The organism is Desulfobacter curvatus DSM 3379 (assembly GCF_000373985.1).
GTDB lineage: Bacteria > Desulfobacterota > Desulfobacteria > Desulfobacterales > Desulfobacteraceae > Desulfobacter > Desulfobacter curvatus.
Genome location: NZ_KB893077.1, coordinates 1 through 42,422, shown reverse-complemented (window position 1 = coordinate 42,422; position 42,422 = coordinate 1). Strand labels below are relative to the sequence as shown.

35 protein-coding genes are annotated in these 42,422 nt (G+C 46.1%); 11 read left to right on the top strand and 24 right to left on the bottom strand.

Annotated features, from left to right (window positions below; translation table 11 throughout):
* Positions 1-592 precede the first annotated feature (592 nt).
* From B147_RS33340 to B147_RS0117860, 10 genes are all read left to right on the top strand, one after another.
* A complete protein-coding gene (locus B147_RS33340) occupies positions 593-1,189 on the top strand; it encodes a group II intron maturase-specific domain-containing protein (RefSeq protein WP_020588580.1) in 597 nt (198 codons plus the stop codon).
* Positions 1,190-1,282: 93 nt separating this feature from the next.
* Complete coding sequence (locus tag B147_RS0117905) at positions 1,283-2,182, top strand: ABC transporter permease (RefSeq protein ID WP_020588579.1); 900 nt, start codon at positions 1,283-1,285, stop codon at positions 2,180-2,182.
* Positions 2,183-2,677: 495 nt separating this feature from the next.
* Complete coding sequence (locus tag B147_RS0117895) at positions 2,678-3,316, top strand: methyltransferase family protein (RefSeq protein WP_157237941.1); 639 nt, start codon at positions 2,678-2,680, stop codon at positions 3,314-3,316.
* Between the two features lie 105 nt (positions 3,317-3,421).
* Positions 3,422-4,453: an AraC family transcriptional regulator gene (locus B147_RS28810; RefSeq protein WP_020588576.1), complete on the top strand. Its 1,032-nt coding sequence runs from the start codon at positions 3,422-3,424 to the stop codon at positions 4,451-4,453.
* Between the two features lie 171 nt (positions 4,454-4,624).
* Positions 4,625-6,784 carry a TonB-dependent receptor gene (locus B147_RS28805; RefSeq protein WP_020588575.1) on the top strand — a complete coding sequence of 720 codons (2,160 nt, stop codon included), beginning with the start codon at positions 4,625-4,627 and terminating at the stop codon, positions 6,782-6,784.
* 42 nt (positions 6,785-6,826) lie between these two features.
* Positions 6,827-7,264 (top strand): FeoA domain-containing protein, encoded by a 438-nt coding sequence (locus B147_RS0117880; protein WP_020588574.1) that lies wholly within the window; start codon positions 6,827-6,829, stop codon positions 7,262-7,264.
* Entirely contained in the window at positions 7,265-8,434 is a 1,170-nt protein-coding gene (locus tag B147_RS0117875) for an MFS transporter (protein ID WP_020588573.1), read from the top strand.
* A 155-nt stretch (positions 8,435-8,589) separates the two neighbouring features.
* Positions 8,590-9,405 carry a class I SAM-dependent methyltransferase gene (locus tag B147_RS0117870; RefSeq protein ID WP_020588572.1) on the top strand — a complete coding sequence of 272 codons (816 nt, stop codon included), beginning with the start codon at positions 8,590-8,592 and terminating at the stop codon, positions 9,403-9,405.
* Positions 9,406-9,425: 20 nt separating this feature from the next.
* Complete coding sequence (locus tag B147_RS0117865) at positions 9,426-11,222, top strand: ABC transporter ATP-binding protein (protein WP_020588571.1); 1,797 nt, start codon at positions 9,426-9,428, stop codon at positions 11,220-11,222.
* Entirely contained in the window at positions 11,215-12,987 is a 1,773-nt protein-coding gene (locus tag B147_RS0117860; RefSeq protein ID WP_020588570.1) for an ABC transporter ATP-binding protein, read from the top strand. Before B147_RS0117865 ends, B147_RS0117860 begins: the two co-directional genes overlap by 8 nt.
* 558 nt (positions 12,988-13,545) lie before the next feature.
* Here B147_RS0117860 and B147_RS0117855 read toward each other — a convergent pair.
* On the bottom strand, positions 13,546-14,550 hold the full coding sequence (locus B147_RS0117855; RefSeq protein ID WP_026259715.1) for a transposase: 1,005 nt from the start codon (positions 14,548-14,550) through the stop codon (positions 13,546-13,548).
* A 112-nt stretch (positions 14,551-14,662) separates the two neighbouring features.
* On the opposite strand from B147_RS0117855, the gene B147_RS31300 reads away from it, so the two are divergent.
* Positions 14,663-14,839, top strand: coding sequence for a hypothetical protein (locus B147_RS31300; protein ID WP_020588567.1), 177 nt, complete (start codon positions 14,663-14,665; stop codon positions 14,837-14,839).
* 517 nt (positions 14,840-15,356) lie between these two features.
* Here B147_RS31300 and B147_RS30510 read toward each other — a convergent pair.
* From B147_RS30510 to B147_RS0117730, 23 genes are all read right to left on the bottom strand, one after another.
* Complete coding sequence (locus B147_RS30510) at positions 15,357-17,303, bottom strand: lipase family alpha/beta hydrolase (RefSeq protein WP_020588566.1); 1,947 nt, start codon at positions 17,301-17,303, stop codon at positions 15,357-15,359.
* A 279-nt stretch (positions 17,304-17,582) separates the two neighbouring features.
* On the bottom strand, positions 17,583-18,089 hold the full coding sequence (locus B147_RS0117840) for a DUF6653 family protein (RefSeq protein WP_020588565.1): 507 nt from the start codon (positions 18,087-18,089) through the stop codon (positions 17,583-17,585).
* 185 nt (positions 18,090-18,274) lie between these two features.
* The gene (locus tag B147_RS0117835; RefSeq protein ID WP_020588564.1) at positions 18,275-18,739 is read right to left on the bottom strand and encodes a hypothetical protein; all 465 of its coding nucleotides are present in this window, start codon (positions 18,737-18,739) and stop codon (positions 18,275-18,277) included.
* A gap of 88 nt (positions 18,740-18,827) precedes the next feature.
* Complete coding sequence (locus B147_RS0117830) at positions 18,828-19,841, bottom strand: alpha/beta fold hydrolase (protein WP_020588563.1); 1,014 nt, start codon at positions 19,839-19,841, stop codon at positions 18,828-18,830.
* Positions 19,842-19,894: 53 nt separating this feature from the next.
* A complete protein-coding gene (locus B147_RS0117825; RefSeq protein WP_157237939.1) occupies positions 19,895-22,009 on the bottom strand; it encodes an amidohydrolase family protein in 2,115 nt (704 codons plus the stop codon).
* Between the two features lie 69 nt (positions 22,010-22,078).
* Positions 22,079-24,439: a winged helix-turn-helix domain-containing protein gene (locus B147_RS0117820; protein ID WP_157237938.1), complete on the bottom strand. Its 2,361-nt coding sequence runs from the start codon at positions 24,437-24,439 to the stop codon at positions 22,079-22,081.
* 543 nt (positions 24,440-24,982) lie between these two features.
* A complete protein-coding gene (locus B147_RS0117810) occupies positions 24,983-25,366 on the bottom strand; it encodes a hypothetical protein (protein WP_020588559.1) in 384 nt (127 codons plus the stop codon).
* Between the two features lie 48 nt (positions 25,367-25,414).
* Complete coding sequence (locus B147_RS0117805) at positions 25,415-26,902, bottom strand: glycoside hydrolase family 130 protein (RefSeq protein WP_020588558.1); 1,488 nt, start codon at positions 26,900-26,902, stop codon at positions 25,415-25,417.
* A gap of 28 nt (positions 26,903-26,930) precedes the next feature.
* A complete protein-coding gene (locus tag B147_RS0117800) occupies positions 26,931-27,848 on the bottom strand; it encodes a glycoside hydrolase family 130 protein (protein WP_245569046.1) in 918 nt (305 codons plus the stop codon).
* A gap of 43 nt (positions 27,849-27,891) precedes the next feature.
* Positions 27,892-29,244, bottom strand: a complete 1,353-nt coding sequence (locus B147_RS0117795) for a glycosyltransferase (protein WP_020588556.1) — start codon at positions 29,242-29,244, stop codon at positions 27,892-27,894.
* 29 nt (positions 29,245-29,273) lie between these two features.
* A complete protein-coding gene (locus B147_RS0117790) occupies positions 29,274-31,568 on the bottom strand; it encodes a glycosyltransferase family 4 protein (RefSeq protein ID WP_020588555.1) in 2,295 nt (764 codons plus the stop codon).
* A gap of 109 nt (positions 31,569-31,677) precedes the next feature.
* A complete protein-coding gene (locus tag B147_RS0117785) occupies positions 31,678-32,430 on the bottom strand; it encodes a cytidylate kinase-like family protein (RefSeq protein ID WP_020588554.1) in 753 nt (250 codons plus the stop codon).
* A gap of 285 nt (positions 32,431-32,715) precedes the next feature.
* Positions 32,716-33,213, bottom strand: coding sequence for a hypothetical protein (locus tag B147_RS0117780; protein ID WP_020588553.1), 498 nt, complete (start codon positions 33,211-33,213; stop codon positions 32,716-32,718).
* A gap of 200 nt (positions 33,214-33,413) precedes the next feature.
* A complete protein-coding gene (locus tag B147_RS0117775) occupies positions 33,414-33,599 on the bottom strand; it encodes a Thivi_2564 family membrane protein (RefSeq protein ID WP_020588552.1) in 186 nt (61 codons plus the stop codon).
* Positions 33,600-33,702: 103 nt separating this feature from the next.
* Positions 33,703-34,734: a GGDEF domain-containing protein gene (locus tag B147_RS30505; RefSeq protein WP_020588551.1), complete on the bottom strand. Its 1,032-nt coding sequence runs from the start codon at positions 34,732-34,734 to the stop codon at positions 33,703-33,705.
* A gap of 56 nt (positions 34,735-34,790) precedes the next feature.
* Positions 34,791-35,828: an SPFH domain-containing protein gene (locus tag B147_RS0117765; protein ID WP_020588550.1), complete on the bottom strand. Its 1,038-nt coding sequence runs from the start codon at positions 35,826-35,828 to the stop codon at positions 34,791-34,793.
* On the bottom strand, positions 35,825-36,925 hold the full coding sequence (locus B147_RS0117760; protein WP_020588549.1) for an SPFH domain-containing protein: 1,101 nt from the start codon (positions 36,923-36,925) through the stop codon (positions 35,825-35,827). Before B147_RS0117760 ends, B147_RS0117765 begins: the two co-directional genes overlap by 4 nt.
* A gap of 152 nt (positions 36,926-37,077) precedes the next feature.
* Positions 37,078-37,407: a putative quinol monooxygenase gene (locus tag B147_RS0117755; RefSeq protein WP_020588548.1), complete on the bottom strand. Its 330-nt coding sequence runs from the start codon at positions 37,405-37,407 to the stop codon at positions 37,078-37,080.
* 49 nt (positions 37,408-37,456) lie between these two features.
* Positions 37,457-37,597 (bottom strand): hypothetical protein, encoded by a 141-nt coding sequence (locus tag B147_RS32195; protein WP_020588547.1) that lies wholly within the window; start codon positions 37,595-37,597, stop codon positions 37,457-37,459.
* Positions 37,598-37,891: 294 nt separating this feature from the next.
* Positions 37,892-39,397, bottom strand: coding sequence for a sigma-54 interaction domain-containing protein (locus B147_RS0117745; protein WP_020588546.1), 1,506 nt, complete (start codon positions 39,395-39,397; stop codon positions 37,892-37,894).
* A gap of 111 nt (positions 39,398-39,508) precedes the next feature.
* Complete coding sequence (locus tag B147_RS0117740) at positions 39,509-40,321, bottom strand: transglutaminase domain-containing protein (RefSeq protein WP_020588545.1); 813 nt, start codon at positions 40,319-40,321, stop codon at positions 39,509-39,511.
* A gap of 62 nt (positions 40,322-40,383) precedes the next feature.
* Entirely contained in the window at positions 40,384-41,523 is a 1,140-nt protein-coding gene (locus tag B147_RS0117735) for a hypothetical protein (RefSeq protein ID WP_020588544.1), read from the bottom strand.
* Between the two features lie 237 nt (positions 41,524-41,760).
* Entirely contained in the window at positions 41,761-41,964 is a 204-nt protein-coding gene (locus tag B147_RS0117730) for a cold-shock protein (protein ID WP_020588543.1), read from the bottom strand.
* Between the last annotated feature and the right edge of the window lie 458 nt (positions 41,965-42,422).

Sequence of the window (42,422 nt, the reverse complement as noted above, 5' to 3'; positions counted from 1 at the left end):
TGTGTGCCACGAAGGCAGACACTGTTGCAATAAACAGTGCAGCCATGCTGCACAAAAGATGAGGGAAGGCCCCTCGAAGCCGCCATACAGGTGGAGGCTTCAAACCACCGTAAGCTGCGCCGGTTAAGAGCNGGGGTGGTGAGCGTTACGGAAAAGGCANGNCANGATCNTGTCAGGTAGGTTCCAAGGAGACGAACGNAANTGAATCACTATTGAAGTGTCGAAAGCGTANGGATGAGGTCAAAACCGGGGGGTAGTCGTTAACCCGGGATAAGTTCGGCGGTTACCTGTTTACTGGCNGNGCGGCCTCCGGCATAAAGGTGGCGTGAACTTGGNACAGGCTTTTGTGTGGAACGTGGGAACCTGTCGCCCTGATGCTAAGNGAGAAATACAAGCGGAGGACCCGTAAGTATGAGAGTACCGATGCAGGGCACAGGGGCGGAGCGACCCGTAGTAGTGATGAAGATTCTGTAATGGAATTGGAGCGAAGGGGAAGCATTGACCNGCTTGAAGTAAAGAAAACAACTGGAAACAGGAGGATTGGATTGAACCAAGCAAAGCCGTTTTGTATAGGCTGGTCAATAGGAGCCGGATGAGCGGAGACGTTCACGTCCGGTTCTGTGAGAGCCTGAGGGGGCGGTTCCCTCGGGCTACTCGACTTGTGATACTCTGTAAAGGTAAAATAGACGCACCGATACAAATGGTGAAGATGGTTCTGGATAGATGCGAACTCAGGCTCAATGATCAGAAAACCAAGATAGTCAATGCCTATCAAGATAGCTTTGATTTCCTTGGGTTCCGATTTCAAATGAGACGCAGCCCCCGAAGCGGGAAGTGGTACCCACACACTGAACCATCCAAACGCTCGGAAGAGCGCATCAAGGCAACGGTGAAAAGGTTAACTCACCGCCGAAGAACACCGGTATCGGTGCCAGACTTGATTGATGAGATCAACTATGCGACCCAAGGCTGGTCAGCTTATTTTCACTACCAGCACAGCACGAAAGTGATGACTCGGGTCAAATGGTTTACCGAAGAAAGGGTCCGTAAGCATTTATGCGTACGGCATAAAGTTCGTACCAGGACAAATGGGTATAAACGATTTTCTACAGATTTTCTGTACAACAAGTTGTATTTGTATAGAATCCCAACTTACGCAAAGTGGAAAAGGGCGCAAGCCTTACAATGAAGAACATCGGAAAGCCGTGTACGGGAGAACCGTATGCACGGTTTGATGAGGGAGCACTGAGGATGCAAGGCCTTTGGAACACGTAGTAGCCGCGTGCGGCAAGGCGTCTCGAATATAAAAAGGGCTGAAGAAACCGGCCGAATCAGTGCTCTACTCTACCTCGAATTCCACGGCACCACCAATGATTTTTTTGCGGTGCGTAACTGGACCATCACATCCGGGCGCACCGTATGCGTGGTGGGCGACACCATCCGGGAGAACCTGTTCCCAGACAGTGACCCTGTGGGACAAAAAATGCGTCTTGGAAGGATCTCCTGCCAGGTCATCGGGCTTCTGGCCGCCAAGGGAAACTCCTCCATGGGTCAGGATCAGGATGATTGCGTGATCATGCCCATGAAGGCGGTCCAGCGCCGGTTCACAGGAGACAAGGACATCTCCTTTATCCAGGTGGCGGTCAGGGACGGGGCATCCACCACCACCACCACAGCCGCCGACGCTATCAAAGAACTGTTAAGAACCCGGCGGCACATCGCTGACAACGAAGAAGACAATTTCAGGATCATGGACACCAAAGAGCTTGCCACCATGCTCACTTCCACCACCAAAACCATGACTGCGCTTTTAGGGGCGGTGGCGGCAGTCAGCCTGCTTGTGGGCGGCATCGGCATCATGAACATCATGCTGGTGTCCGTGACCGAGCGCACCAGAGAGATCGGCATCCGGCTTGCCATCCGGGCTTACGAACATGAGGTCCTCATGCAGTTTTTAGTGGAATCCGTGCTGTTGTCTTCCTTTGGCGGAATTTTCGGCATCATCCTGGCCTTGGCCGCATCCTTCGGCCTGACCAAGGTGCTGCACGTGCCCTTTGCACTGGACTGTACCATTATTGTGGTTGCCTTCTTTTTTTCCGCAGCCGTAGGCGTTGTGTTCGGGTATTTCCCTGCCCTGAAAGCCGCCCGCATGGACCCCATTGATGCGCTGCGCCATGAGTAGAAAGCGTTTGACAAAACCTTTTTCTTATTCGGAAAAAAAACGGGTGCCCCACCTTTTGGTAAAGGTTGCACCGGGAGTTAAAAAGCAAGTTCCTATCTGTTGGATTTTGATCTCAGCGATGTTATTTTCATCACAACCGCCAACCAGCTGGAGGCCATCCCGGCGCCCCTGAAGGACCGCATAGATCATCGGGGTCAGAGTAAAATTAATTGTGCAACGTTTATTTTCACTCTGACCCCATTTATTTAAGGGGGGGGCAACGCTGGGAATTTATTGGTGCATGGCGATGATCTTAAAAAAAATATTGCTTTTTTATTTTTAATCATGTTAACCAGTTTTAGTTTGCTTCATACTAAATTATTATGATCATCTAACTATCCGGGCCGGATGGACCGGGTGATGGCCGACGTCAACCGCTACGGGGTCCCAGGCAGGAAGTAAACCAAATCCTGGATGACCCATTGCAGTATTCTTAAAAAGAAGGATTATCATACAGTGATTATAAATTATTTTGCGGCAGCCATACTGGTCACGCCGTTAATTTCTATGGCGTTCCCGGCCATTGATTATTGGCGATCCTGTAAAAACGAAACAAAAGTCGGTCCCCAGGGTGAAAAAGCCGACTATAATTATTTCTTTTATCTGCTGGTAATCGGTGTGTTTGGTATGTGGGGCACATGGATTTTCGGCATTATACTGCTGTTTGCAACCCACGATACAAGCTTTATAAAGCATGGGAGTGTCGGTTCAGCACCGGTCGGGCTGTTTCAGGTGATCGGGTTGATTATCTTTTCAGCCGGTGCCGTGACCTACAACCTGACCATTGTTGCTGCCGGTAAGTATCTGCGCCCTGCCCCTGCCGGCACGCTTGATAAGCATATACTCATCGACAAGGGGCCCTTTGCCCTGATTCGCCACCCCCTTTACATCGCTTATCTTTTAATCAATGTAGGCTTAAGCCTGACTTTTTTATACGTTATACCTCTGTTTTCCGCCGTGCTGATTGTCCTGGGCATTTATCCAACGGCCAGGGCCGAAGAAGCGGTGCTTGTAAAACAGCTTGGCGATAAATATATCCGTTATCAGCAACACGTTGGCATGTTTTTCCCCAGGTCTATATCAAAGTCCAAATAAGTGTTGAATCAGTGTTTACCTATAAGAAAAATCTGACATAACGACTGTCATGAAGTGTCTTGGAAGACTTTCGCTTAGTTGTTCTTTTAATCTTTGGTGGGCTCTATGAATTTAAATACATGTTCAGATATTGAGGCGGGTATTGAACAAAAAAGATCACTGATTCGAACACGAGACCTCTTTGATAACAATTGCAGCCTTGATGATATACAGGATCATTGCAGTCATTCGGAAACCTGCCGGAAATGGCCTTCTGAAATCGGAATTGGTCATGTAACCATGATACAGCTCAGACCGGGTCTTCTTCTGGGTGTCGGAAACTACCGGTTAAAGGAATATATTGAGGTTGCGTTTGAATACACGGAAGCCAACGCGCCTCTTTTTTTCGGATATGTCCAATCCGGCAGCGTCACCTATACATTACAATCCCAGAAGCGTCACCAGAATATCAGCAACAGACCCGGGCATATATTGGTGGGCTATTTACCGGGAGAGCAATGCATGTTCAGACCACCGGTGGGGGTAAGTGTAAGCACCATCGGCATCAGTATTGATCCCTGGTTGCTCAAGACCTGGGTGGGAGAGGAATACCTTCAGGCGCCGGCCGGTTTGAGCAGGATTTTAAATGGCGTGCAAAGACCGTACACTGAGTTATCGCCGAACCCGCCCGAAACCAATACCATCCTTAACCAGATCATAACCTGCCCTTACCAGGGTGCGTTGAAGCGTTTGTATCTGGAAGCCAAAGTGCTTGAGTTGATTATTCATCAAATGGCCCCGTTAAACAGGCCTGCTTCGAAAAAATCCGTCTCATTTGACAAGCGCGATGCGGATTTAATCCGTGAAACCGAACTTCTTTTAAGGGACAACCTTGATAATCCCCCTTCCCTGCCGGAGTTAGCCCGCCGGGCCGGTGTCAATAAAAACAAATTAAATCAGGGGTTCCGGAAAATTTTTGGAACCAGTGTGTTTGAACATTTACGCATCCTTCGCCTTGAACGCGCCCGGGCGCTTCTGGAGAACGAGCACAAGAGTGTCACCGAGGTGGCCTATGAAGTGGGCTATACACACCCGGAAAATTTCACAAGGGCCTTTAAACGACATTTCTGCACATCCCCCAAAGATCACCTTTTTTGATCATTCCTCTAATCCGGACTCACTGCCGTTCCCTCTTTTTTTGCAAAAAAGTGTCATCATGACAGCCAAAACGTCTTTGATGACAGGTAAAAAAAAAAGAGGCGGGATATAGATAAGCCTTCCGGAATTTGGTTGTTACTTTCACAACAACGCACTACAGGAGGAAAAACAATGAAAAAAGGGGAGTCAAGGTTTGTTCTATCAAAAGTTATGAATATGCTGTTTGCAGGTATACTCATTCTAAGCTTTTGTCCGGTATCATTTGCCGTGGCTGATGAAAAAGAGTCAAAACAGGAGACAGTACAAAACAAAAATACCCGCGAAAAATATGAACTGGAGACGATAACCGTTACCTCGCAAAAGCGGGAAGAAAACATCCAGGAAGTACCGGCGAGCATCACGGCCTTATCCGAGATCCAGATTGAGGATGCGGGAATCCAGGACATGGAGGACTTAGGGTTTTACACCCCAAACCTTTACATCGGTAAAGCCGGAAATAATGCGGAATTGACGCCGGTGATACGGGGCATGTACAACCGGATGAATCCCAATCCGACTGTGGGATTGTATGTGGATGATGTCTCCTATTCCCGGCATATGGCCTTTGACACGGACCTTTCTGACATTGAGCGTATTGAGGTGCTCAAAGGCCCCCAGGGAACATTGTTTGGACGGAATACCGAGGCCGGGGTTATAAGAATCATCACAAAAAAACCGGGAGATATATGGGAAGGCAGGGCGTCGCTCACCTATGGAAACTATGATACCCAGGAGTATTCAGCCGCTGCAAGGGGCCCCCTGGTGGAAGATAAGCTTTTTTTCGGCATAAGCGCCAAACAATATTCTTCAGACGGATATTTTGAAAATACCTATCTTGGCACCGATGACGTTGAAAAACGGGATGATCTGTCCGGCCGCGCCACACTCAGATGGACCCCGGCCCCGGCCTGGGATATTATTTTAAACGCCAATGCCCAACAGTGTGAGGACGGTTTTTTTGCCTTTGCACCCTTTGGGGAAATGACACATGAGGTAAGCGTGGACTATCCGGGGAGCCTTGAAAACGATTTAAGCGGGCAGTCGCTGAGTGCAAATTATGAAGGAGAGGGATTCACTTTCACCTCCATTACAGCCCACAGGGATGGGGATTACAGCAATACCTATGATGCGGGCGCCACTGTAGTTGATGATTACAGAGCTGACTATGGGCAGGATCATGGCCAGTGGAGCCAGGAGATCCGTTTTGCATCTCCCAAGAATGCCAAGGTGTTCAAGTGGCTGGTCGGGGCATATTATCTTGACGAAGATTTTGATGTTTCCCTGATCTATGATTATCGGCAGGGATATCCTGCATACGGACTGCCTCCCTATAAATCTGCCATGATAACCGAACTGGATACGACAAACTATGCTTTTTTCGGCCAGGCAACCTATACCTTATGGGAGAAATTGGGCCTGACCGCAGGATTGCGATATGAAAACGATAAAAAGGAGTTTAAGGCAAATACATATAATTCACCGGATGTCATGGGGACCGGAACCACTGCTGTTGAAGATGAAAAGACGCTTGACGTATGGCTTCCAAAATTTGCCGTTGATTATCGCTTCACCCGGGATGTTATGAGTTATGCCAGCGTTGCCAGGGGATACACAGCTGGCTCTTTTAATGATTTGGATGCCTCTGTTTTAGGGATTCCCTATGATGCGGAATATTCCTGGAACTATGAGGCCGGCCTTAAAACCGCCTGGCTGGATAACCAGCTTATCCTGAACTTTTCTGTGTTTTATATTGAATGGGAAGACAAGCAGGTCTTCATTCATACCGGCGCAACAAATGCTTTTTTCAAGAATGCCACAGAGGCAACCAATAAGGGATTTGAACTTGAGGCTCTGGTCAGACCGGTTCCCGGCCTGGAGCTTGTCGGCGGCGTTGGTTATACAGATGCGGAATATGGCAAATGGGAGTCCGGAGAAGACTATGAGGGCAACAAATTGGAAATGGCACCTGAATTCAGCTACAATCTGGCGGCACAATATCGCTACACCCTGTCCGATTCAGCTTCCCTGTTTTGCAGATTGGAACTTCAGCATGTGGGAGATTTTTATCATGATCTGGATAACGAGAGGAAAGAAAGCGCATATAACCTCGTTAATGCCAGGGTAGGTTATGAAGGAGAGTTCAGAAGGCTTAATGTTGGCCTCTATTTATGGGCAAAAAACCTCCTTGATGAAGAATATGCAACTTGCGCCTTTGGCTCTGATTCCATGGGATGGTTTGCACACGCCGGCGACCCTCAAACAGTTGGTGTGACACTGACGTGCCGGTTTTAGGGGGGGCGGCGGCGTTATGAAAAATGGTAAAGATAAGACATATTGCCCCTGCATGCTTTTGAGGCAGGGGAAGTGGCTGTTATTGAGGGTGTTGCCGGTGGCGCGGATTTTATCAGCCGGATATCGGCCACCGGCTTTACCCGGAAGGCAGAAGTGAGCATGTTGCGGAACGTTGGGCAGGCCCCGGTCATTGTCCTGGATGAGGCCACCGCCTCCCTCTCCCTGGCCCCGGAAAACGAAACCAGGGTTCAGGCCCCTGTGGACTGGCTCATCAAAGGCAAAACCGTTATGGCCATTGCCCACCGCCTAAGGTCGGTGGGGAACAGCGATAAATCGTGGCGCTGGACAGGAGGACAGGTGCGTGAAACCGGAACCTACCATGGGCTGATGGCCAGGGATAAGGGCTTGTACCGCCACCTTTACACCCTGCAGGTGCAAAGCGCGGGATGGGCCGTGGGGCAGGAAGGGCAGGAGCCGTAGATGCGGTTTTCTAAAAAACTATTTCTTATGGGAGGGCTTTACACCTCCCAATGCATGGGCTTAACCTTTCTTATGGCAGGCCTTCCGGCCATTTTGCGGAAAAACGGAATGCCCCTTGGGGAAGTGACCCGATTTTACGCCTTTGGTCTGTTCTGGACCATCAGTTTTTTGTGGGCTCCGCTGGTGGACCGGTTCGGCAGGACCTGCCAGGGCCATTACAAAAACTGGATCATTGCCATGCAGACCCTGCTGGTACTGGCACTGGTTTGGGGGGCTATGCTGTCTATACCCAGCCAGATCCAGGCCTTGATGCTGCCCGTTGCACTGGTCGCTTTTTTCTCCGCCACCCAGGACCTTTCGGTGGACGCCCTTGGGACCAAACTGTTTTGCAAGGAGGAACGTGGGACAGCCAACAGTATTCAGTCCGCTGGCAATATGATTGGCGGTATGATCGGCGGTGGCCTGATTCTGTTTTTTTACGAAACCTTGGGCTGGCAGAAAAGCATGCTGGCCCTGGCCATTGGAACAGCCCTGCCCCTTATGTTTTCCCTGGGGTTCAAAGAACCGGCCACCGCCCCCGGTCCAGGGGTATATAAAAACATGGCCGGTTTTTTCAAACAAAAACAGATCCGGCACAGCCTGGGCCTCATTGTCACCGCCCGGATCAGCATATTGCTTAACTACAGCCTTTTGAGTCCGATCCTGGTGGATCTGGGCTGGCCCTTGGACAAAGTGGGGGTTGCCGTTAACTGCCTGGGCGCAGGTTTCGGGGTTGCCGGTGCGGCAGGTGCTGGTGTTGCCATTCACAGGCTGGGGAAAAAAACAGCCCTGGTCATCTTTCTGGCCTTGTCCGGCCTGGCCTCGCTGGTGATGATGGTTCCCGGTCGGAGCCTGGATATCGAACAAATTTCATACTTGGGCATCGGCCTGGCCATGGCAGGGTTCGGCGCGGTGAACGCGGTGATGTATACCCTTTTCATGGACCATGCCCGAACATCTTGCCCGGGCACGGATTTCAGTCTCCAGATGGCTTTATCCAGTATTCCAGCCTTTGCCGTTCTAAGTATTGCCATGGGTTTGGCAGACCGTCTGGGATATACGCTCCCCCTGGCGATCAGTGCGGCATGGGCACTTTTACCCATGGGCTTGATTTTATTTAATAAAGGTTAATTTTGTCTTAACTATTTTAGATTATGGCGTTTTGCGTTGTCCGACCCCATTTCGACTCCCCATTTCGACTGAAAATAAACGTGCTGTATGGATGCTCAGCGAAAAAGGGAGGCAGGCAACCCTTGGGATATACAATAAAGGAGATTAATAAAGATATGAAAGAGAAAATAAGTGTAAAAAAAGGCGATGTTCAGGAAACACTTTTGCTGCCTTTATGGGGCAGGGCTTTTGAAACACAAAAAAACAATCCGCGGTTGATTGATAATAAGGCTCTGGAAATTGTTGAAAAACTTGATTATGACTTTTCAGGAATCGCAGACACACAAGCCATGTCCCAGCATGGGTGGGTTGCACGCAGCCTGCATACCGACAAGATGGCGCGTAATTTTATTAAAAAACACCCCAATGCCGCAATTGTCAATATCGGCTGCGGCATGGATACCACTTTCAGCCGTATTGATAACGGCGAAATCACCTTTTACGAACTTGATCTGCCTGATGTTATTGAACTTCGAAAACATTTTTTCCAAGACAGCGAAAGACATAAATCCATTGCGTTGTCATTTCTGGATACAAAATGGTTTGAGCAGATAAGTGTTAAAAACGGTCTGTTGTTGCTGGCCGGGGGCGTGTTTTATTATTTTGAGGAAGAACAGATCAAAAATTTCTTCATTGCCGTGGCAGATTATTTTGGAATCTGCGATGTTTACTTTGATTCTCTGTCTCCCATGGGGATTAAAATTGCGAAGAAAAAGGTATTAAAATCAGGAGGTATGGGTAGTGTTGCCACCGTCGGCTGGGGACTGAAACCTGTACAATCTCTTGAAAAATGGGACAAACGAATTAAGGTCATCAGTGCAACCCCCATGCATAAAGGCGTGAAAAAGGCAATTCCTTTGCGGGCAAAAATGATTTTATCTATTCCTGATATCCTTGGCGTATGCTCAATGGTGCATGTGAGAATGGCGTAATAAGAAGGAGTAAATAAATAATGTCTGACCCGAAATCTGAAGGGTACGCGGTTTTATGGAGAATCATGAAACCGGTTAAAAGATACATCTACAGCGCAATGGGGCTGGCTGCACTGGGATCAACAGCTACCATTGCGACGCTTTTGATGCTTTCACTTGTCGTGGCGGTACTGCTCAAAGGCGGAGAGGGGCTGCTTTTTTGCGGCATCTCATGGACGATAACCCAAGCGCTGATTGGCGTGGGTGTTTTTGGCGTTTTGGCTTTCTGCCTTACCATGACCGGCTTCGGGGTTTCCCACCTGGGTGCTTTTTATCTGGAGGAGGATCTTCGTACGCGCCTTTCAAAGCATCTGGCACAATTGCCGCTGGGGGTTATTATCACCACAGGGACAGGTGCGCTCAAAAAAGTGATGCTTGAGGATGTCAGGAATCTGCACACCTTTGTTGCGGACAGCACCCCGACCTTCGGGCGCGGATATACGGCTCCGCTGGTGACGCTGGTGCTTTTGTTTATCATTGATCGGCGCCTGGCCTGTATTGCACTGGGCGTGATGCTTATGGGTCTGTTTGTTCTGCGTATTGCCATGCGTGACAGCAAAACCATGCAGGAAAGGTATGAAAACAGTCAGGACCGGATTAATGCGGCGGTCATCGAATTCATCCAGGCCATGCCGGTGGTGCGTACCTTTGATGACGGGACAAGTTCTTTTAGACGGTATCTTAAAGCCCTTGACCGGTACAGGGAAATCTACATCCAATGGATGAAAACCAGCGGAACCTCCTCACGGATCGCCTTTGTGTTACTGGCACCCTTGCCGACGATACTGGCTGTTTTGGCCGGAGGAATTGTTTTTATTAACGCAGGGACGCTGTCTTTACCCTCATTAATTGCCGCTCTTTTTCTGTCAACAGGGATGGTTGACGCGTTTATGCAGTTGATGTGGCTGAACAACTTTCTGCGCAAATCCAAAGCCGCAGCCAATCGTATAGAGACATTATTGGCGGTACCGGCCATGCCGGTTGCTGAAAATCCCCTGGCACCGGAAAAGATGACCATCTGTTTTGACGGTGTCACCTTTGGGTATGAAAATCGTGATGAGAATGCCTTGACCGATGTAAATTTTATTGTTGAACCCGGAACCACAACGGCACTGGTGGGCCCCAGCGGTGCGGGGAAGAGTACGGTGGCAAAACTTTTACCCCGTTTCTGGGATGTGACAGGCGGTGGGATTACCATCGGCGGCATCGACATCCGTCAAATGGACAATGAAACGTTGATGAATACCGTCTCCTTTGTATTCCAGGACACCTATCTTTTTCATGATACCCTGGCCAGCAATATCAGAATGGCAAAACCCGACGCCACGGATGAGATGGTGACAGCAGCTGCCAAAGCCTCACAAATTCACGATTTTATCATGACCCTTCCCAAGGCATACGACACCCATACCGGCGACAGGGGCGCACGCCTGTCCGGCGGACAGCGCCAGCGGATCACCATTGCCCGGGCAATTTTACGGGATGCACCGATTGTTGTTCTGGATGAAGCAACCGCATTTGCTGATCCTGAGAGCGAAGAACAGATCATCAAAGCGATTGCCTGTCTGACAAAAAACAAAACTGTTATCACCATCGCGCATCGCCTGTCCACCATAACCCATGTCGACCAGATACTGGTATTTGATCAGGGCCGGATTGTCGAAAGGGGAACCCATGACGCGCTTTTATCAAACAACGGACTGTATGCCCGGCTGTGGACAAATTATGAAGCGGCGCAACAATGGGATTTTCACACAAAAGGAGCCGTAAATGTCTGATGCAAAGAACTATGCCACTTTTGGGGAAGCCTACGAAGCCGGTAAAATGATTGCCGGTAACCATGCAGCGGATTTTAAGCGCAGCCTGTTCTTTTTTGCCCTGGCGTATACGATGCAGGGCTTGACCTACCTCAGTATTTACGGGGTAATGGTAGCGCTTTTCTCCGCCTCTGCCGATGCACGGCAGGCCTGGGCCTGGTTTGGTTTAATGACCGTATTTATTGTGATCAATGTATTTGCACGCTGGTTTGCCCATGATTTTGATTATGGGGATACCACGGCAAACATAACACACAATATGCGCGTAAAATTGGGGAAGAAACTGCGGACCATACCCCTTGAGGTGCTGGGCAGTTATAAAACCGGAGACCTCAACGCCAGTCTGTCCAGCAATGTCGATGAGAGCGTGATGATGCTGGGGATGATTTCGGGAATGTTTATCGAAATCTTTCTTACGCCGGTGGTGGTTGTTATCGGCATGTTTTTCATTGACTGGCGGATGGCTGTGCTGCTGACGGTCATCATGCCCCTTGCCATTCCGTTGTATCGCAGAAAACGAAAGAGCGGTGCCCATGAAAAAATGGAAATGACCCAGGCCAACAGTGTACTGGAGTCAGACATCATAGAATACATTCAGGGACTTGCTGTTTTACGCGCCACAAATCAAACCGGGGAAAACGCGAAACACCTTCATGAAGGGATTATTCATGTCAGGGATCTTCAACGGGCTTCGGTGTGGGGAACGATTGTCAATCTGGTCATGGGTGACATGCTGATCCTGTTTGCACTTATCATGATTGCCATATGGGGAAGTATCCGGGTCGGTAACGGGACGATGAGTATCGCTGCCATAGCTGCGCTGCTTGTCATTGTTTCACGGCTGATGGAGCCGCTGTCGCTGTTTTTGGCAATTACCTCGGCGCTGGATATCATGAACGCTGGCTTTGCCCGGGTAAAAGCTGTCATGAAAACACCACCGCTTGAGGTGGTAAACCCTCAAAGCAAAGCACAACACTTTGAAATCGTGTTTAATAATGTTGAATTTACCTACCATGGCCAGGAGGAAAAAGCCCTTAAAAATTGTACCATCAAGATACCCGGACAGGCCATGACAGCTATTGTGGGGCCGTCCGGATCAGGCAAAACCACAATTACCAGGCTTATGATGCGGTATGCTGATCCCCAGGCCGGAACAATTATGATCGGTGGAATTGATATCCGCCGGATGAGTCCAAAAGAGCTGCTGAGCTACTTTGCAGTTGTTTTTCAGGATGTCTATCTCTTTGATGAAAGTATTATTGAAAATATCCGTATGGCAAAATCCGATGCAACGGATGAAGAGGTTATTAAAGCTGCAAAAGCCGCCTTTTGCCATGAATTTGTAGAACGGTTGCCTCAAGGATACCAGACAGGCGTGGGAGATATCGGAGGGAGTCTGTCCGGGGGGGAGCGTCAACGAATCAGTATCGCGCGTGCCATACTTAAAGACGCCCCCATTGTTATTCTGGATGAACCCACGGCCGCACTTGATACCGAGAGCGAAATCGCCGTTCAAAGGGCTGTTGAGACACTGATTAAAGACAAAACAATCATTGTTATCGCACACCGTCTGACAACAATTGCAGGCGCAGATCAAATTCTCGTCATTGATGACGGGGCACTGGTTGAACAGGGGACACACGCATTTTTGCTGACGCAACAAGGTAAATACCATGACCTGTGGCAAGCGCAATTGCGCAGTAAAACCTGGCGCATCAAAGAGTGATCCCATTGGGTACGCTACAGGGGCAGAAAAGACCTGGAACCTTGCAACTTACAGGAAACCCTTTAGTTCCGATAGATGCGCCTTGAATACGGATAAAGATCCTTCGCCCTATTTGTGGATTTTAAAATTTCCATGGCCCTTATCGTGTACCCCGGCGTTGCAGAAGCAGGGTGAAAATATTTTTTAATTTACCACAAAGTTCACACTGAAGCGTTGACACAAAATTTTATTATGAGATATCCCCAGTAAAGCTGGTTTAACTAACTTGTTTTGTGATATCATATTGTGTAACTCGCTCCTTAATGGATCATTACATACATAGTGCCTGGACAAAACCCTGTGTTTGGACCAGGCTGTTAAAGCAATCGGCAAATTGGTTGCCATAAAGGTTGGAAATTTAAAAAGAGTTGGCCCATTGAGACTTTTTAAAAAGTATTTGATTTTCCATGAGTGTACAAAAAGAAAATAACGACGTCACAGATACACACCCCCCGGACTTTTTAATGGAAAAAGGGATACAGCAGATTGATATTAAACCGAGAGTACTGAGGGACGCCCTTAACTTATAAACTTTAACTTTTCAGCCTTTGCAATCTGGGCACCCCGCCGAACTGACTTGCTCACAGCCACAGTGGAAATGTTCAAAAGTCTGCCCAGTCCGGTCATGCTTTCCCCCAGTTCTTGCACCGACCAATAACATAACAGGCTGCGGGCTATAACCTGTTGCCTGAACTTGCCAGGCTGCCAAACCTGCTCTGTGTCTATGCCAAGTTGCTTTCCAACATGATCGGCAACATCATACACCGTCAAGCCCTTGGCCTTCAGGTCGTAACGCCAGCCTAAGGCTTCCCGGTTTTCCGACAGGATTCGTTCCACAAATTCACCGTTGCCAAGGATTCGTTCATCACTTTTCTGATGGCTATCGGCAGATCTAAGTGCTTTTACGGCCTGCCAGCCGCCAGCACTACGGATCAGGCCACCGCCGGTCAAGTCCTCACGTTTACCACCCTGAATACCCTTTGCAACAAATGCCCGATAATGCTTGCGCGCCACAGCGGTTTTTTTGCCGAATTCCCCTAAGACCCTCCTTGCATCGTGCCATTTGTGCTGAAGAGTACCCATAACCACTGCATGGCCGCAATACGGGTATCTGTCCAATCCGCTGATTGTAGCGACGAGTTTGGCCCTCAGCGGATTCAGGTGAATGTAACGGACCAGTTCCAGCAGATAGGCGTCTTCCTGGCAAAGGATGGATTTATATCTATTTTGAAAAAGATGCCCGCTTCGCTGGTGACGGCGGTTGAAACTGACTGCATGGCCGGTCAGCAACCGGCGCATTACCGTAGATATGGGAGCGCTGCCGGTGCGCAACAGCAAGTGGAAGTGATTTGGAATCAGTGCCCATGCAAAACAGCCGGTATCAGTTTCTGTGAGAATCCTTCCCATCCGGTCGATGAATGCCTCACGGTCCTGATCGTCTATAAAGATCTTGCGGCGCTCGATACCACGAACGATGATGTGATGAACTGCGCCGGGAGTGTCTATGCGTGCTTGACGGGCCATACCGGTTAGATATCAAAAAGTTAAGGGCGTCCCCCAAAACCAAATTGGGAAAAAGGAAACCGATTTTGTTTGTGAAAAGCAAGGGGAACACCTGTACATCCAGGCTGCTTACATGATTCCGGATGACAAAGTTCGGGATCGTGAATTCGGCAGTCTTCTTGCTATTCCAGACAACCATCCTAAAAAAGTGGTGACCATGGACCCGGTTATCGGCGGCACATATAAAGGCATTGAGCATGTCCATCTTGAAAATTTTCTGCTCCGGATAGTTGGGAAGACGACCAATTAGGCGGCTTTGTCAAGTATTTTCCAGAAAAACTTGACAGATAAACATTAACACCCATGCTTAACAAAGCGATGATTTGAACAGTTATTGGTTGTTTTTTGAGACTTTGCTCGTCCACTTTCATACCTTTATATTGTGGTCTGCTAAAAAATTTGAATTGGTAGGAATCGGAAATCCCGGGATACACGTAATATTGCTCGTCGGTTTGAGGATTTAAAAAGTGTGGAAGAACAGGGAAAGTCCGGGGGTGTCTTCCACCCGGAAAATGGACCTTGCTTTGGAGGTAGTCTGCTCTATCTATGTTATTTTTAGCCTGCCAAAATCGTCCTCTTTTCAATCCATATTTTGACAGTAAATTTTCTGGCCAAATGGAAAAATTCTAAGCACAGGATGTTTAGTTATCTCTGTTGATACTTTTCTTAGTATAGATCTAAGAAAAATAGGCGTTTTGTCGTTTTTTTGAAAAGATGGGCTATTAACTTTCCACTATGGCAATCAGGTATGATCCTAAATAAAAGGTTTAACCAGGTGGCAATTCAGTAACCCTGAAATATTGGGGTCTACCAGGTATGACAGAGTATTTTTTTTCAATGGGTTTGTAGCCTTCGACTTTAATGACGAGTTTGTAGTCCCCTGCAGGCAGGCCAAAGAAAGAAAAACAATTATTAAAGCATCCATCTTTACGTACAACAAGGTAACCAAGACCATAACCAATCGCTGGTACCGTGGTGGATGTCAGAACTCTATGGATGCCATCGCCTTCCAGTGTAATTGATTGAATATGAATTTTCGTATCGATTGATCGGTATCTATAATCCGGTCTCCCTGCAAATTTATCTTCAGGTTTGAGTGCAGTTGTCAAACATCCGCGAATCACCCCATCAGGTTTAAAGACGAAGTTCAATTCTTTTGTTTTATTGCTTTCTATAGAGACCGTGACGGATTTTTTTTCAGTTTTTGCGGCCATTGTGACCATGCTTGTCACATATTCTCCGACAGGAATAGGCCCAATGATTTTACCATTGGTACCATTGTTAAAGAAGGTAACGGCTTCCTCATCCTTTTTACCATTACGATAAAGTAGGAGAGCTGGCTTGGGCCTCACTCCCTTATAATCATAGTCATATGTGAAATGAACATCAAGGTACCCCCCGACTTGTTCAAGAGATGTACTATTATTCTCATAAAATGTATTAAGGATGGAGTTGAATTGATCTGCTACTCTCTCGCTGAGAAGTAGGCTTACATGGTCCTCATTAAAGGCATAACTCATGCCTGCCTCGGCTTGTGGTCTGTAGTCCAGAAGACTGGATAGGGTAATGGTTCCGTCATTGTTCGATCGTAAAGGATTGCGACTTCCTCTGTATCCGTAAAGCAAATAAAACGTTACGGATTCGGGTAATTTCTTTCTGTATAATGATTTGATAAAATCGCCGTCCGGTTGCATGTCGTACCAGCTTGGAATGACTACCGGGGATTGCTTGACGCCGTATTCAGCCATACGATCACCGCCCCATGGGGTTGCCATTGAAACAAAAAGTGTTACATAGGGAAATTGTGGAAAATAATTTACAATAAAAGATCTTGCGACCAGCCCGCCCATACTGTGGGCAGTAAAAATAATTTTATTAAATTGGTATTTAGCTTGAAGGTTGGATAGTTTCCAGAGTAGCAGGTATGCTATGCTATCTATGCGGAGTCCGGTTGGATAATAAAAGAACCAAGGCTGAAAGCGGGACCTATCGATGTGATTAACAAGATACTGCCATCCTTTGGGCGTTCCGGTTGCACCGTGTATAAAAAGAATCGGAATTTTATCAGGATCATATTCTTCAAGAAAATAGATGGTTCCGCCAAATTGATTAAAAAACGATCCCGGCTCCCAAAAACCTTTTTTCCCATTCTCCTCAACAAAGCGTTCATCGTCTAAATCCGTTATAATTCCCGCCTGCCGACTATAGAGTTTTTGAGTCTTTACCGATGAGATTATTTTTCCATGGGGTATTTCTATATTTTGATTCTTTTCTGGAATGATGATATCAATATCAAAAACAACACCAACGGCAGGAGCTCGGACTAAAGTTGGGTTGCCATATTGACCGGCAGGTTCATCCGCATCATAAATAAGGTTACTGTTTTGATCCCGATACGCAAAAATGTAATAATTACCTTGATGAACGCCAAGCTCATACTCACCGGAATCGTGCAAAACCGTATAGTTTACGACTTTCATTTCATCTTCTACTGAGCAGGCAGCGACAATGATCGGTCCGTTTCCCAAACATTTTGCATTAATGTGCCCGACAATAGCAGTGTATTCCTGAAATCTATTCGTGTCTTTTTTCAATTTAATAAGCGAGCAGCCCGTTGCGATAAAACATATTATAAAAAGACTAATATTCACTATTTGAAAAGTAGCCGGGATGACCGCCTTCAAGTTATTTATGTTAGATTTTAATGACTTCAATTTTAACGCCTCCAAATAACGTAGGACAGAATCTTTTCAAAATACCTCAATTCCCAATTTTGGGGTTGATCATAAGATGGGCCACTCATGACAAAACCCGATTCAGGACACTATCAACCGCTTGTAATCCCAGCGTTATTTTTCAGGTTCTGAAAAGATGAGCACAAACTGGCCGAAGTTATGATCAAGCCCTGAATGTTCAATTGCATCTTATCCGAGAGAATTGCCTCAAAGGCAAGCACGACAGTTCTCGTTTTGAATTTCATTATTCAAGTTGAGTTAATATAACCAATTTTTATATTCGGGTGTAGCATCTTTCATATCTTCATAAAGCCAGACAACCCTGTCTGCATACCAAAGCTTGCTTATCATCATTACAATACCTCCAAGAATTGTGAGCCATAAATGCAGCACAACCAACCCATAAATAAACAAGATCAAACCGATAGTACCAATAGCAGTGATTATGTTTGGTAAAAAGATGTGATGTTTTGGGATAGGGGTCTCTTTACGATTCATTCTGACCCATTCGCCAAGAACTACTTTGGATGCCCAATTATTCGTACTTTTTGGCTCTGGGAAAATTCGGGGATTGATCCATAGCCATATAATTACAATAATTATAGGTGATAGCGACCACCAGCCGAGCCAAACCCTACTCCAGAACGATAGCCCCAAAAGCGGTATGGTGGATATACGAGTTAAAACACTCCAAGGATTTGTATGGCGACGGCGCTCTTTTTCGCCCATTCCAAATAATTGCGCCAATTTTTTTTCTATCGTCATATTGAATTAATCTCTTCTATCATTTTTTAATAATGTCTTAGCATAACAAGTGAGTCTGTAATTTTTTTTCTGTTAAAGCCATAGGTTGTAATACTATCTCGTTAGAAAAAAATACAACAGGATATGAATAGACAAAGTCAACACTTTAACGTCGCAAATGGAGCGCAGCGGAATTTGCACCCGCGTTAATTTGTCTTGTTAGGAGTGAGAAATAGTTGTTTGGGAGCCAATAGCGCAATAAAGATTCCCATAGCAGGATAACTAATCCATTTTTCAAGACTCTGAACCAATACAATATCGAAAGGGTTGCCAGTTACAATACTCATGATCGGCATACGTAACAGGTTATCGCCCACACATAGTAGCAACATACCGAATATAACGCCTTTGAATATTTTATTTCGGCCCGGCAACTTATCTTGTATCAGGATATAAACGAAAACTTTTCCGAATGCTGGTATTAAAGCTGTAAGTGATGCTATGGCAACCACCCAGTTCGGATATGGCTGCATGATTACATCATTAAGGCGCCCTCCTTCTGCCGCATTTTGTACATATTCAATTGCAATCCCTTGTCCATATAGAACATGGATTAAAAAACCTATCGCAGTCGCAAGAATTGTTGCAGCTACGATTCTTGTCCAATTCATTTTGACTCCTAACGGCTTGAAATTAAAATCAAAAGGCCGCCCAAGGGTTTTTGATTGCTCTCCTTTGGGTTGTTAAGTTCGATTGCGTTCATTGTGATTTGCCTATAAACTTTATGATCAAGTTGTCGATTTCCTGCGTCTGTGCCATGATCAGGTCATGACCTGCATGTGCAATCAGTTTGGTTTGAATCTTCGGATTCTCTCTGTTTAGACGTTCAAGGACTTCGCGAGGTGGGTAGATCTTTTCATTCTCACCGACCATAAACAAAGTGGGTATATTAATGCTTTGCAATTCTTCATCAGTCAATACAGTAGGATTGACCATTCGTTTTGCTGTAAAGCTGCGAACAGCCATATAAGCTTCGTTCACATGCTCGTCAACCAAAACAACTCCTTTCTTTCCGGAATTCACAGTGTCTTGCGCCAGCCAATGGACGAAATTTTTTGTAAAGTACTTGAATGGCAGTGCGACCAGAACTGCTCTTGCAATCCATCCAGGCGATAGCGGGGCAACAGTACCGACCGGGGCCAACAAAATAATTTTATTGAGTCGATCAGGAAACCTTAACGCATATTGAGTCGTAATCCACCCTCCATATGACAAGCCAACCATATTGATCTGATTATGAAACCCCAGCGCGTTGCAGAGTTCATTGAGCCAATTGACATAGTCATCGGCACCTGTCATGGGCTTATAAGGAATACTGCGGCCGTTATCGTAGACATTGTCGACTGCATAGACCCTGAAATGCCGGGATAAAGCTCCAACATTAGATATCCATTGGAGTGAATTGCCACTGATACCGTGCATGAGGACCAGCGATGGAGCAGACTCTGGTCCGCTGATGCGTACAAATGTTTTACCGTAAGATGTCTCTACCATTTTTGTAGTTGATTCTACAGGCCATTTTTTTGCCCTCTCATCATAAAATTTTAGATAGGTCTCTTTTGCTTGTTCAGATGTGAAGGGATGATAGGGGGAGGAAAAGTCCATCTGTTTGGGAGAGATCCAAACCCCAAAGCCAATAATGCTGATCAATAGGATCAGGATGGTTAGACCGGTTCGCAAAAGTATTTTTTTAAATATAGATTTTTCTTTCAATATAGTTCCTTTTCTTAGACGTTGATCATTTTTTTAATCTGTCTTCTTGGGCGTTACGTTGGATCGCAAGTCATCCATTCCTCTGGGGTCCGGGCCTCTCCGCCTTTGATGGTCCACAACAATGATTCCAGGGCCGAAGGGTCTTTCAGCGGGTCCTTTTCGACAACGATCATATCTCCGTATTTTCCCTTTTCAAGGGCACCGATCCTGTCCGTTTTCCCCATCATTTCCGCAGGAACTCGCGTGGCCGAGGCAATTACGTCCATGGGCGGGATCCCGATGTTGTAAAGCAATTCCATTTCCCGGATCATACTGGTACCATGGAAGAAATTGGGGAATACAGGCCAACTTGAAGCGTCCGTGCCGGCCACGATGGGGATGCCGGCCTCATGGAGGGTCAGGATCGCCCGGGAAGCGCTTTCCAGACAGGCTTTGATTGATTTTTCGATGTTTATAAGTTTGGGAAGGGCCCGAATGAAAAAGGAAGGCAGCCATTTGGGAGATGAAAGTTTAAAAAAACGGTCATAGTAATCTTCCCAGACCCGGTCATCCCTTGCTGTTTCCAAAAGTTCTCGGGGGACCCGCAAATTTAAATACGGATTGTCCAGCCGTTCCCGTTGAAACTGCACCAGCATCTGGTCAAAGGTACAGGACAAAGTGGTGGTCACGTAGGTCCCAAGTTCCTTCATGCGGCGGACAACCCGGTCCGTGGGCTGTTTGAACATAAACCCGGAATGGACAAAACAGTGAACGCCCATATCAAGCCCTGTTTTTTGTTCTTTCTTTTTATATGCATGGACATATAAAGGCAGGTTTCTTTTCTGGGATTCATCAACAATGATGTCCCGGATTTCTTTTGAAAGCAGGGGCCAGATATTGGCTTTGCCAAATCCGGTTTCAAGCATAACCTTCACTCCGATGACCCTGTCCGTTCCCTCATATTCCCGGAATAATTCTACCACATCCGACCTGTCTTTTGCGGGCCGCCAATGGGGGCCCCAATAGGCGGTCAACATGCCATTGTCCAGATATCCGTTGGGGGGATAAAACGCCGGAGCCAATGCAAAAATTCTGGGGCCTGCACCGCCGGAATCCAGGTATTGCGTAAATTCATGCAGCATCGGGCGTGCGATGGCATTATCCAGCACGGTGGTGACCCCGCAGGCCAGGTATGACCGAAGCTGGTGATACCGGTATTTTTGAAGCCGTGATTCATCGTCTTTTCTAAACACGGATCCGGGGACGCTTTGCAGGTGCACGTGGGCATCAATCAGGCCGGGCATCACGGTTGCGCCTTTTACATCCAGTACCTTTTCATGATCCGGTGGGGTCAGGTTGCCGATCTGCCTGATCCTGCCCTCATGGATGTATATGGATTTTAGATCCTTGTATGCATTGCCCAGGCCGTCGATCAGCCGGGCATTTGTGACCCAGAGTGTATTTGTTGTTTTTTTCACTATAGAACGGTTCCCGGCCGCGGCATAAAGCTGCATGAGCTTTTGATAGACCGTTTCAACACTGTCATCCGTTTCAAGATATTTCTGCGCGTAGTATATTCCTTTTTCAGGGTCCGATTTTTTAAGAAAATGGCAGATCAGTTTCCACAGCACAGACAGGTAGATGCTCTGCCATTTTTCCCTTTCTTCAATACACCACTGGGTATAGGCGTCTTCGGCCAGAAAGGGACCTTTGTAAACGGTCAGGGCGGTTTCATAATGTCGGACGGCGTCTTCCATATCTTTGGCCGCACCTCCTTCGTGGACCGCATCCTGAAAAACCAAGACGTCGACGCTGCCTCCCAGCCCCAAGGAGAGACAAAATGAGTTTCCCTGCTTTTTCAGATATCGGGAAGGTTCGCCTCGCCGGATACCGGGCTCAAAGAATTTCCGGATGGCGCTGGCCACGACGTTGAACCGCTTGCGGGTTTTGTTGAAATCCTGTTCAGGCCAGAGCAGTTCAATCAGTTCGTCCCGGGGTTTAAATCCCTTACCATGGTTAAGCGCCAGGTATTTGATCATCATCAGAGCCTTGGTATTGTTAAACGCTTCCGGCCTCAGGTCTTGTCCGCCTAAAGTCATGCAGAACCGGCCCAGAAGTGAAATTTGCAAGGGATGAACCGGTTCTCCGGCGCCCGGTTCAGGCAGGAGGTCATTTGCCCGGCCGTTCATGTGAAAAACCTCCCGGATGAACCCCTGTCTTACGCCCGCGGCATACAGGGACAACAAAAGCGGCTCAATTCATGCCCCGGCATTTGCCACTCGGTGCACGTATCCGCTCTCCACCGCAATATCAATCGCTTGCACAAGTTCCGCAAGAGCTGCGGCCCGGTCATTTAAGTGCAGTCGGCATTGGGCCGAGATCATCATGATTTTGAAGGTATAAAATTTTGAGGCCCTGACCTTTTCCAAGACCCGCGCCTTCTTTTCCAATACGGTTTCAAACCGGCCGGTTTCAAGCCATACCCCCAGCATGCCGGTTTCAAGAATCCCTTCGGTCATAGTCAGACCTGTCCGGCGGAGCAAGGTCAGTCCCTGTTCCAGGGCTTTTTCCGCCCCGGCGGGATCTGTCTGTTTCAACCGGATAAAGTGGATGAGATCATGAATATTGGCCTGCCCCCAGTAGTTTGCCTGGTGTTTAAACAGTGACACTCCCTTTTGAGCCCGAGTTAGAGCCTGATCCAGGCGGTTTTGCCCACACAGGTGAAGCGCCGCAGCATAGTCGAGCCATCCCTTCTGGTTATCGCGAACGCCCATTTCACGGATAAGGTCCAGTCCTTTTATAGCCCACCTGTACCCGGTATTGAATTGATTTAAAAAATAGGCCGGCAATGCGGCATGAAGGTAAGCCAGGGGCATGATGATGGCCTCATCAGCCCTGGAATACCAGTCCAGGCTCCGGCGGGCCTTAGCGTAAGCCGTCTTAAAATCTCCGGTGACAAAGTACCGGTAGGAAAGAATAAACTCGATCCAGTTTTTCATCCTCAGCCGGCTGGAATCCGGGAGTTGACAGATATCCCTTTTTGCGGTCTGGGCCAGTTGGTCCGCCTGACTGATCCTTCCGAGGATAAGGTAAATCAGTATCAGCAGACCGGATACCTCCAACCGTTTACCCGTACTTTTACATGTCAGGCAGGTTTCCAGCAGGTTTTTGGCTTCCCGGATATGGCCGGAATAGTAATAGTTGAGCCCCAGTTCTATCCGGCAGTTCAGGGCAAAAGCATCAGGAACCTTCGGATCTGATCTGCTCAGAATGGTTTCATATAATGATACCGACTTGTGGGAATTGCCCAAGAAGGATTCAAGCCTGGCCTGGATGTACAAGAGCTGAGGATTTGCAAGGATGAACTGCTTTGGAAAAGCGTTCATAGTGCCTTGAACCCAAAGGATCTGCCCGGATTCGAAAAGCATTTTTTCATGTGTCATCAGACGTTGTGCAGCTGTATCGAAAAATTCGCCGGAAATATAAGCCCGAACTGCTCCAAGATTATCCCCGGCCACCTCCTTAAGTCCTGCCATACTTAAGTACAGTTCGGCTACGGATTCCGGAGACAGCGTCTGTTTCAGCCGGATGCGCAAAAATGATCTGAGCAGGTGGTGATAGGTGTAAACCACATCCCCGTCCTGGCCGGATTCATTCCGGTATGTCAACAAATGGCCTGCAACCAGTTCATCCAGGATCCTTTCCGACGCCGTGATCCGGAGGAGCGCATTGCAAACCTCCGGGTTCAGGGAGTCCAGCAACGATGTTTTCAACATGAACTCCTGGGTTTCCGGCGGAAGGGATTGAAAAATGGTCTCCTCGAAATAGCTGAAAGTAAGTTTGTTTAAACCAGTCAGATCAGCGGGTAAGTCCTTTATCTGCAGCCCGGCGCAATCTTTAAGGCCTAAATAGACTAAAACCAGGCCGGTGACCCAGCCGCATGAGATTCGGTGCAATGGGGCTGCAAGCTCCTGGGGCAATGTCGGTTTCAAATGCCTGGTCAGGAATTGACGGGTCTCCTCCGGTGTGAACCGCAGGTCGGCTTCGGTGATCTGCGCCACCTGGCCTGCAAGATGCAGCCGAGACAGGCCAATCCTTGGGGCAATCCGGGTTAAAAGTAAAATATGAAATCTTTGAGGCAGGTGCCTGATCAGGAATTCGACGGATTCCAGGATCGACTTTTCGTCCTGAACGGTATGAAAATTGTCCAGAACCAGGCAAACCTCCGAAGCTGGGGCAGATTCCAGGGAATGAACAAGGGCTGCCAAGGCCCGCCCTCTGTGAGGCGCTGAAGAAGAGGCATCGTCAATGATTTTGTCCATCACCCCGTCCCGGTTTCCGGAAAATGGTTTTAAACCGGCTGTTGCATATCGGATGAACCTGGGAAAATCCCTATCCTGTTCATCCATGCGGTACCATACCGGTGTGATGCCGTCCTGTTTTACAGCCCAGGCCGTCAATGCGGTTTTACCATACCCTGCACCCGCCGTTAGCACGGTCAGGCGCTTTTCAGTCACTCCATTCAGAATACCGGACAACCTGGGGGGAACAAACAAATCCGGATGAGATGGGATAGACAGTTTAGAAGCCAGTATGTGTTCTTTGGACATCATGGTCATTTGGGAGGATTCTGGTAAATCTAAGGACAACAATATGTTCAGCAAATTTGCATAATTTTTTTTAAATCTCAATTATTGGAATGATTAAACATCCCTTGCCGAAAATTGCAACGATCAATTTTATGCCCTGTACAATTTTCTCTTGCTCTGGAGTGACAGGGAAAGTCTGGGGGGGAGCGCTCGGCATAAAAACGGACCTTGTCTTGGAGGTAGTCTGCCCTTTTTGAAAATATTTTTAGCCTAGCAAAATCAGCCTTTTCAATCCAAAATTTTACTGTGAAAAAAGCTATCCTTACTATTGTAGGGCTCACTGACGCCGATTTGAAATCCCCGATTCATTTTTTGGGAAGTGATTGCTGTATTCAAAATCTTGCCGGTCCGGTTAAATAGACTGTGGAGTTTTTGCTTCTTGATGAAACAGAAGAAGCAATAATAATTGAAAACGTTTTCTTAAAAATTTGTTCTCTCGGTATAAAAATCCCGCCGTGTTTGCACTGGTAAAGTTTAATAGTTCAAAAGACAGACTTCAAGTGGTGGTAAGACCTATATTTTTATGTCATCCAATACGTTGTCAATACCGAATCCCCTTTCCTTTACTATGGTGAAAAGCAGGCGAAATGCTTGCAGCGCTTCTTCTGTCCCAATCTCATTGGAATTATATTCAATCGCCTCACCTTGTTTTACTAACAATCTAACATCTTGACGACTCAGCCGTTCAAACATGTTTTCGTCATTGACATAGAAGTTTCCTTCTGCCTTTAAAAAGTACAAAATAGAACTATTTGTTCCTTCGTGATCTAAATTTTCTATGCACCAAGCATATTTCTTATTATATAGAAAAAACCAATAACTATCTCTATTAATGACGGTTGATATTTTGTCAGAATTGGCAATCATGGAATTGGTAGCTGCTACTATTTTACTCATATAATTCTCCAAAAGATTTGTTTAATAACAATGTTGTTTGCAAAGTGGTTAACTTCTGTCAGTTACCTTGCGCATGCTGTTAATCAGATTATTCACCGAAACCGTTGCGATACCCGAATTAATGTCCGACATGGCATAGGGAATGACCAGTTCATTACTATGGATGATTGAGCCGCAGGAGTAGACAACGTTTGGAACATACCCTTCGCGCTCTTTTTCTGTGGGAATCAAAAGCGGTTGTTCAAGCCGTGCAATAACTTTGCAGGGATTTTCAAGATCAAGGAGGATTGCACCAATACAGTACTGCCGCATGGGCCCGACACCATGGGTAAGAACGATCCAGCCTTTTTCTGTCTCTATGGGAGAGCCGCAGTTGCCGATTTGAACAAATTCCCAGGGATACTCCGGTCGCTGGATAATATGAGAAGTCCTCCAGAAGTGCAGGTGTTTTGAAAACATAATATGGTTGTTTTCGCCATCCTGCCGGGACAGCATGGCAAATTGGCCGTTAATTTTTCGGGGGAACAGGGCCAACCCTTTATCCTGCGCCGCCTTGCCGTTCAGCATTGTAATTTTAAAACTGATAAAGTCTTTCGTTTCGATTAACTGGGGGAGAATCGTAACCCCATTATATGCGGTATAGGTCGCATAATAGGTTGATTCACCCGTATCATCAAAAAATTGAACAAACCTGGCATCCTCTATCCCACGGCTCTCATTTTTAGAAACTGGAAAGATAACCCTTTCAGATATTCGGTGGTCTGAATGGAAGTCCACCTCATAATTAGAATCAGAAAGCCAGTTGATAATCTCAAATGTTTTATACTGCTTGTTTAGGGTAAAATGAGGATGTTTATGAAGACGTCCCATCTCACGGACCAATTGTTCTTTGCTGAATTCTTCGGGAAGCGTATTGAGAACACAAGAGCAGATATCATTATCCGCCTTCATTTCCTTGAGCTTGTGCTGAAAAAGCTTGCGCTTATAAAAAGGGTTTAACTTCAGATCCGGTGTTTCCACAAACTCACTGACCGGATCAAACCGGAAGGTGTTGTACCGGTTGAGCACGCCGCTTCTGAAAACAATGGAGGAAATATGCCCTTCTCCGGTGGCCCGCAAACTCATGACAAACCGAAGGCTGCCTTCTTCAAGATGGTCTTGAACCGGATGGGGAACGATGGACGGATTGAACAGAGCAGCCGATTCAATGGCATACTCCTTTGTAAAATAAGCGCCGACCAAGGCGCTTTCAGTTTCACTCAGCAATATGCCTTTTTTAATATGTTTTTTTACCAGGCTGAAATGTTTTTCGAAAATGTGGGTCAGATCTTCATGTCGCCCGGAAAAATTTTTAATGATCTGTGTTAATAATTTTTGTTGTCTGCTTTCAGACAACCCGCGGATTCGTTCGATGATCAAGGTGATGCGTTTTGTATCCTCGGGAAGATGAGGCCTTGTAATGACACGAGAAGTATCCCCGACAATTTTGTTGGGTTTTCTTGTCACTAAAAGCTTACCATGATTTTTACTGCGCATATGTGTGTTTCCTTGATTCAATTCGGGGCTACATGGGCGGACGGCCGGATTCAAGGCACAAAGAGACAAGGTCTCGGACCTTTGCAGTACCCATACACATCACCGTATCCGCGCCCCCCCAGTAAATTTTCACAGTCCCGTCATCTTCGGGAACCGCACCGCAGGTAAACACCACATTGGGGACATAGCCGGTCTGTTCCCAGGCATCTTCTGGCTGCAGGATCCATTGATCAGACACCCCGAGCACTCTGGCCGGATCGGCAAGATCATGCAGCGCAGCACCGAGCCGGTATACGGAGCCGGACATGGTTTTAAAAACACCATGGTAGATATGAAGCCAGCCCTCATTGGTTTTAAACGGAGGTGCGCCCGGACCAATTTTCATCTCATCCCAGTGGTAGGCCAACGGTTTGATGACAACCTGTGAGTCTCCCCAGTAAATGAGATCCGGGGAATAGGAAATCCAGATGGACCATGGTGAAATTTCTGAATGCGGGCGATCTAATCGGGCATACCGACCTTTAATTTTTTCAGGAAAAATGACCACATTACGCAGATCTGCCTGGGTGATCAAGGCAATCCGTTCAATTTTTTTAAAATCATCTGTACGGGCCAGAGCAATGCGAACCCCGTGGCGGGAATAGGCGCTGTAGGTGAGAACGTATGACCCGTCCACCGGGTTGATGCGCAGATCTTCAATACCAAACGCTTCATATTCGGCAAAAATTCCATAGGATGCCGGAGTCAAAAAAGGTTTCGGTAAAACTTTGAATGTAAACCCATCCAGACTGTCCGCCCTTCCGATAATGGACCGACCGTTTTTTAAATGGGCCCTGAACAGCATAATATAGCGGTTTTTGTATTTGACCACCCCGGCATTGTGAACCGTTGAAACGGGATACGGTACATCCTCCCGGGTCAAAATGGGGTTCTTCAGGGAACGCATTACAACATCCTGCATTGTTTTCATTTGGGCCCTTTCTCATAAGTCAGATTCTTCCGAAATCATCGGCCAGACGTTCAATATCATCCTCGCCAAAATAATCTCCCGTTTGAATCTCCATAAATACCAAATTGTCCTGACCATTGTTTTCAATTCTGTGAAGGGATTTTCTCGGAATATCAAAGGATTGTCCGGCAGTTACAGGAGCCGTTTTATCGCCGAGTGTCCACATGCCTTTACCGCTGACGATGTACCAGTGCTCATCACGATGCTGGTGACGTTGGAGACTCAGTCGTTTTCCCGGATATACCACAATTTTTTTATTCTTAACGGTATTCTCATCGGAAAGTATTCTATAAAATCCCCAGGGACGGTGATCTTCACGCCTGGTTGTCTCCATGATCTGCTCATACACCCGGATATATTTTTTGACCATGCAGTCGATGGTAAAATGATCCATCACTGTCCGACGGCAGAATTCCCGGTCAATATCCCTGATACGTTCCACCGCGCCGACGGCCTCATGGATGCCGGAAACGAGAAATCCGTTTTTTTTGTTCCGGATAAGCTCGGGCATACTCCCCCGGTTGTTTGCGATGATCGGGGTTCCGCAGGCCATGGCTTCGATAACGGAAAGGCCGAAGGGCTCGTTGAAATTGATGGGGTGAAGCAGTGCAAGGGCTTTGCCTAATAGTTTATTTCTTTTTTCGGGTCCGACACTGCCCAGATAAACCACACTGGCATCATCGATGAACGGCTGGATATCGTCTTTAAAATATGCGCTGTCCTGGATAATCCCTGCCATGATCAGTCTTTTGCCGCATGCCCGGGCGATTTCAATGGCCTCTTTAGCGCCTTTATCCGGATGGATACGGCCGAAAAACAACAGATAGTCTTCCGGGTCTGTTTGGAAATCAAATTCATTTATATCAATGCCGTGGTGAATGGTGTCAATATAATCCAGACCTTCGGCCCGGTCGGCATCACTGATGGAAACATAGAATGTTTTTTTATTGTACTTGCGATACACCGGTAAAATTCCAGGGGATGAAAAACCGTGGATGGTTGTCACCACCGGTGTTCTGGTAAGGCCAGTATAGGTTAAAGGAAGAAAATCAAAATTATTGTGTATGATATCAAATTCTTCTGCATGATCGAATAATTCGGAGATGTGAAGACATTCGTATACCTTGGGAATGATGTTTGAATCCTCTTCATATCCCCTGGTGCACACGGCATGCAGGCGGCCGTGTGTAATCGAATCTCCCGTGGCAAACAGCGTGACGTCATGACCAAGTCCCACCAGGGCTTCGGTCAGCAATGAAGCTATCTTTTCCCAGGGGCCGTAGTGCCGTGGTGGGGTGCGCCAGGCAATGGGTGACAGCATGGCAATGCGCATAAAATTTTCCTTTATATTTACCCTGTTGACTAGGGTGAAGACTGATGCAGCAGTTCATCTGCATAAAGTTTTTGCAATGTCATTAGCGACAGCAGCCAGGCAAGCGTTGATTCCGCCCCCTGGTTCTGGTTGATGCCGTCCACCATCAGTCCGTCCCGGCATCCGCCGGTTTTAGGGTCATACAGCGGCATGTTCAGATCATTGTGTCCCAGAAACCAGTTAAAACACATGACGGCGTTTTCAAACCATTGCCGGTCATGGGAAATGCTGTAGGCTGCGGCACATGCTTCAACCATGGTTTTGGCTTCGATGGGCTGCTGATCAAATCTGGCTCTCTCTTCTTTTTTTCTATACCAGCCGTGACAGCCGATGGGGACAAAATGGTGATCTGTCGTCTGGATGGACAGCAGCCACGTAAGACTGTCCAGACCCATCTTCACCATCTCGTGGTTTTCCATTCGATGACCCGATACCAGAAGCGCCTGGGACAGTTTGGCGTTGGCATAATTCAAGGTATCCTCTATCCATGGCCAGTCATCGGTTTTATTTTCGCAGAACTGATTGAATAATCTTTCTGCCAGAACATCTCTGATCCTTTTGGCATCACTGTCACCCGAAAATTTTTCCAGGTAGGCGTCAATGCCAACCAGACAGAATGCCACAGCCCTGGGCGATTTGAAATTCTCTGTGGCAATCAATGCCTTTTTAAAAAGCACGGTACTCATGGTCCGATGATCTGAATTTTCCAGAAACGCCACGGTTTTTCCCAGGCACCAGACCGCCCGTCCGTGGGAATCCTCGGACCCGGTCTCTTCTGCCCAATCTCTTGCGTAGGTCATAAAATTACGGAACCGACCGTTTTCTTCATTGTATGCGTATAAAAGAAATCCTAAATAATGACCGCTTAAGGCATCCAGGCCAAGACCGTTGGTCGGCAGATATCTTTGTCCCATGGCCGCCGCCAGCAGGGCTCTGGCATTATCATCCGTGCAGTATCCATGCAGTCTGCTGGGAATGGTATGATCTGCATGTTGCAGGATGCCGGTATCATCGGTCATGGATTTAAGGTGATCCAGCTTTATTTCGGGCAGGTCAAAGCGGGTAATGGCTTTAAGGTTTTCCACGTAGGAATGTCTGGGCCTTGGATGCTGGATTCGCTTCTGGCGAACCTCATTGAAGAGGTCAAGATAGTTTTGGCAGACTTTTGCCCACACGGCTTCCCTTGTAAAGGTGTATGCTTTTTTACGGATGGCGTGGCGCTGGGTATCATCGCGTAAAAGGGCGTTAATCTGTTCTGCCATGGCGCCGGGATTGTTGAACGGTACAATTTTGCCCCTGCCGTCTGCCAGCATTTCCTGGGCATACCAGTAAGGGGTCGAAATGACGGCTTTGCCTGTTCCCATGGCGTAGGCAAGGGTTCCAGACGTAATCTGAGCCTCTTCAAGATACGGGGTGATGTAAATATCTGCAACACCCAGGAACTCACACAGTTCTCTCAAGGGGACAAAATTATTCTGGAATATGACATGGTCGCTGATATTCAGATTATGAACAATTTGTTGAAGCATTATCCGATAGGCTTCCCCTTTGGTTTTCAGCACATGGGGATGGGTGGTGCCAAGGATGATATACATCACGTCCGGATATTTGTCGATCACAGCCGGAAGTGCCTGGAGCACGGTTTCAATTCCTTTGTTGGGTGAAAGCAGGCCAAAGGTGAGTAAGACCTTTTTACCTTCCACATCGAATTTGTCTTTATTAAAACTTGAATCGATAAAGGGCATATCCGGAATGCCGTGATGTATAAAAGCGATTTTCTCCCGGGGGATACCATAGATCTCCTGGAGAAGTTGTTCTGCTTTTCTGCTCATGACCACCAGTTTGTCCGACAATTCCCCCAGCTTGATCATAACGTTACGATATTCGGGAGAAGGGTCTTTCAACACGGTATGCAGAGTTGTCACCACCGGCATATGCAGATTTGACAATAGTTTGATAAGATGACTTCCTGCGGGACCTCCGAAAATACCAAATTCATGCTGAAGACAGACAATGTCTGTGTGACTGATATTCAAAAACTGGGCGGTAATACCATAATCTGCTAATTTGTTCTGATTGATCTCAAAGCGTACTTTTTCAGGATATGCATAGCCTTCCATTCTGTCGTTCATGGCAACCGCCCAGCAATGGATATCCTTGGCCCGGTCAGATAAACCTTCAACCAGATCTCTTGTAAAAGTGGCTATGCCGCATTGTCTGGGCAGGTAATTGCCGATTACGGCAATGGAGTTGATTCCCTCAATAGGGCGTTCTTCCGTTATCATACTCTTCTCCTGTTCCGGTTGTGGACAGCAGGGAGACATCATTTTCTCTTTTGCTGCCCCAAAACCGTTCTGTTTTTTTGTGAAACCGTTTCACAACAGTCAAATGGAGTTATTTTTTATGTTTGAAACTTACCTGAAATTTTTGTTCAAAGGCACACGCAATGATCTGGGCAACATGATTTTCCTGGGTAATGTGATCCATATGAATGACCAGATCAAATTCACCAGGGGAGATTTTTTCCCTGAGAAAAATTTTTTTGAAAAATTCATGATGGTCATCATCAATGATGTTTAATTTTTCTTCTGCTTCACTTTTCCCTATACCCAGCGTATTCGCCAATTTTTCAATCCGGTGCTCTTTGCTGCATACCAATTGTACTGATAAGACGGTATGGCGGGGCAGAATCAAGTGGGTCCCCCGGCCAATAAATATCGTCGGTTCGGTATGAGCCAATGCTGTAACCGTTTTTGCCAGCTGTTTGACATAGTCAGTTTTAAAAAATTTTTTCTCAACGGAAAGAGACACAAGCAGTTCACGCATCTTTCCCGGAAACCGCTCATCGAAAGTCTCAATAATCTTTTCTGTAAGAGAAGAATCTTTTGCCATATGCTCTATAATTTCTTTATCGATCACACGATAGCCTGTTATTTCCGACAGAAAATCAGCGACTTCCATGGCGCCGGCACCTATCCCTCGGGATAAACAAATACAATTCTTTTGTGAGAAATGGCTGGCTGTTTTTATTTCTGCCTGGGCTCTTTCCCATTGTCTGATTTGTGTACCGGCCCAATCTGAGGCGCTCATCATTTTCTTGCCATAATATCCGGGAGGGTAAATCGTTTCTTTAGATGTATTTTTCATATCTTTTCTCCTTTTTTAGGAATGACTTCTTTAAAGCCTATAATTCATGTTACGTGCCAGGACAGAACACATCGACATCGTCTCTGTAACATCCTGATTCGTAAAGTTATTAATAGAAAATTAAGATCAGCGAATAATTTGAAAAATTTTTAACAACTGGATAAAAAGGTCATATGCGCCCAAGCGGTCATATTTAACCTCACTTTAAACGGCGGGCATCGGCGGGACGCCCGAGACAATCGCCACGCCGACAGGAGCGCTCTACTATGCCCAGGCCACGTCATCCTAATTTTCATCGGCTTCCAGATTAATTTTTTTCATCCGGATGATATGTTCAATCATTTTCTGCCCAAACTCACCTTTGGCCTCAGAAATATCTTTTTGAATACCCAAAGCGGTAACACTATTCGGAGATTTTTTGACAAGCTCAGCTTTCAGGTAAAGTCCTTTTTCATAAATCGTCTGTCTTAAATTTTGTGTGAGTTTAATAAACGATGCCTGCTCTGCATTCAGCTTATTTATGGTGGCATCGCTTAAATTTCTGTCATATCCTGGATATCTGCTGGACTCGCCCCGCATTCCACTTTCCTGAAAACCGTACCGCATCATACCGTGTCCATATTGTATAATTTCATCGGGATTTTGGCCCGAATTATTGAAGGAACCATATCCTTCCCTGCAAATGTTTGTGCTCAAATCCTGACCAAAAGCATTGAAAGGCAGCGTAAACATGAAACTGATAAATAAGGCTGCTACTACTTTTTTAATACGATGATATCTCATTTTAAGATTTCCTAAGTTTGTCCATAAAGAATGGATCTTTTGTATTTTTTTCGTCTTACTTTAACTTTGTTTCTCTTCCGATCTTGCTTTTTCCATGACTCTATTGTTCATCAATGATCACGCTGGTTTTTAAATCCTGACCGGATTTCTAATTGTTGTCTTGCTTGTGAATACATAATGTTTTTTAAGCAGGGATATCATTAATAACCGATGTGAATGGACTCGAACGACCCAAATAGATTACCCAGCCACAAAACCAAGGCGATGACAGCCAGAATGTTAAGTATCTGCCGTATCCTCCTGTCCATGGGGATATATCTATTGGCCAGCCAGAACAGAAATCCGACAAAGATTAAAATGATGCTAAACTGTACAAGGTCTGTCATTGCTCCTCCTGTTTTCTTTGTGTGCATTGTTGCTTAGGGTTTGAAAACCTTGCCGTGATTTTTTTACCCACCCCGGAAAATGCATTGATGTCCCTCCATGGAATCAGCAATCAAGCACCACGCAATTTCTGCCGTTGGCTTTGGCCTTGTATAAGCATTTATCTGCTTTCGAAACCCAGAAAAAAAAATCGTTATCGGAACTATTTTTAACCAGGCCCTGGGTTACCCCGATACTGATGGTCGTAAAAATACCGGCCGGTCTAGATTTTTCCACCTCTTTCCGAATTTTTTCAGCCATCAGAGGCACTGCAGAGGTATGGATATTGGGAAACAGGATGACAAATTCTTCCCCGCCATACCGGCACATCACATCCGATTTCCGGACAGTCCCCTTCAAAGATTTCGCAAGGTCTTTGAGTACGGTATCACCCCTTGGATGGCCATATTTGTCATTAATCTTTTTAAAATGATCAATATCAATCATAAAGACGGCTAAATTTTCTTTTCTCCGCTCGGCCAGGGAAAATAAGCCCTGGGCAACAATTAAAAAGCCCCGCCGGTTAAACAGACCCGTCAATCCGTCAGTCATAGCCATGTCAACCAATGCCTTATTTCTTTTCCAAAGGCTTTGCAGCGTTTCTCCCAAAAGTTCCAATTCGGGTGTTGTATTGCCATATCGGATGAACATATCAATAAATCTTCTGATATGGCGGTCATATGTGTCCGAGGGGACTGTATCATCTTTGTTTAGGGGCTTTAAGGCGTTAAAAAGTACTTCAAAGGTCGGATACAGCATGTAGTATTCCAACCGGTAGGCCAGGATAAATGCATTTTCCATTGATTTCTTTTCATCCCAGCGATTTGAGAGAGCATCAATTTTCTCCAATATGGCGGACAATTCTTTTTGAATGTCCGATGGCGTATCAAAAATGCAAGGAAAGATGAAATCTTCAGCGGTCAGCGCAACCCTGCTCCAGAAATCGGCATGTATTTTTTCTTCATCAGCCATCTGGACCCAGAACGCCTTGAGCTCACTTATTTCTTCTGCCTGGGAAAGCTTAATATATATCTGTATGGCTTTTTGATTAATGGCAATACACAGACGAATGATTCCCCAGGTAATCTCATCTTTCATGTTCTTGTCCTTTCCTTGCACTTTTCCGGGGAAGGCCTTCACAGGTCCGGAAGTATTTAATCCGGTCTTTGGATAGTAGAAAGCGATTTAGTCCCCAGAGTCTCAATAAGCCGGTTGATATTCGTTGTTTTCAGATTCATTCCCCCTTCGGACATCGGAAGCAGAATGATGCGCTTGCCTTCAAGTGCTTCTGCAATTTTCAGTTTCACGATGGTCTCAGCCCCGGAACCGGCCAGGGCATTGTTCATTTCCTGGATGCCTTTGGCTTCGGCAATACCTTCCGCTTCAATGGCCCTTGCCAAAAGCTGCTGCTTTTCCAGATAAACATCCGCCTCGATTTTATCCTTTTGATATTGACCGTCGGCGTTGGCAACCATTTTGTTCACCTCACCCCTTGCTTCTTCCAGTTTACGTTTATACTCTTCGAGGGCGGCATGTTGGGCTGATTTGTTTTTCTCCACCTGCTGGTCCGCCACTTTTTTATCTTCAATGGCTTTGGTGTACTCTGCATTGAACCGGTAGTCGTTGGTCAGCACCTTCTCAATGACAACGCCCATGGGTCCAAGAATCTTATCCAATGCGGCCTTGGCTTTTTCGGCTTGGGTTTCTCTTGCTTCAGCCACATAAAAGGATTCGGTCTTCAGCTCCCCGAAGATATCCCTGGGCTTGCTTCTGGCAACCGTCCTGACGATAGTTTCCCGGAGGATGGCATCGTTTGAAGCCACATACTGGAGAATGTACGGGGCCTTTGCGGCATCAATCCGGTAAGCAATGATCACATCAAGGCTGATGTCATTCCCGTCAATGGTTTTAAACAGCAGATCATCCTGGGTTTTGCGGTCCCCCCGGCTTTCTGAAAAGGTCATTTCAAGATTCTGCAGCTTGGTGTCAAAGACATGCCAGTCATTGATAAAAGGCAGAAAAAAATAGGTCGAGCCTTGAGCATACACATGGTCCTCTACGCCTTTGGGTGCAAACAGGCCGATTTTCCGGGTCCGGACACCGACTTCGGTTTCCCCTGTGGTATGGGGCATACAGCCCGTGGTCAAAAGGCTTGCCGTCATTAGGATCACAAAAAGGATCAAACGTTTCACTTGGCACCTCCCTGGCGAACATCAAATAATTTTAGGGTGTTGTTCATATCCAGCGGATTGACCCCATGAGCACCGTCGCTGGGAAGGATAATCAGATCAAGGCCCTTATACGCCTGTGCCATCTTTAAGCCCACCATACGGTCGGACCCAATGCCTTTTAATGCTTCATTTTTCAGGCGCACCCGTTCGGCCTCAGACAGTTTTACCAACAGATCTGCATTGGCCTTTACTTTACGGGTATAGAGGTCTTTTTCAGCAATTTTTCGGGTCACATAGGCCCGGCCTTTTTCCATCTCAACGGCGGTGATGACCATACCCTCCTGGACAATCTTTTTTAACTGAGCTTCTTCCTTGGCGGCCCGGGCTGCGGCCTGGTTGGTAAAGACCATCTGATCCTGAAGTTTTTTGGCTTCAATATTCTTTTGGATTTCAGGGCTGTATCTGAAATAGCGGACCAGCACCTGGTCCACCTCAATTCCTTTCAAATTGAGTTCCCGGTTGAGATTATCTTTGGCATCTTCTGCCTTTTTAACCCGCATGGGGCTGTTATAAAATTCTTCGGTGGTCAGTTTACCCAGGGTCTCTTTCAAGGCAGGTTCGGCTTTGGGGATGATTCCGTTGTCTTCGTACAGTTTGCCCGGGCCGATGGTGGTAAATACCAGGTAGGGATCCTGAATGTGATAGAGCATGGAAACATCCACATCCACAAAAAAACCGTCTGAGGTCTGGATATGGGCTGCCCGGTCTTTTCTGGCACCACCGGCTGCCGTTTCTGGGAAATTGGTCAGCTCCAGCACCTGGATACCCTTGGGAAAGCGATACATCTGCTGCAGGCCGAAGGGCAAAACAAAGGAGAGTCCGGCATGGTAAACTTCTTTTTGAACCCCGCGGGATATTCCCACACGGATCACCTTAATACCGTATTCATTCGGCTCTACATAGGCGAATAAAAATTTATAGCAAAGGTATAAAATTACGGCCAATGTGAGCAGAATTTGAAATCCAACACCCATTCGCAGACTTGAGAAAAAACCGCCTAATGGGCGCTTAGCCCTGGTCAAATACTCTTTAAATTGATTTGTCTGGTTTTCAGTCACAGTCAATTCCTTTATGAAACACAATTCACACAAGTGGGATGAATCATGGATTTAAAAAACATATTGTTCTCGAATTTTCCGGTAGTGATACCCGTATATGGATAACGTCACGGCCACAGATGTCAGTTTGGGTATTGAATAATTTTATGCCATCAGCCCTGTTTTTGCCTGAGCACCCGAACCGCATCCATCCCCAAGGTTTGGGACACTTTATGGATCCGAATCCTGAGCGGTTCAGATAATAGTGTTTTTGTTCCCAGAAGCACACCGAACTGATATGACTGGATGTGATTTTCCATATCTTTTTCGGTTTCCCATTCCCCCAGCAGTGAAAATCGATTCTTATTGTCAATGTCACAAAAGGCACAACAGCTTCTGCAACCGGGGCCTTCTCTCACCGATTCAATCAGTGAGAGGAGGGTTTGCAGCACTTCGAGATGTTTTTCCGGATGTGCGTTGAAAGTCATTTTGACTATCATCATTCGAACTACCTCTTAAAAACATGTTGGAATATCGAAATATAAAAGATGGCTAAACGTCACTGAGGCCCCTCCCTATAACTGCTTCTGAAATGTTTTTTTCCTTTTTTTGTTTTCGTTTCTCTTTTGGCGTCTGTCTGGCTTTTTTCTGTTCTTCACGCCTGCCTTTGTCTCTTTTTCCTTTATCACCCATAATCTTTTCTCCTGGTTTAAAATCAGTGTTTTTCCGTTACCCTCTTTCCTTGCTTGGAGTGTTCGAACTTTATAATAGTGCAATCATTGCGCCATGGTTCTGACAAGAGGAATAGTTTTTTGATGATGCTGTATTTTAAGGAGAAACAAAGGAAGGAGGTAGGTTATTTAAATAGAAAGGAAAATTCAAAAACGGTCTTATTTGTTCAATGGGTCATATCGTGCCTTTTTAAAGGTTCCCGTAACCGATCTCGGACGTGGCCACAACCGGATAGGCCACAACGAAGAAGGAGCCTCATTGGCAATTAAAAGGAAGCCGCTCGGGAGGAACGATGCTGAGTTTACGCATGCGGGCACGCAATGTGCTACGATTGAGGCCGAGAATATGGGCCGCACTGTTCTTGCCGCTTACTTTCCAGCGGGTCTGTTCAAGCACGCGGATGATATAATCGCGCTCAACCGCCTCAAGGGTTTTCAAGTTTTTGCTCAAATGGCTGTAGGATTTATCGAGATCATCAGCCAGATTGAGTTTGGGGCTTGAGGAATTGATCACTGCACGTTCAAGAACATTTTCCAACTCTCGAACGTTTCCCGGCCAATGATAGTTTAAAAGGGCATTCATTACGTTTTGGGGAACCACCTTAATTTGCTTACCCAATCTCCGGGAAATTTTATTAATATAGAAATCAGCAAGGAGGGGGATATCCTCTTTCCTTTCCCGCAGCGGCGGCATGGTAATCGGAAAAACATTGAGCCGGTACCACAGATCGCTTCGAAAACGCCCCTTTTCAACTTCTTCCTCAAGATTTCTGTTTGTCGCCGCAATAATCCGTACATCCACCTTGATGGTGCGCGAATTTCCCAACCGTTCAAATTCACCTTCTTGAATTACTCTGAGCAGCTTTGATTGCAATTCCAGGGGCAGTTCTCCGATTTCATCCAGAAACAAGGTGGCTTTGTCTGCAATCTCAAACCGTCCCTTGTGGCTGCGATCTGCGCCGGTAAATGCCCCTTTTTCATGGCCGAAAAGCTCGCTCTCTATAAGATTTGAGGGCAATGCCGCACAATTGACTTTGATCAGTGCCCGGTTTTTTCTGTTGCTGGAGCTATGAATTGCACGGGCCACAAGCTCCTTACCGGTACCGGTCTCACCCAGAACCATAACGGTTGTATTACTCTGTGCAATTTGCTCAACCTTGAATAGCACGTATTTAAGCCCGTCACTATGACCAATAATGCTTTCGTGATTATGTTCCAGCTTAATTTCATCTTTAAGATATGCGCGTTCATCTTCAAGTTGCTTTTTCAGTATTTCTACTTCCTCCAGGGCTTTCTCAGTAAGCGCCTTTTCATGTTCGGTCTTTTGCTTTTCCAGAACAAGCTGGACGGTCCTTTTTTCCACTATGTCCTTAAGATTCCGCTTATACTGTTCTTTTTCAGTTACATCTTCAATAGCCAGTAAAATCAGCTCCACTTTTTTAAAATCGTTATAAATTTTTCTAGCATTCAAATGCATTATTTTAGGCCCAATGACATCAAAGGAATGTTCCACTTCAAAATCATTGAACACGGTATTTTCAGGGAGGATACTCTCAAGTAATTCTCTGAGCCTGGGGATATTCCACTGCCCGTTGCCAAGGTCATAAATTAGAATTCCTTCCGTGTCTTCCTGCTTTGCACAAAATGTCATATAAAACGATTGATTGGCTTTGACTATTTTCAAATCAGCATCAAGAATCACAAGCGGCTCACGGACTGAACCGAGAATATCAGTAAAAATTTCTATAAATTTTTTTTGCATTCATGAATCCTAAAATATTTTTATAAGAAAGTCTGGGGAAGTTACTCAGAGCTTTCAATCTTTTTTGTGGGCTGAGCCTGGCAGATGATATGTCAGGTCGGCCCATGGCCGTTATTGAATTCTGCTTTGATGTGTGGGACCGGGAATTCGGTGAACCTGAACGTTCATATTCAACAATTCCACTGGATCTCCGAATTGAGTGTAGATTGCCACGTCGGCTGCATCCCGGCCAAAAGCGATTGCAATACGCCCTCCTTTCAGATCGAGTCGCGTCGGATCGAATGTGTACCACCGATTTCCTACGTATGCCTCAAACCAAGCGTGCAGATCCATTGGTTCAAGCGATTCAAGGTAACCCACTACCATGCGGGCAGGTATCGACAGCGCCCGGCAACAGGCTATTCCAAAATGGGCCATATCCCGGCAAACGCCTTGTCCAAGCTGATTTACTTCAGATGCGCTTATTATCTGTTGCCCGAGTCCCGGCGTATACTGTATTGAATCCCGGATATAATTAACAATGGCATCGCATTGATCGTACCCTAAGAGCCGGCCTGCTGTAATCGCTGCAGCCATTTCCGTGAAACGATCCGACTCACAAAACCGGCTTGGATACAGGAATGGCAAAACATCATCCGGTAAATGTTGCACTTCGATAAACGGCGCGCCAGGGGCAGTATCGCAGAACTCAGCCGTTTCGATATCAACGGATGTACTAACTGAAAAGGAACCAGCTGGTGCAACCAATCTTTGACACAGGTTGCCGAACGAATCCGTAAATTCTACCGCGGGTACGCCGGGGGACAAGATATATTCTTCACGTGTGATCCATTGCTGGCAACCACTGCGGGGACGAAGCATCAGCAAAAATGGTGTTGGAACAGACATTTGAAATTCAATAAGACAAGATGCGTTTAGCCACATGATAGTCTCCTTCACTAATAAACTTGATATGAGAGTATCCCTCAAAGGGGTGTTTTATCCATTCATATTGACAAACGATCTTTTCTCCATTTCAGGGTAGATCTCAATCCCTCCGTTGCGACCATTGTGCCTTCGATTTCATCGAAAAGTGCAAAATTTACAGCATTTATTATATCAATATTTCTATTATTATCGTTCGTGAATGGATCTCGTTTGAAAACTTCCTGATAAATATTTCGAAATTCATTCAGTCGACGCTTTGTGAAAATTTTATGAAAAAAACGTTTAGAACGCTGGGAGTATTCTAATTTATTGAGTCGTTTAATGATATATGTAAGCGTCCTGGCTGTCGGTTTAAATCCAAATGTCTCTTCCAATACCGATTTAAGTGCAGATGATACCTCTAATGGTTCAACAGGACCATTGATCTGTTCTTTGCTTTCATATTCAGGGGAGACAGACCTCTTTTTATTTCTCTTCAATTTTAGAGATTTTGTTAGCCTATGGGCTTCGACTTCACGACATAATTGCTCTGCCTGCATTGCGGCAGCTTGCAGATAAGCACTCAAATTATAGAAACCTGAATGTATGTGTTCAGGAAAAGCCTCCCCAATCCGGCTATAGCTATATCTATATTTATGGTCGATTTCACCCCATGCCTCCTCAAGAATCGTGCGTAATTGCAGCTCTATTTGGATGCTTTTAAATGTCTCGCTTACATCTGAATTCTCACCTAATTTGATCTGGTAATGGATTGAAGAATATCCACTATATTGGAGATTGATATTTTGTGGGGATACCTTGCCAAGACCTATTGGCAAAACAAATGATCTTTTATAATCTGGTTTTTGTATGAATTTTAATAGGTTCTCTTCAACTAAAAATTTAAGATACGCTTCGACTTTTACAATGTCTGAAAGGCGCAGGCAAATAATCCGGATACCAATTATATCTCCAATCCTTTCGTGAAAATTTTTGTGTGTAATAGGCTTTATATCAAATTCAGAATTCATATTCTCTTGGTCGATTTTCTCAATAAGTCTTGATTCATCTTTAATTCGATATAGTATCGTATGAATACTTTCTTTGGGCGCTGAAGGATCATCTCGAATGAGCCGGACAAAGTACTCAGCAAGTGTTTTGTACTTCTCTTTTTCCTTGAAAAAAGAGATTAGAAGATTATCCCTTTGTTGTTTTTTCAATTATTAAGTCCTTTTTCAGGTTCGTTTCGGAAGATTATGAAAGGTAAAGTATCGACCGCTTAGCAAAGTAGAGATACTAAGATAATCCGTAGGATATAAAAAGTGCAACAGTTTAAATAAAGTCATTGAAATTATATCCTTGTAACGTATAAACTTTTTATGAAAAACAATCGAAATAAAAAAAGCCCTGAGTAGGAATCTACTCAGGGCTAAAATGTCACAGGGATAAAATGGATATTAGATCACGGTCACATTTGCAGCTGCCGGTCCTTTGGGACCCTGTACAATGTCGAATGAAACCTGGTCACCTTCATTGAGAGATTTAAAACCAGTTGCGTTGATGCCTGAATGATGGACAAACACGTCGTTGCCACCATCTGCTTGTTCGATAAATCCAAAACCTTTTGACTCGCTAAACCATTTTACAATACCATTTGCCATGTAGGCGTTCTCCTAAATAAAGCATAAAAATAAATCGTCTGGATCTTAAAAAATAATCACTGATTTCTCGGGGAAAATATCTAAGGAAGAGAACTCAAACACTTAAGTTCTATGACGACTTTCGTTATCATGCACGAAAAAGGAGGATCTGTCAAGAAAATTAATATTTTATCAGTGCTGACGCATAAATAATAAAAGGTCGGCCGAAGTTGTTCCGCCCACTCCTTTTTGGGAAAATTCCGCCTTTCCTTCTTTCAGAAGGCATCGGAAAGGTAGTTCTTCCTACACAAACCATGGCCTGTACCNAAGATTTTCATTCCGTCCGGGCATAGTTCTCCCCCATTCCAGGCTTGAAACTGTTTCGATTACCTGTCCGTGGTTGCCGTCTCACACTAATCGGAGTTGAAAGGGGGCGGACAGACGCTCTTTCAGCCATGGATAATCCAACCAGGGACCGG

Excerpts from the sequence above, each read along its gene's own strand:
- B147_RS0117835 (WP_020588564.1), bottom strand. The coding sequence starts at position 18,739 with ATGAATTGGACAAGAATCGTAGCTGCAACAATTCTTGCGACTGCGATA.
- B147_RS0117840 (WP_020588565.1), bottom strand. The coding sequence starts at position 18,089 with ATGACGATAGAAAAAAAATTGGCGCAATTATTTGGAATGGGCGAAAAA.
- B147_RS0117805 (WP_020588558.1), bottom strand. The coding sequence starts at position 26,902 with ATGCGCAGTAAAAATCATGGTAAGCTTTTAGTGACAAGAAAACCCAAC.
- B147_RS0117740 (WP_020588545.1), bottom strand. The coding sequence starts at position 40,321 with ATGTGGCTAAACGCATCTTGTCTTATTGAATTTCAAATGTCTGTTCCA.
- B147_RS0117855 (WP_026259715.1), bottom strand. The coding sequence starts at position 14,550 with ATGGCCCGTCAAGCACGCATAGACACTCCCGGCGCAGTTCATCACATC.
- B147_RS28805 (WP_020588575.1), top strand. The coding sequence starts at position 4,625 with ATGAAAAAAGGGGAGTCAAGGTTTGTTCTATCAAAAGTTATGAATATG.
- B147_RS31300 (WP_020588567.1), top strand. The coding sequence starts at position 14,663 with ATGATTCCGGATGACAAAGTTCGGGATCGTGAATTCGGCAGTCTTCTT.
- B147_RS0117775 (WP_020588552.1), bottom strand. The coding sequence starts at position 33,599 with ATGACAGACCTTGTACAGTTTAGCATCATTTTAATCTTTGTCGGATTT.
- B147_RS0117795 (WP_020588556.1), bottom strand. The coding sequence starts at position 29,244 with ATGCGCATTGCCATGCTGTCACCCATTGCCTGGCGCACCCCACCACGG.
- B147_RS0117860 (WP_020588570.1), top strand. The coding sequence starts at position 11,215 with ATGTCTGATGCAAAGAACTATGCCACTTTTGGGGAAGCCTACGAAGCC.
- B147_RS0117790 (WP_020588555.1), bottom strand. The coding sequence starts at position 31,568 with ATGATAACGGAAGAACGCCCTATTGAGGGAATCAACTCCATTGCCGTA.
- B147_RS0117745 (WP_020588546.1), bottom strand. The coding sequence starts at position 39,397 with ATGCAAAAAAAATTTATAGAAATTTTTACTGATATTCTCGGTTCAGTC.
- B147_RS0117730 (WP_020588543.1), bottom strand. The coding sequence starts at position 41,964 with ATGGCAAATGGTATTGTAAAATGGTTTAGCGAGTCAAAAGGTTTTGGA.
- B147_RS0117870 (WP_020588572.1), top strand. The coding sequence starts at position 8,590 with ATGAAAGAGAAAATAAGTGTAAAAAAAGGCGATGTTCAGGAAACACTT.
- B147_RS0117755 (WP_020588548.1), bottom strand. The coding sequence starts at position 37,407 with ATGATGATAGTCAAAATGACTTTCAACGCACATCCGGAAAAACATCTC.
- B147_RS0117820 (WP_157237938.1), bottom strand. The coding sequence starts at position 24,439 with ATGACCATGATGTCCAAAGAACACATACTGGCTTCTAAACTGTCTATC.
- B147_RS32195 (WP_020588547.1), bottom strand. The coding sequence starts at position 37,597 with ATGGGTGATAAAGGAAAAAGAGACAAAGGCAGGCGTGAAGAACAGAAA.
- B147_RS0117800 (WP_245569046.1), bottom strand. The coding sequence starts at position 27,848 with ATGCGTTCCCTGAAGAACCCCATTTTGACCCGGGAGGATGTACCGTAT.
- B147_RS33340 (WP_020588580.1), top strand. The coding sequence starts at position 593 with ATGAGCGGAGACGTTCACGTCCGGTTCTGTGAGAGCCTGAGGGGGCGG.
- B147_RS0117825 (WP_157237939.1), bottom strand. The coding sequence starts at position 22,009 with ATGAACGGCCGGGCAAATGACCTCCTGCCTGAACCGGGCGCCGGAGAA.
- B147_RS0117865 (WP_020588571.1), top strand. The coding sequence starts at position 9,426 with ATGTCTGACCCGAAATCTGAAGGGTACGCGGTTTTATGGAGAATCATG.
- B147_RS28810 (WP_020588576.1), top strand. The coding sequence starts at position 3,422 with ATGAATTTAAATACATGTTCAGATATTGAGGCGGGTATTGAACAAAAA.
- B147_RS0117875 (WP_020588573.1), top strand. The coding sequence starts at position 7,265 with ATGCGGTTTTCTAAAAAACTATTTCTTATGGGAGGGCTTTACACCTCC.
- B147_RS0117785 (WP_020588554.1), bottom strand. The coding sequence starts at position 32,430 with ATGAAAAATACATCTAAAGAAACGATTTACCCTCCCGGATATTATGGC.
- B147_RS0117780 (WP_020588553.1), bottom strand. The coding sequence starts at position 33,213 with ATGAGATATCATCGTATTAAAAAAGTAGTAGCAGCCTTATTTATCAGT.
- B147_RS0117810 (WP_020588559.1), bottom strand. The coding sequence starts at position 25,366 with ATGAGTAAAATAGTAGCAGCTACCAATTCCATGATTGCCAATTCTGAC.
- B147_RS30505 (WP_020588551.1), bottom strand. The coding sequence starts at position 34,734 with ATGAAAGATGAGATTACCTGGGGAATCATTCGTCTGTGTATTGCCATT.